Below are 55,995 nucleotides of genomic sequence, written 5' to 3'. Positions count from 1 at the left end.
GCGAAAATCCGGTGAAAGCGACAGTTTCTTAACGGTTTTCTGGCAACTTAGGGGCTTATGGGCCTGATTAACGGTCGCGTTGGGGATCGCCAGCTTGATGTGCTACAGTTTGTCGCAACAGGGAAATAGCCGGGGCAAGGCGCGAAACAGCACCAGCCGGCGCAGCCACGGGAAATGCCATGCAGATGTCATGGATTCGCGGAGCCATCGCATCAATGCTGCTGGGGGGCGAGGCCGAGCCCGTTCAGGCGGCGCCCGATCCCCAGATGCCGCTGGAAAACTTTGTCAGCCGTCTGGAACAGGATCGCGCCTCCAGTCCCGACGGGCTTTACTGGTGGCGTCTGGGCGAAAGGGTCGATCTGGGCAGCCTTGGCATTCTGGGCAGTGCGGTCGCGGCCCGCCGCACCCTTGGTGAGGCGCTGCGCAGCTTTGCCCGGGGCTTTCCCTTGCTGCAATCAAACAGTGACGTCTCGTTCGAGGTGAACGGGGATGAGGCGCAGATCTGCTACCGTGTTCTTGATCCGCGTATCTGGCCGCGCCGCGGCGACAGTGAACTGACGCTTGGTCTGATCCGCGGCATCTGCGACCGCTATGGCGTCCCCCGCGAGGCGATCCGGGATCTATGCTTTGAACATGCGCCGGACCGCGATCCACGTACGCTTGCCCGCTATCTGGGCCGAACCCCCCGCTTTGGCGAGGATGAGAACCGGATCATCTTTTCGGCCCGTGTGCTGGGCAACGTGCCGCGCTTTCCGCCCCAGGAAGACGCAGCAGTGATGGCCCGCCACATGGAGGGGGCCTTGCTGGATCTGCGCCGCCAGACCCCGGTTGTGCAAAGGGTGCATCAGCTGATCCTTGGCCGCATGGATCGCGGTATGGTCAATCAGCGACAGGTCGCTGCCGAACTGGGCATGTCCGAGCGTTCGCTGCGGCGGGCGCTGGCGGCCGAGGGGCAGCAGTTCCACCAGATCCTTGAAGAATGCCGCCGCATCCATGGCTTTGCATTGGTGGTGCGCAGTGAGCGGCTGTTTGGCGAGATCGCCTTGCAGCTTGGCTATTCTGATCAGACCGCCTTTTCACGGGCATTTTCGCGCTGGTATGGCGTCTCGCCGCGTGAGATCAGAAAGATGGGGGCCGAGGAAACCAGCGTGATCCGCTGATCGAACTCTCCCTCGCGCGCTGGTCCGCTATGGGCGATAAAGATGCGCGTGGTTTTGTTATGCCGCGCCTCGATCGCGGCAAGGATACGCCTGCAGGCAGCATCGTCGATCTCGGAAAAAGCTTCGTCAAAGATCAGGATATCGGTCGGCCGCAAAAGGGCGCGGGCGATGGCGATGCGCTGGCGCAACCCGCCCGAAAGATCGGCCCCGGTTTCGGCAATCGGGGTGGCCAGCCCCAGCCTTTCCTGTGCCCAGCTGGTCAGATCCGCATCTGCCAGCGCCCGCCACAGCGCCTGATCGTCGGCATCCGGCACGGCAAGGCGCAGGTTCTGCGCCAGTGTGCCGCGTAAAATCGCCGGACGCTGCGCCAGGTGGGTGATGCGGGCGCAAAGGGCTCCGGGGCGCAGATGGCTGACCGTAGCCCCTGAAAGAAGGGCATAGCCCTCGGCCAGCGGTGCGTCGCGGGTCAGCGTGGCCATGAGGCGAGATTTACCGACGCCTGATGGACCGTCCAGCAGCACGCGCTGACCGGGCAGGATTTCGGCGGTTACCGGATAATGGGCCGCGCCTTCGGCACGGGCATCGCGCAAGGTGATGGTCAGGGGCCCCGGCGGTGGTGCGGCACCCGTGTCGGGGCGGGCAGAGCTGATCACCGCACCCAACCGGTCGGCTGCGACCCTTGCGCGGGCTTGCGCGTGATATAGGCCCAGCAGGTTGCGTAGCGGCCCCGACATCATCCCGGCATAGGCGAGAAACGCGACCAGAGTGCCGATCTGCCAGTTGCCGCGCACCACCTGCCAGCCACCGGCCAGCAGGATCGTACCGCGCAAAAGCGCGGTGATGGTCTGGCTGACGGCACCCACGGTTTCGGACCACAGACGCTGGCGGGTCAGCGCGGCGATCTGTTCCTGCTGCGCCATGCCAAAGCTCTTTTCACGCTGATCCAGCGCATTGAGGCCGCGCAGCGTCGCCCGTGCCGCCAGCGTCTCGGCCATCTGTGTGGAGAGTGCGCCGCGCTGGTTGCGCACCATCTCGGCCAATGTGCGGGTCCGGGGGCGGGCGCGGGACAGAAACCACAGCTCGAATGGTGCGGCGAGCAGCGGCAGCATCGCCATGCGCCAATCCAGCGCGATCATCAGGCCCAGCCCCCCGGCCAGACGGAACAGCGCCCCGACAGCGACCAATCCGGTGTCAAAGGCAAAGCTTTGAATTTCTGCGCAATCTCCGTCCAGCCGCGCCATCGCCTCGCCCAAGGGCAACTCGGCACGGGCGGGATCGCGGGCAAGGGCTGCCGAGAACATGCGTCCGCGCAGGTGGGCCAGCATATGGGCCGAGGCACGCAGATGCAGCATGGAATTTGCTATCCCAAAGCCCACCGCACCCAGACCCAGCGCAAAGGAAAGACCGGCCCAGAAAATCAGCGCCTGCATGTCCCGGGCCATGATTCCGGCGTCGATCACCTGCCGGGTCAGCATCGGCATTGCCAGCCCAAGGGCGGCCGCCAGCAGTGATGCCAACAGCACGACCATCCCCAAGGGCAGCGCCCGCGCCATGACGGGGGCGAGCCAGCCAGCCGCCTCGGCGCCAAAGATCATCCGGGCAAGGCGGGCGGCAAGCCTATCCATGATTACGTCTTTGCTCTGGACCGTGATGGATGGCGCGTGCGGCCAGCGCGGCGGTGGCCTTTGCCCCGTCCAGCCGTCCGGTTTCGGCCATGATTGCCGCCAGATGCCCCGCGACGCGGGCCGCGCCAAGGCTTGCGCCACCCATGCCGGGCGGGGCGTGTTCAGGTGAATTGCACCATGCGCCGAACAGTGCAGGCCCCAGTTGCGACAGATCCCTCCATCCGCAGCGCGCGTCCCCGGTTGCTGCAATGACCCCCGGATAGGCGGCGGGATAACATGGTGCGCCCCGGGCCGGGTAGGCAGCGACAAGGACCGCGCCCGAGGTGACCAGTGCCTCGCAGGCCAGACGCAGCGGGGTGCGGTCGGCGGCAAGGCCCAGGCTCATGCAGATCACCTCGGGGCGGGCGTCGCCCATGGCGGCAAACCAGCGCAGTGCTGCGGCGACGCGGAATGCGCTGGTCACGGGGCGGTCGTCGAAGACCTGTGCATGAATAATCGCCGCGCCCGGACAGGCGCGGCGGATCATTGCGGCGACGGCGGTGCCGTGGCCCAGCCGGTCAGGCCGGGCCGCGACGGCCGAGCCGTCAGCCATAAAGGCGCGGGCATCACCCAGGCGATCTTTGGGGCCGGGGCCGCTGTCGATCACCCCCACCCGCAGCATTTCAGTCGTCCCGCGTGAAAAGCCGCACCGAGGCCAGCGACATCGAGGCATTGCCGGGCAGGTCGATCTGGCCCTTTTTCTCCAGCGTGTCGGCGTCATAGGCCGCCAGATCGCCAAGCGCGCCGCCAAGCCAGACCGTCTTGCCATCGGTCGAGACGTTCACCGAGTAATAGCTGTGCGGCAGGGCTACCCGCCGTAGCGAGACGTTCTTTTCCAGATCAAAGCTTTCAAGGACGTTATAGGTGCCAAAGGCGCGGTTCCTGGCCGGATTCACAGCGGTCGAGAAATAGAACACGTCCATGATACGCACCTCGCGCATCGCCATCTCACCGGTTTCAAGGTCCATGGTCAAAAGGCCGGTGCGATAGGCGCTGGGGTCGGAGGGGTCGATATCCTTGCGCGCGGTGTAGAAAGGCGTCGCCATCACGCCCGAGCTTTCATGCTGGTTCCAGACGGCAAGCACGTCGGGCTGGGTATAGCTGTCCGGCTCCCACCCCTGGATCGGCAGGCTTTCGACAAGCTTTCCGGCCTCGGGGTCCATGACATGCATGTCGCGGCCAAGACCGTACAGTTTTGAACCGTCGCGGGCCCAGGCCAGCATGGTGATCTGGCGCGGGGCCTCAAAAACCTTGCGCCGCTCCAGCGTTTCCGCATCGTATAGCGCGACGCGGGTAGGCTGGACCTCGAAATGTGTCAGCTCTAGCCGGACCGGGCTTTCGTAAATGGCAAGCGTGCTTCCGTCAGGGGAAAGCGCCGCACCAAAAAGGCTTTTCACCCGCTCTTCCGGCGTTGACAGGTCGATGCGGCCCAATGTTTCACCGGTCGTCAGGTCGATCTTGACCAGACTTTCAGACTTGTTGATCGTCGCATAGGCGATCCGACCGCCCGGCGCGACCATTGGCACCATGGGTGTCGGGCCGGCGTCCTTGATGGTGATGACCTTTTCCACCGCCATCTTTTCGGTATCGACCACGACCAGCTTGTCGGGTCGCGCCGGGGCCAGGATATAGTCATGCGCCAGGGCCGGCCAGGACATAAGCGCGGCGGCAGAGGCAAGAGACAGCAGCGTTTTGCGCATCACGACGAACCTTTCGTTTCCGGGAACACCGATTGCAGCTTGCGCCAGTCCTGCATCACGTCATCGGCGCCCGCGCTCCAGTTCGGATAGGTGTTCAGCGTGTCGGCAACCTGTGCGGGCCACCAGCAGGGGTCGGCGCAGCCGTAAAGGTCGGCCTCCATCGGCTGGCAAAGGTTCGAGACCGCGCCAAAGGCGTCGATCTCCCATCCCGGGTCGAATGAGGTGGTACAGCCGACAAGCGAGTTCATCGCCACAACCTCCTCTTCGCGGCCTTCGGCCTCGGCTTCGACAAAGGCTTTCGCCTTGGCGTTGGCAGGTGTCAGATGTTTCATTGAAGAACCTCCCTTGCTGGGCCGGACCGGGTGATCCGGGGCTCTAGCTGGCTGCGAAAGAATGACGGGTTGGCCTGCATGATGCGGACATAGGATTCGATGCCGAAATCGACCCAGTCCCGCATCAGGTCGCAATAGTGCCAGACCGGGGCAAATGGATCGCCCTGGCGGGCATAGCTTTCATGGTAGCACCCGCCCGCGCAGATCGAGCGGATGCGGCAGGTCTTGCAGCCATAGGTGCTGCGATCCTGCGCGGTCTCGATGAACTGGCCCAGCCGGGGGATGTCGATGCCGGTTTCCACATTGCCGTAGGTCGGCTGGTTTGAACCGACGAAGCGATGGCAAAGATGCAGCTCTCCGTCCTTGTCCACGGCAAGCATGCCAAGCCCTGCCCCGCAGGGTACGGCCTTTTTTGTGCCCTGCGCGATATCGGTCAGCAGCTGATGCATGTTGGAAAAGCCGATATTCTCGCCCTTGCAGGCGGCCTCGACATAGCGGCGGCCAAGAGTTTTCATATCCTCGAAAGCACGTTTCAGCGCCTCGGCATCAAGGTTGAAGACCGCGATCGGTCCAGATGTCGCAGGGCCAAAGCCGACCTCGTGAAAGCCCAGATCGTTCTTCAGATGGTCATGGATGCCGATCACATCGGTGACGCCCCGGGTCAGCGTCACCCGCACCCCCACCGGACGCGAGCGATAGCGTGACAAAAGCATACGCACATTGCGTGCCACCAGGTCATAGGTGCCCTTGCCACCCACCGTCTTGCGGTTGGCGTCATGCAGGGCCTTGGGGCCGTCCATGCTGACCGTCAGGGCAAAGCGGTGGGCGTCGAACCAGTCGACCAGTTCGGGCGTCAGCAGGGTGGCATTGGTGGTCAGCGAGAAATCGACCGTCTTGCCAAGCTCGGCCGCGCGAGGTTCGGCATAGGCGACCACCTCGCGGATCAGCGGCATGTTCGACAAAGGCTCGCCGCCGAAAAACACCACATTCACCCGGTCACGGGCATGGGCCTGTTTCAGCAACAGTTCGAAACTGGCCCTTGCCGTCTCAAAGCCCATTTTCTGGCCCTTGGCCGGGGTGGTCAGATCCTCTTTGTAGCAATATGTGCAGGCAAGGTTGCAGCCGGTGTTGACGTTCAGGATGATGGTCGAAAGTGGAATTTCTTCGACCTTCACCACCGGCCGCGGGGTCTCGGCTGCGTCGGCATCGCGCAGGATATCCAGCGCGAGAAAGCTTTGCAGGCATTCCGACAGGGTTTCGGGGTCGTGATGCGGGCCAAGCTCGGCCCGCATCAGTTCGGCATCGACAGCGCGCGCGCGGCGGAACAGGTCATAGACATCGCGCGCCACGGCATCGAGTTCGAACAGGCTGGTCGTCGGCACATGCATCAGCATGGCATGGCCATCGACATCGACCCGATGGGCGTTGTGAGTGATGAGGGTCAGCGCTCCCATGGCGTCACCGGATCGGAGCGTCAACGAAACGCTGGACCGTGGCGTAGAGATGCGCCTCGGCGCTTAGCGGGCCGGTTTCGGTTTCGACAGTGGCGATGACCTTGAGGTTGCCGGCGTTGTTGGTCTGCATCGGCCGCTCGGGGTTCGGGCCGGCATCGGCCGGTGTGAACAGGCCGGTATCGCTGATCGAGCCAGCGAATTTCGCGTCCTGCATCTTTTCGGCCTCGGCATCGAAATCGACGGTCGCCCAACTGGCCGGGAAGGCACCCAGGGGGATGTCATCCCCGGTGTCAGGCTGACCATCGGGGCCGTTCAGCCAGCCCAAGGCCTCGAATTGTGCGGGAACCTTGGGGATTGGGCCGCCATTGCCGCCGATACGGGCGATGGTCGTCTCGGGCGTGATCGAGATGCGGTCGGGCCGGTCATAGGCGACCAGATCCACCTTTTGCCCGCCCAGCTCGATGCTGATGGGGCCGGGTGCGCCGCTTGCGGTCAGCTTCAGCACCGCGACGCCATCCGCCGCACTTTCGACGCTGCCGGTCACGCCTTCGGGCAGGGTCAGCGCCTCGCCAAGTCCCGTGCCCGCGACGCGGACCAGCGTTTCTTCACCGATCTTCAGCCGTGCGGGTGCTGCCGCCAGAACCAGCGGCGAGGCGTCGGCCCTGACCGCCTCCAGCCGCCCGCCGATCACGTCACTGTCGGCATGATACCAGCGACCCGAGAAATGTCCGTTCTCGAAGGCAAGGACCTGACGGATGGCGGTTTTGCCATCGCTCAGCGTGGCACGCCATTCGCCAGCGCCAAGGATGCGACCGGTGCCGGTAAAGCTTTGGCTGCTATCGGCAAAGTCGAGGATCATGGTTACCTCGTAATCCTCGCCTGCCTTTTTCAGCACCAGCCGTCCGGTATAGTCGCCGCGCCCCGGCTGCCGTCCGGCAAGCACATAATCGCCCGAGGCATCTCCGGTGAACGGGGCAGGAGCCTCGCCCAGCGGATAATGCTCGGCAAGGAAAGGGATGATCTCGGCCTGTGCGATGCCCCACCAGTCGCGGTCGCGCGCCAACGCCTGATATTCCAGCGTCGGGAACTGGCCGAGGTGGAAGTTGACGAGATGCTTCCAGTCCTCGGGCGTGCGGCGTTGCAGGGCGACCCGGGCATAGGAATGGCAGCGCCCGCAGGTCTGGGTCATCTGCGTATCCGGGCCTTCGTCCCAGGCCACCGGCTCACGCTCAAGGATATAGCGTCGCTCAGCGGTTTCGGTCAGCGACAGGCCGCGCGTGTCCGACAGGTGGCGCACGATCGCCGTGCGCTCTTCCGGGGTCAGCGCGACACCGTGATTGCGCATCATGCGGGTCACGGTCATGTCCCAGCCTTCGGGCGTCTTGCGGGCGGCGTCGATGCGTTCCCAGCGGCCGTCCTCATTCTGGACATGGCAGGCGGCGCACGCGTTCTGCATCACCTCCTCACCCGTGACCGCAAGGGCGGGTGCGGCGGCAAACATAGCTGCGCAAGAGAGCAACGCGCTGCGGGTCGATGGCTTCATCTGGCGGTTTCCTCTGGCTGGCCGGGCGGGGCCCGATTGCTTTGCCGTTGAGAAAAGCGCGTGGGCGGGCAGTATTCTTGTCATTCCCGGCCAAAGGCGCGGCGCATCGTCGCGGCGGGGGATTTTGGCCGCAAATGTCAGGTATCGCTGCCCTGTACCGCCCCAGACTGCCCATTATCGCAGCGGCAAGGGGACAGGGATGGTTTGCCGGACCGATCTGATCGTGCTGGGAGGTGGACCGGCGGGCGCTGTCTCGGCCTGGCTTGCGGCGCGGGACGGGCTAAGCGTCCTGCTGATCGACCCCGACCGCCAGACCCCGCGCGTCGAGGGGCTAAGCCCGCGTCTGCACCACTGGCTTGCCACGCAGGGGTTGCTTGAGGGGTTTACGGCCATCCGCGGTCCGCTTCGCCGTCAGGTGGACTGGGCCGGGATCAGCGAGAGCAATTCTGAACATGTGGTGCTGCGCGGTGCGCTGGACGCGCATCTGCGCCGGATGGCCGTGACCGAGGGCGTGCGGCTGATCGTGGCCAGCGGTCGTCCCGCGCCGGGCGGGGTCGAGCTTTCGGACGGCACGCATATTGCCGCGCCCATGGTGATCGACGCCCGCGGCCGCAAGGCCCCCGCGGCGGGGACCAGCGGTCCGGCGACCATCGCGCTTAGCGGCTGGGTCAAGGCTAAGGCGGTGGCGCCGGGCGTTCGGCTGACTGCGGTCGCCCAAGGCTGGCTCTGGCGTGTGGCGCTGCCCGATGGTCGGATATGGGCCCAGGCACTGCTGGATGCGGTGGGTAAGGGCAGCCCTGCTGACCGGCTGCACGGCATCATTTCCAAGGCCGAGCCGGTACTTGCCGCCGCCCCCCTGGGTCAGGTTCTGGCGCGCGAGGCTGCACTACGTCTGCCCGCCCCGCTTGCGGATATGTCACTTCTGCGGGTCGGTGATGCTCTTGCCGCGATGGACCCGCTGTCAGGTCACGGCCAGTTCTGGGCGGTTTCAAGTGCGCTTGCCGTTGCCGCCGTACGCCGGACCCTTGCCGCGCATCCCGGCTCCGGACAGCTTTGCCGTCGTTTCCTCGACAGCCGCGCCCGGGAAACGGCGCTGCATCAGGCCCGCATCGGCCGTGATTTTCTGCGCGCTGAGACCCGCTTTCAGGATGCACCCTTCTGGACTGCTCGTCGGGCTTTTCCCGACGACGAACCTGCCTCGGATGTTCCCCAATGTCCCGCCATCATCAACGCCATCGTGGTCGAAAACGGTCTTCTTACGGAACGCGAGGTGCTGCGTACGGTGCGGGCGCCCTCTGGGATCGGCTGGTTTGGCTCTGTTCCCGCGCCCGAGGTCTGGCGACTCTGGCAGCAGGGCGGGGCCGAGGCGCTGGCTGCGCGCTGGGGCGTCGCCGCCCCGGCGCTTGCGCGGCGCCTGCTGGACGAAATCGCCCCGCATGACACCACCCGCGCCTCGGCCTGAAGGGTTAGGGCGTCTGCCTCACCGGTCGCTGTACGGCTTCACCCCGCCCAGCGCCGGCAGGGCGGGCGAAACGGGGACGAAAGGCGGGACGAGGGACGTCGAATGAGGTGCGGCAAAACGGACAGCGACCGGCGGCGGCACGCGGCACGTTCCGCCCGCATTGCGGACAAACCGCAGGCAGGAATGAGCGAAGCATGTCGGAACCTTTATAATTCGAGGTGAACGGGAAAGACTGGCTGTCCCCGGTCGCCCGCCCGATCAGGGCATATACTGCGACCGGGGCAAACCAAGCGCCGTCACAACCCGAATTTCTTTGGCATGGCAGCTGTAACGCTTCACGCTGGTCCCCCTCTGGAAAAACATCCTCCGACGGCGGTCACCGTCATTTTTACAGATGGGGCCGGGACGGTGCCTTTCAACCCCGTGCCATGCGCGACAAACGGCCGCAGATAAAGGGAAATTTCAGTCTGCGTCTGCTCTGTGTCCGTCTGTGTCAAGTCCGCCGGAAAACACGCGGCTTGGGCGGATATCAGCCTCGGTGATGGTCGATAAGGCGCGGGCATCAACCGGGCCGTCTGCGGAAAACAGCCGGTTCGCCTGTCGCAACCGCGCCCGGTCCAACGCATTGCGGATCGAGCGGGCATTGGCAAAATGCGGCTGCTCGCGGCGCAGACGGATATATTCCTCCATCGCCTGCCGCCCGCCTTCGTCAAACGCATAGCCCTGACCTTCCAGCATCGAGGCCGAAATACGGCCCAGCTCCTCATCGGTATAATCGGGAAACTCGATGTGATGGGCGATGCGCGAGCGAAACCCCGGATTGGCAGCGAAAAAGCGATCCATACGATCAGCGTAACCGGCCATGATGACGACCAGATCGTCGCGGTTGTTTTCCATCACCTGCAAAAGGATCTCGATCGCCTCCTGCCCGTAATCGCGCTCATTATCCGGCTTATAAAGGTAATAGGCTTCGTCGATGAACAGGACGCCGCCCATGGCCTTTTTCAGGACTTCCTTGGTTTTGGGTGCGGTGTGACCGATATATTGTCCGACCAGATCATCGCGGGTCACGCTGACCAGATGGCCCTTGCGCACATAGCCCAGCCGATGCAGCAGCCCCGCCATTTTCAGGGCCACGGTTGTCTTGCCGGTGCCGGGATTGCCGGTAAAGCTCATGTGCAGGGTCGGGGTCTCATGTGCAAGCCCCAGCTCGCGCCGTGCCCGGTCTACCAGCAACAGCGCCGCGGTTTCACGAATGCGCTGCTTGACCGGCGCAAGCCCGATCAGCTCCCGCTCCAGATCATCCAGAATCTCGCGCACGCCAGAGGTTTCATATTCGGCCTTCAGATCGACCGTGGCGAGCGTGTCGCCTGCATCCCCATCCATCTTTCAGCTCTTCTTTCGTGAAAAAAATCCTCGGGGGTCCGGGGGCAGACAGCCCCCGGGCCAACAGTGCGGTCAACGGCCGACCAGCTCATGGGTATAGCGGATGTGACGACCGTCGGCTTCGGTCCGCCAGGTGCGCAAGCTCGGCTCGCTTGCCGGGCGGTTGACGATAAAGGACATCATCACCGTCTCCCAACCGCGCGTGTTGTCAAATGCGTTGATGCGGATATAGCTGTCACCATGGGCTTTGCGGCATTCGTCCAGCTCCATCATCACGCCTTTGGCGTCCTTCAGGTCGAACATCGGGTTACCCCACATTTCCCAATAGGTATTGCGGGGGTGGGGTTCGTCGGTGAATTCGATCCCGACGGCCCATTCGCGGGACAGGATATATTCGACCTGGGCCCTGATCTGTTCGTCGGTCAGATCGGGCAGGAACGAAAAGCAACCCTGAGTGATACGCATCGGATGTCTCCCTTAGCTGACGGACGGGGTCGGAACAAAGTCCGAGCTGTCGGTTGGGGTATAGTCGAAGGTGATGTTGCCCCAGGTATCCAGGGCGGCCTCCAGCGGTTTGCACCATTTGGCGGCACGGCGCAGGACCTCGGGCCCCTCGCTTTTCAGGTCCACGCCTTCGTTGCGGGCCAGCACCATGGCCTCCAGTGCCACGCGATTTGCCGTTGCGCCGGCCTGGATGCCCATCGGGTGACCGATGGTGCCGCCGCCGAATTGCAGGACGACATCATCGCCGAATAGATCCAGCAACTGGTGCATCTGTCCGGCATGTATCCCGCCCGAGGCGACCGGCATGACCTTCTTGAGGTTGCCCCAGTCCTGTTCGAAATAGATCCCGCGGGCGAGGTCGACCTCGTTATAAAGTTCGCGGCAGACGTTGTAATAGCCCTGCACGGTCAGGGGATCGCCCTCAAGCTTGCCGACGGCGGTACCGGCGTGCAGGTGGTCGACACCGGCCATGCGCAGCCATTTGGCAATGACGCGGAAGCTGATGCCGTGGTTTTTCTGCCGCGTATAGGTGCCGTGGCCGGCGCGGTGCATGTGCAGCAGCATGTCATTCTGCCGGCACCAGTTCGAGATCGACTGAATGGCCGTCCAGCCGACGATCAGATCGACCATGACGATGACCGAGCCAAGCTCTTTGGCCAGTTCGGCGCGGCGGTACATCTCTTCCATCGTGCCGGCGGTGATGTTGAGGTAATGCCCCTTGACCTCGCCGGTGGCGGCCGATGCCTTGTTCACCGCCTCCATGCAGTAAAGAAAGCGGTCGCGCCAATGCATGAAGGGCTGCGAGTTGATGTTCTCGTCATCCTTCATGAAGTCCAGCCCGCCCTTCAGACCCTCATAGACCACGCGGCCATAGTTCTTGCCCGAAAGCCCCAGCTTGGGTTTGGTGGTCGCGCCAAGGAGGGGGCGGCCAAATTTGTCCAGCCGCTCACGCTCGACCACGATGCCGGTGGGCGGGCCGGCAAAGGTTTTCATATAGGCCACTGGAAAGCGCATATCCTCCAGTCGCGCGGCCTTCAGCGGTTTGAAGCTGAACACATTGCCGATGATCGAGGCGGTCACGTTGGCGATCGACCCTTCCTCGAACAGGATCAGGTCATAGGCGACATAGCAGAAATACTGGCCCGGAGTGCCCGGCACCGGCTCGACCTTATAGGCCTTGGCGCGATACTGGTCGCAGGCGGTCAGCCGGTCGGTCCAGACCACGGTCCAGGTTGCGGTCGAGCTTTCGCCGGCCACGGCTGCTGCCGCCTCGATCGGGTCGACCCCTTCCTGCGGAGTGATGCGAAACAGCGCCAGCACATCGGTATCCTTGGGCTGGTAGTCGCCGTCCCAATAGCCCATCTGGGCATATTTCAGCACGCCTGCGGCGTAGCGCTTTTTCTTGTCGGTGATTTCGGTCTTGGTCATTTCGTTCATGGGAACTCCTCCTTTCAGGCGGCGCGTGCGCCGGTGATGGCCGGGTCCAGCGCCCCCGACGCGTAGCGTCTGGCCATCTCGTCCATCGGGATGACCCTGATCCTGCCGGCATGGCCTGCGGTGCCAAATCGCTCGAACCGGTCGCGGCACAGCGCAGTCAGCTCTTTCATTGCCGGGATCATGAACTTGCGTGGATCGAATTCCTGCGGTGCCTCGCGGGCGACCTTGCGGAAATGACCCGTCATCGCCATGCGGCAATCGGTGTCGATATTCACCTTGCGCACGCCGTGGCGGATGCCCCGTTCTATCTCTTCGACCGGGACGCCGTAGGTCTGGGGCATCTCGCCACCGGCCTCGTTGATGAGGTCCTGCAGATATTGCGGCACCGAGCTTGAGCCATGCATCACCAGATGCGTGCCGGGCAGGCGTTCATGGATCGCCTCGATCACATGCATGGCAAGGATGTCGCCATCAGGTTTGCGGCTGAATTTATAGGCTCCGTGGCTGGTGCCGCAGGCGATGGCCAGTGCATCGCAGCGGGTGCGGGTCACGAAATCCACCGCCTGATCGGGATCGGTCAGAAGCTGGCTGTGATCCAGCTTACCCTCTGCGCCCGAGCCGTCCTCGGCCGCGGCCTCGCCGGTTTCAAGCGAGCCCAGGACACCCAGCTCCCCCTCGACCGAGGCGCCGACGGCATGGGCGGCTTCGGCGACTTTTGCCGTCACCGCGACGTTATAGTCGTAATCGGCGGGGGTCTTCATGTCCTCTTTAAGCGAGCCGTCCATCATCACGCTGGTAAAGCCGTGACGGATCGCCGACATGCAGGTGGCAAGGTTATTGCCGTGATCCTGATGCAGGCAGATCGGAATGGTCGGGTTCATCTCGGCCAGGGCCTCGACCATGCGGCGCAGCATGATGTCGCCGGCATATGAGCGGGCGCCCCGGCTGGCTTGCAGGATCACCGGCGCATCGACCTCGGCCGCGGCTTTGACGATGGCCAGACCCTGTTCCATGTTGTTGATGTTAAAGGCAGGCACGCCGTAGCCATGTTCGGCGGCATGGTCCAGAAGCTGTCGCAGCGTGATGAGAGCCATCACTTTCCTCCCTGGATAAGCTGGTTGGCAAGATCGGCGGCACGTTCGGCGGTGATGCCGAAATGCCGGTAAAGAGCGGGGGCAGGGGCCGAGGCGCCAAAGCCTGTCATGCCGACAAACCCGTCGCCGGGGCGCAGGATCAGCCCGTCCCAGCCCTGACGGATCTGGGCCTCGATGCCGATGCGCGGGGCGCGGCCAAGGACCGCTTCGCGTTCGGCGTCGGGACGGGCGGCGAAAAGTTCGAAACACGGGGCCGAGACTACGGCGGCGCGGACCCCCTGCACGGCCAGCAGATCGGCGGCCCCAAGCGCAATCTCGATCTCGGACCCGGTGGCGATCAGCGTCACATCGCGCGCGCCGGTCGTTTCGCGCAGGACATAGGCTCCCTGGCGGGTCAGGTTCTCATCCCCGGGCTCCAGCCGGACGGCGGGCAGGTTCTGGCGCGACAGGCACAGGACCGAAGGGGTCGAAGGCGAGGTCAGCGCGATTTCCCACGCTTCGGCGGTTTCGACCGCATCGGCGGGGCGGAACACCATCAGGTTCGGGATCGCCCGTAGCGCCGCGACATGTTCGACCGGCTGATGGGTCGGGCCGTCTTCGCCCAGCCCGATCGAGTCATGGGTCATCACATGGACGACCGGCACCCCCATCAGCGCCCCCAGCCGGATCGCCGGGCGGGAATAGTCGCTGAAGGCAAGGAAGGTGCCGCCATAGGGCAGGAACCCGCCATGCAGGGCGATGCCGTTCATGATTGCGGCCATGCCATGTTCGCGGATGCCGTAATGGATATAGCGGCCTTGCCGGTCTGTGGGCGTCACCGCCGCCATACCCTTGCTGCGCGTGTTGTTTGATCCGGTCAGATCGGCCGAGCCACCCACGGTGTTTTTCAGCGTCGCATTGACGACCTCCAGTGCCATTTCCGAGGCTTTGCGGGTCGCGACCTCTGGCCGGTCGGCGGCCAGTTTTGCGCTATGGCTGCGGATGGCATCGCGCAGCGCCACCGCGTCGGGCGCGGCCAGCATGGCGTTGAAACGGGCCTTGTCGGGGGACGCGTTCAGCCGTTCCAGCCACGCCGACCGCGCCTCGGCCCCTCGCGCCGAGACAGAGCGCCAGGAGGTCAGGATGTCCTGTGGGATCTCAAATGGCGGGTGCGGCCAGCCCAGATTGACACGGGCGGCGGCGATTTCCTCGGCGCCAAGCGGCGCGCCATGCACGTCATGGCTGCCCTGTTTGTTCGGTGCGCCAAAGCCGATCACCGTCTTGCAGGCGATAAGCGAGGGGCGGGCATCCTCGCGCGCCTTGCCGATCGCCTCGGCCACCGCCTCGCGGTCGTGGCCGTCAACGGCCTGGACATGCCAGCCCGAGGCCGCAAAGCGTGCTGTCTGATCGGTCGAGGTCGACAGATCGGTATCGCCGTCGATGGTGATGCCGTTGTCGTCCCACAGCACGATCAGCCGGCCCAGTTGCTGATGACCGGCAAAGTCGATGGCCTCGTGGCTGATGCCCTCCATCAGGCAGCCATCGCCGCAGATCACATAGGTCCAGTGATCGACCAGATCATTGCCAAAGCGCGCGTTCATCATCCGCTCGGCCAGCGCCATGCCGACAGCGGTCGAGATACCCTGCCCAAGCGGGCCGGTCGTGGTCTCGATCCCTTTTGCATGGCCGTATTCGGGGTGGCCCGCAGTACGTGCGCCAAGCTGGCGAAAGGCGCGCAGCTGGTCCATGCCCATGTCGTCATAGCCAAGCAGGTGGCTGATCGCATAGACCAGCATCGAGCCATGGCCCGCCGACATCACGAAACGGTCGCGGTCGGGCCATTTGTCATCCGCAGGGTCTACCCTGATAAAGCGGTTGAACAGCACCGTTGCGACATCCGCCATACCCATGGGGGCGCCGGGATGGCCGGATTTGGCCGCCTCGACAGCATCCATGGCAAGTACGCGAATGGCATTCGCCATCTGCGTTTCCATGCTGGTGTCGATCCTTGCCATCTGGTTCATTGCCTGGACCCTCCCTTCAGGCGCGTTTGGATTCACTGACCAGACGCAGGATCATCGGCGTCAGGATCAGCTGCATGGCGAGGTCGAGCTTCGGCCCCGGAATGACGATGGAATTCGCCCGGCTCATCCATGAGCCCTGGATCATCGAGGTCAGATAGGGGAAGTCGATGCCGCGCGGGTTCTTGAAGCGGATGACGACAAGGCTTTCGTCGGCCGTCGGGATCCAGCGGGCGATGAACGGGTTCGAGGTATCGACCACCGGCACGCGCTGGAAGTTGATGTCGGTTTCGGTGAACTGCGGGCAGATGACATGCACATAGGCATGCATCCGGCGCAGGATCACATCGGTGACGGCTTCGGTCGAATAGCCCCGGCTTGCCTTGTCACGGTGGATCTTCTGGATCCATTCCAGGTTGATGACCGGCACGACACCGATTTTCAGATCCGCGTATCCCGCGATGTCGATATCGCCGCTGCGCACCGCGCCATGCAGCCCTTCGTAGAACAGCAGGTCCGATTGCGGCGAGAAATCCTCCCATGCGGTGAAATGGCCGGGGGGTACGCCGTAACGTTCGGCCTCGGCTTCGTCATGGACGTAATGGCGGGTCTGGCCGGTGCCCGTCTCGCCATATTGACGAAAGACCTGTTCCAGCCGCTTCAGCTCATTGGCCTCCAGGCTGAAATGACTGAAGGTGTGGTCGCCCGTCTCGGTCCGCCGTGCCAGCTCGGCTTTCATCGCCGCGCGGTCATAGCGGTGGAACGCATCACCCTCGATGCTGACGGCCGAGATTTTTTCGCGGCGAAAGATCTGGTCAAAGGTGTTTTTGATGGTGGTGGTGCCAGCCCCGGATGAACCGGTGACAGAGATGATCGGGTGTTTCTTGCTCATATTCGTTCCCCGGAGTGCAGGTCAGGCCCTGAACAGGCCGCGTTGGCCAAAGAGAGCCGAGACCTCGGCTTCCGGCAGGTCGTGATAGACGGCGATGCGCGTGACCTTGTCGGTCGAGCCAAAGATAAAGGGCGTGCGCTGGTGCAGCGCCTTGATGCGCTGGTCGAGGATCGGGGCAAGCCCATCCGTCGCCCCTCCGCCAGCCTGCTCGATCAGGAAGGCGATGGGGGCGCATTCGTAAAGCAGGCGCAGCCGGCCGCGCTCATACCCTTTGCGGGTGTCCGAGGGATAAAGAAACACCCCGCCGCGGATCAGGATGCGGTGGGTTTCAGCCACCAGAGAGGCGATCCAGCGCATGTTGAAATTCTGCTCACGCGGGCCATCGCGGCCAGCAAGGCAATCGTCGATATAGGCGCGGATCGGCTGTGGCCAGTGCCGGTAGTTCGAGGCGTTGATCGCGAATTCAAAGGCGCAATCGGGCAATTCCTGCCGCGCATCGGCCAGCAGAAAGCGACCGCTGTCAGGATCAAGCACGTATTGCTGAACCCCTTCGCCAAAGCTGACCATCATCGCGCAGCGCGGGCCATAAATGATGTAACCTGCGCCGATCTGCTCGCGGGCCGGGCGCAGAAAGCTGGCCTCGCCCGTCTCAGCGGCGGGGTAGATCGAAAAGATCGTGCCGATCGAGACATTGGTGTCGATATTGGACGATCCGTCCAGCGGATCAATCGCCACGGCAAGGCTGCCCTGAGGGTCCAGCGCCACGGTCTCTTCCTGCTCTTCCGAGGCAAGCCAGCGCACTCCGGCACTGGCCAGAGCCTCGCGGAACAGATCATCTGCGATGACATCCAGCGCCTTTTGCCGGTCGCCGTCTGAGTTGGTCCCGACCGCTGCGGCCAGATCGCCACCGCGGCGAATGATGGCGGCAAGCTGTGCCCCGGCACCGGCAATGGCTTGCATGGCCTGCTGCAGGTGCCGGGGAATCCGGTCGGTCTGAATGGTTTCGGCGGTCATCGGCTCCTCCCTCTGGAACGCGTCCCGCCTTCTTGTTGACACGGTCAGATTTTAAGGAACATTTAAAAATGTAGAAATCCAATTCGGAAAAAATGAATGGCACGTGTGGACGCGATCACCCTGCGGCAGCTGCGCGTATTGCGCGCGGTCATCGACAGCGGCTCTCTGACGGGTGCGGCGGGAAATCTGGGGCTAAGCCCACCCGCCGTTCACAGCCAGCTGCGGGCGCTTGAGGATCTGATGTCTGCGCCTTTGGTCATAAGAGGAGAGCACGGCGCCTTTCTTGCCACCGATGAGGGCAGGGCGGTTCTGGAGGCCGAGGCCCAGATCGCCGTGGCGCTGGAGACCTGTGCGCGGCGGGTCACGGCGCTGCAAAGCGGCCATACCGGCAATGTCTCTCTGGGGGTGGTTTCGACCGGAAAATACTTTGCCCCAAGGCTGGTCGCCGAACTGCGCCGGATCCTGCCCGATGTCGAGGTGACGCTGCGCATCGGCAACCGCGATGCGGTGATCCAGTGGCTGACCTCTCGGGCGCTGGATCTAGCGATCATGGGTCGCCCGCCGCGCAGTCCTGCGGTGGTGGCAGAACCGGTCGGCCCCCATCCCCATATCATCGTCGCACCCCCGGATCATCCGTTGGCCCATGCTGATCCCGCGTTGCCGCAGGACCTGCTGGCCGAGACTTATCTGGCGCGTGAACCCGGCTCTGGCACCCGTATCCTGATGACGCGGTTTCTGGATCGAATCGGCGACGGCACCCCCTGGCGCATGGTCGAGATGGGCACGAATGAGACGATCAAACAGGCGGTGATCGCTGGTTTGGGGATCGCGCTTATCTCGCAGCACACCGTGACCGAGGAATTGCGCTCGAGACGGTTGGTGGCGCTGAAGGCGGTGGGGCTGCCGATCCAGCGCAGCTGGTTCCTGTTGCGGCGCGAGGATATGGCGCTGTCGCCTGCCGGTCAGCGTGTCCATGACCATATTCTGGCGCTGAAGGGGGGCTTTCTGCCGACGGTCGTATCGTGACCATCGGGCACGCGTTGCACGAATGCACGCGGGTCCGCAGTCTGGGGCTTGGCAGGGCCCTGTGCCTTGTGGCAATGCGAAGGTGACGCCGGGTCGGGAGGACCGGGCGAAAGACGGGTGAATCACGTGCCGCAATCTGTTGCCGAGGAAAGCGAACGCTATATCGCGCGGGGCATTGCCCATGTGAAGATTCCGCCCCCCTCGCGCCCGCCGGTCACGGTGTCTTTCGTGTTGATGCCCCGCTTTACCATGCTGGCCTTTACCTCGGCCATCGAGCCTTTGCGCGCCGCGAACCAGATGACCGAAAAGGTGCTGTTCAAATGGCGCGTGCACAGCGAAAGCGGCGCGCCCATCGCCTGTTCCAACGGGGTGCCGGTCGTGCCCGATGCACCGCTTTCCGAGGCAGGCTCATCCGATTACGTCCTTGTCTGCGGTGGGGTCGAGCCTGACGCGGGCTGCAGTGCTGAACTGACTGACTGGCTGCGCAAGCAATGGCGGCACGGCGGCACAGTCGGCGGGCTGTGCACCGGCGCCTATGCCCTGGCGCGGGCGGGCATCCTGAACGGCCATCGTTTTACCCTGCATTGGGAAAATATCCCGAACTTCACCGAGAAATACCCCGATCTTTCGCCCGAGCGGCGCATCTTTTGCATCGACGACCGCATCGTCACATGTGCCGGGGGCGTCGCCTCGGCAGAGCTGGCGCTGAAGCTGATCGAAGATTACTACGGTGCCGAGCTAAGCCAGGCGGTGATGAACATGTGCCTGCTGGGCCAGATCCGCCGGGGCGAGGAAGAGCAGCTCAGTTCGCTGTCGGTCCGTCTGGGCACGCGCAACGACCACCTGATCCGCGCTGTCGCCTATATCGAGGCCCATGTCGAGGATGAGATCGACCTTGGCGAATGCGCGCGCCATCTTGGCATCTCGCGCCGTCAGCTTGAGCGGCTGTTCCAGCGCTATCTGGACACGACGCCGCTGCAATATCTCAACCGGGTGCGCTTGCAGCACGCCCGTTCGCTGCTGACCGAGACAAATCTTAGTGTCATGCAAGTGGCGGTGGCCTGCGGTTTTGGCTCATCTTCGTATTTCTCGAAGGTGTTCCGGACGCAATACGGCGTTTCGCCCTATAAATTCTCGCTGACGCGGAAACGCGCCGCAGATTGAAGGCAAGTTTCGGACAGCGCCCCTCTCTGAGCTATGATCCCCTGAGTCGCACAGATGAAGGGGCATGGTATGGACAAGGATATGGCGGGCAGCATCCGCATTGGCATCGGCGGCTGGACCTATGAACCCTGGCGCGGCAGTTTCTATCCCGAAAGCCTGCCTCAGCGGCGCGAGCTGGAGCATGCCAGCCGCTCTTTGACCTCGATCGAAATCAACGGGACCTATTACGGCTCGCAAAAACCTGACAGCTTTCGCAAATGGCATGACGAGACGCCGGAAGGTTTTGTCTTTTCCCTGAAGGCGCCGCGCTATGCGACCAACCGCAAGGTGCTGGCCGGGGCGGAAGAGACGATATCCCGCTTTTTCTCTAGCGGGGTGATGCTGCTTGGCGACAAACTGGGCCCGATCAACTGGCAATTCATGGCGACCAAGAAATTCGAGCCCGAGGATTTTGAGGCTTTCCTGAAGCTTTTGCCCAGCTCGATCGACGGCAGGACACTGCGGCATGTGGTCGAGGTCCGGCATGAAAGCTTTCGCACCCCCGAGTTTCCCGGCTTGCTGCGCAGATACGGCGTGGCGGCGGTGGTGGCAGCCGACGGGCCCTATCCGCAGATCGCCGATCCGACCGCGCCCTTTGTCTATGCCCGCATCATGGGCACGACCGAGGATCAGCCGCTGGGTTATGATCCGGCATTGCTGGACCTTTGGGCTGATCGGGTCCGAACCTGGGCCGCGGGCGGCCTGCCCGAGGGGCTGGACTATGTGGGGCCGAGTGCAGCCTTGGGCCCGCGCGACGTCTATCTATACGTCATCAGCGGTCACAAGGCGCGCAACCCGCAGGCGGCGATGGCGCTGATCCAACGCCTGGGCTAGGGGGCCTTTGCTTGCAGGCATGATCGCACCGAACCTGACGGAAGATGGTCTGATGGCTGTCTGACGGGCATTGCATTTTTGACAGAAGTCCATCACGATTCACCTCATAGCTATGAGGTGAGTATGACGGGACGCCCGACGATCGAAGATGTAGCCAAAGCTGCCGGAGTCAGTGTTGCGACGGTGGATCGGGTGCTGAACGGTCGTGCAAAGGTGCGGGAGGAAACGGCCCGCAAAGTTTCGGAGGCGGCCGAGGCAGTCGGCTATCACGCTGCCCCGGCGATCCGGGCGCGGGCGCTGGCGCATATGCCCGAGCTGCATCTGGGTGTCGTCCTACAAAAAGAGCGACATGCCTTTTATCAGGATTTTGCCGCCCGGATCGAAGAGGCGGCACGTCAGGACCCTCTGCATCGCTGGCGGCTGACGGTGCGCTTTTCCCCCGGTCAGTCACCCGCCGATTTCGCCGAAACCATTGCCGGGATGGCTGGCAAGGTGCAGGCCGTCGCCGCGACCGGCGTTGACCATCATGACGTAACCTCGGCCGTAACCATGCTGCGCGCACGGGGAATTCCGGTGTTTTCGCTGCTGTCCGATTTTGCGCCCGGTGTGCGTGAGGCGTATCTGGGCACCAACAACCTTAAGACCGGGCGCACGGCTGCCTGGCTCATGCATCGCATCATGCGTCGTCCGGGAAAGCTGGCGCTGTTCATCGGCGGCCACCGGTTTCACGGCCATGACCTGCGCGAGACGGGTTTTCGCAGCTATTTTCGCGAATATGCGCCGGAGATCGCCTTTCTTGACACGATGATCAACCTTGAGACGCGGCAGCTGACTTATGAGACGACGCTGGACATCGCCGCCCGTCACCCTGATCTTGCTGGCATTTATTGCGCCGGCGGCGGGATGGAGGGTGCCATTGCCGCAATCCGCGAATTGGGTCTTGGCGGCAAGGTGGCGCTGATCGTGAACGAGCTGACCCCGGAATCGCGACAAGGGCTGATGCAGGGCGTGGTTTCAGTCGTGCTTGCGACACCGTTGCAGCCGTTGGCCCATGATCTGTTGGGTGCAGTCGCTCATGTGTTGGAACATGGCATGGCCGAAAATCCCGGCCAGCGCTTTGTCACCTCATTGGTTGTCACCCCGGAAAGTCTTTAGGCAAGATTATGATGGAAAAACATCATAAGTGCGCCATTTTCTATCATTCATGATGGAAAATCTTTCTCAAAAAGTTTGACCAGAATCGCTTTCTGAAGGAAACCTTTCATCACGGTTCGCAAGCAGAGGGAATGCGGGCTGTTCATGGATCGGAGGCCGGCGCCTGCCGGGCGGCCCGCGATTGCGCGGGCCAGCGGCCTGCGGAACCGATTGGGAGGACAAGAATGAAAGTATTTCTGTTGACCACTGCCTGTGCCATCTCGGTTTCGGGCGCGGCCATGGCCGAGAATATCGGCGTGAGCATGGCGTTGTTTGATGACAATTTCCTGACCGTCCTGCGCAATGGTATGCAGGAGCACGCCGCCTCGCTTGACGGGGTAACCATTCAGATTGACGACGCCCAGAATGATGTCGGCAAACAGCTGAACCAGATTGAGAATTTCGTTGCCTCGGGTGTCGATGCGATCATCGTGAACCCGGTCGACACCGATGCGACCGTGGCGATGAGCGCGGCGGCCCAGAATGCCGGTATCCCGCTGGTCTTTGTGAACCGTGAGCCGGTCAACCTGGACAGCCTGCCGGAAAATCAGGCCTTTGTGGCCTCGGACGAAAAGGAATCCGGCACGCTTGAGACGCAGGAAATCTGCCGCCTTCTCAAGGAACAGGGCAAGACCGAGGCCCGGGCCGTGATCCTGATGGGCGAGCTGTCGAACCAGGCGGCACGGATGCGCACGCAGGACATCAAGGACGTGATCGCCACGCCCGAATGCAGCTTTATTACCATCGCTCAGGAACAGACCGCCAACTGGCAGCGTACTGCCGCGACCGATCTTGTCACCAACTGGCTGTCGGCCGGGACCGAATTTGACGCGATCATCTCGAACAATGACGAGATGGCGATCGGCGCCATTCAGGCACTGAAAGCGGCTGGCCGCTCGATGGATGATGTGGTGATCGGCGGTATCGACGCGACTCAGGATGCGCTGGCGGCGATGAAGGCTGGCGATCTTGATGTAACGGTTTTTCAGGATGCGGCGGGGCAGGGTGCCGGTGCGGTTGATACCGCGCTGAAGCTCGCCCGCGGCGAAAAGGTCGATCAAAAGGTCTATATCCCGTTCCAGCTTGTTACGCCGCAGAACGTGGACGGGTTCCTTTCCAAGAACTGATGCTTGCGGCGGGGCGGCGCCGGTTTTGCGCGCCCGCCCCGTCCGACCATGCAAGAAGGGGGAAAGGTCGATGCTTGACCGCACCAACGCCTGGCAGGGCGAATATATCCTGGAAGTGGATAATATCACCAAGGAATTTCCCGGTGTTAAGGCTTTGGACGGGGTGCAGCTGCGCATCCGTCCAGGCACTGTCCATGCGCTGATGGGCGAAAACGGGGCCGGTAAATCGACCCTGATGAAGATTATCGCCGGCGTCTATACCCCTGACGGTGGCGAGGTGCGCTTTGCCGGCCAGCCGCTGAATGTCAGGACGCCTCTTGATGCGCTGAACTCGGGCATCGCCATGATCCATCAGGAACTGAACCTGATGAACTGGATGACGGTGGCCGAGAATATCTGGATCCGGCGCGAGCCTTTGAACCGGCTGGGTCTTGTCGATCATGGCCGCATGCGGCAGATGACGGCGGACCTGCTTGGACGGCTCAACATCCGTTTGGACCCTGATCAGCAAGTCAGCGAACTGACCGTCGCGCAAAAGCAGATGGTCGAGATCGCCAAGGCCGTCAGCTATAACTCGGACGTGCTGATCATGGACGAGCCGACCAGCGCCATCACCGAAGCCGAGGTCGAGCATCTTTTCCAGATCATCCGCGACCTGAAATCGCGCGGTATCGGCATCGTCTACATCACCCACAAGATGAACGAGCTGTTCGAGATTGCGGATGAATTCACCGTATTCCGCGACGGCAAATATGTCGGCACCCATGCCAGCGCCGATGTGACCCGCGACGACATCATCCGCATGATGGTCGGGCGCGAGATCACCGATATGTTCCCCAAGGTCGATTGCCCCATCGGCGACACCGTCCTTGAGGTGCGCAACCTGACCCTGCCGGGCGTGTTCGATGATGTCAGCTTTCACGTCCGCGCGGGCGAGATCTTGGGCATCGCCGGGCTTGTCGGCTCGAAACGCTCGAATGTGGCCGAGGCGATCTTTGGGGTTCATCCCGCGCCCATCGGCGACATTCTGATCGACGGGCGGCATGTACGCATCACCTGCCCCTCGGACGCGATGGCGCATGGCATGGCCTTCCTGACCGAGGACCGCAAAGAGACGGGCTGTTTCCTGATCCTCGACTGTCTTGAAAACATCCAGTCGGCGCTGATCACCCGCAACCACGTCAAAAACGGCTTTATCGACCGCAAGACCATCACCGCAAAGGCCGAGGAAATGGCGCGCAAGCTGCGGGTCAAGACCCCAAGTCTGCACGAAACGGTCGAGAACCTGTCGGGCGGCAACCAGCAGAAACTGCTGATCGCGCGCTGGCTGCTGACCGAGCCGCGCATCCTGATCCTTGATGAGCCGACGCGCGGGATCGACGTGGGCGCGAAATCCGAGATCCACCGCCTGATCACCAATCTGGCCGCACAGGGCGTGGCCGTCATCATGATCTCGTCGGAAATGCCCGAAGTGCTGGGCATGAGCGACCGCATCATGGTCATGCATGAAGGTCATGTGTCGGGCTTTCTCGACCGGGCCGAGGCTGATCAGGTCAAGATCATGTCGCTGGCCGCCAAGTAACAAGAGGACACCATGTCAGACGCAAGCATGGCCACGCCGCAGCGCCGGCACCGCCCGATGATGGCGGAATTGAACATCCTTCTGGTTCTGGTCGGGATCTGCCTGACCTTTGAAATTCTGGGCTGGATCACACAGGGTCAGTCGTTTCTGGGCAACTGGCAACGGCTCTCTATCATGATCCTGCAGGTTTCGGTGGTGGGCATCATCGCCATCGGGGTGACGCAGGTCATCATCTCGGGCGGGATCGACCTGTCCTCGGGCTCGATCGTCGGGGCAACCGCGATGATTTCAATGAGCCTTGCACAGGCTGCCGGATATGAACGCGCGGTCTATCCCGACCTGACGGGTCTGCCGGTGATCATCCCGGTCGCGGTCGGTCTGTTGTTCGGCCTGATCTGCGGCATGATCAACGGTGCACTGATCGCCTATACCAAGATCCCGCCTTTCATCGCCACCCTGGGCATGATGGTGACGGCGCGCGGCTTTGCCAAATGGTACACCAAGGGTCAGCCGATCAGCTTTCCCTCGGACGGCTTTGCGGCCATCGGCCGGGGCATGATGCCGGTGTTCATCTTTCTTGCGGTGTCGCTGATCTTTCACATTGCGCTGCGCTATACCCGCTATGGCAAGTTCACCTATGCGATCGGTGCGAACCCGCAGGCCGCCCGCGTCTCGGGCATCAATGTCGAACGTCAGCTGGTGCGCATCTATGCCATCGCCGGGCTGTTGTCGGCGCTGGCGGGGATCGTGGTTGCGGCGCGCGGCCTGACGGCACAGGCCGGCATGGGTACGATGTACGAACTTGACGCCATCGCCATGGCCGTGATCGGCGGCGTGTCGCTGACCGGCGGGCGCGGTTCGATCCTGGGCACGATGATCGGCATGGTGATCTTTGGCGTCATCATCTCGGGTTTCACCTTCCTGCGGCTCGACGCCTACTATCAGGAAATGATCAAGGGCGTGATCATCGTCGCGGCGGTCGTCGCCGACGTCTATCGCCAGAAAAAACGCAAGAAAGTCTGAGGGAGGGGCAATGATGAAAAGCCTGACCGCGATGGCGCTGATCCTTGGGCTGACCTCTCCGGCATGGGCCGGAGAGACCCGGATCGGGGTCGCCATGACCAGCTTTGACAACCCGTTCCTGACCATCCTGCTGAACGGCATCAAGGATCAGGCGGGCAAGGACGGCGCCGAACTGATCCTTGAGGATGCGCAGCTTGACGTTGCCCGCCAGCAAAATCAGGTCCAGAACTTTATCGCCAATGGCGTCGATGCGATCATCGTCAATGCCGTCGATGGCGCGGCGACCCCGGCGATGACGCAGGCGGCCGTCGATGCGGGCGTGCCGCTGGTCTATGTGAACCACCCGCCGATCAACCACGAAGCCCTGCCCGAAGGGACCAGCTTTGTCGGCTCGAATGAGATCGAAAGCGGCACCATGCAAACGCGCGAGGTCTGCAAGCTGCTGGGCGGCAAGGGCAATGTGCTGGTGCTGATGGGTCCCTTGGAAAACGAGGCTTCGGCCGTCCGCACCCGCGATATCGAAGAGGTTATCGCCACTCCGGAATGTTCGGGGATGCAGATCGTCGACAAGCAGGTCGGCAACTGGAACCGCACGCAAGGTCAGGACATCACGACCAACTGGCTAAGCTCGGGCGTCGCATTTGATGCGATCATCTCGAACAATGATGAGATGGCGATCGGCGCAATTCAGTCGCTCAAGGCTGCGGGCGTCGCCATGGAAAAGGTCGTCGTCGCCGGTATCGACGCAACGCCCGACGGGCTGGCGGCGATGCGGGCCGGGGATCTGGACGTGACCGTCTATCAAAACGCCACCCGTCAGGGTGAGGTCGCCGTCCAGACAGCCTTGGCCATGGCCCGTGGTGAAAAGCCTGAACGCAACATCTGGGTGCCCTTCGAACCCGTCACCCCCGAGAATATCTCGAACTACGAGTAACCAGCATGACCGCAACGCAAAAGTCACTCGGTGTCGCCCTGATCGGCACCGGGTTCATGGGAAAGTGCCATGCGATGGCCTGGCGCAATCTGGCCACGGCCTTTGGCGGCATGCCGCCCCGGCTTGAGGTGCTGGCCGATACGCCGGCCGAACGGGCGGCGGAACTCGCCTCGGCCTTTGGCTTCGCACGCGGTACCGGCGACTGGCGCGCGGCGGTGACCGATCCGGCGGTCGATGTCGTCTCGATCACCACGCCGAACGGGAGGCACCGCGAGATGGCCGAGGCGGCGCTGGCCGCTGGCAAGCATGTCTGGCTGGAAAAGCCGATGGCCCTGACCGTCGAGGATGCCGAGGCGATGGAGACTGCCGCCCGTGCCGCGGGCCGGGTAACGATCCTTGGGTATAACTACACCCGCTCACCCGCGTTCCGCGCTGCCGCTGATCTGGTGGCGCAGGGTGCGATTGGCCGTCCGATCCATTTCCGGGGCGTCTATGACGAAGATTACATGGCCGACCCCGAGCTGCCCTGGAGCTGGCGGCTGACCCGGGCCGAGGGCGGTCTTGGCGCGCTGGGGGATCTTGGCTGCCATCTGGTCTCGGTCATGCTTGCGCTGATGGGGCCGGTCGCGCGTGTGCAGGCGCAGATGGATACGGTCGTGACCGAACGCCCGCATCAGGGCGGTACCGCCACGGTCGAGAATGAGGATCAGGCACAGGCTCTGATCCGCTTTACCTCGGGCGCCTCGGGCGAATTTTCATGCTCGCGGGTGGCGCGTGGCTATCGCTGCCGTCTTGCGTGGGAGGTGCATGGCACCGAAGGCACGCTGCGTTTCGATCAGGAGCGGATGAATGAGCTGTGGCTTTATCAGCCCGGGCAGGCCGAGACCGACGGTTTCCGCCGCATCCTGACAGGTCCGGCGCAGCCTGGCTTTGCCGCCTTCTGTCCCGCCGCGGGCCATAACTTTGGCTTTAACGAACAGAAGGTGGTCGAGGCCGAGATGCTGCGTCAGGCCATTGCCGGCGGCACCTCCGCATGGCCCGATTTCACCGCCGGTCTGACGATCGAGCGGATCATTCACGGTATGGCGCGCTCGGCCCGCACCGGCCAGCCCGTCTTATTCTGAGGACGTCATGAAAATTGCCATCGACCCCTTCATGCACCGCCATCTGCCGCTGGAGCAGATCCCGGCCAAGGTCAAAGAGCTTGGCTTTGACTGGATCGAACTGTCCCCGCGTGGCGACTTTCTGGAATGGTTCAAGGCCCCGCGCGTCTTTCCCGACCGCATCAGGACGCTGAAAAAGGCACTGAAGGATGCGGATGTCGGCATCGCCAGCCTGCTGCCCATGTATCGTTGGGCCAGCAATGACGAGACCGAGCGGCAGGCCGCCGTCCGCCATTGGAAGCGCGCCATCGAAATCGCCGTCGAGCTGGGCGTAGATACCATGAACAGCGAATTCGGCCGCGGCCCGCATCCCGACAAGGGCTCGTGCTACTGCTGCCATACCGGCAGCATGATCGAAGCGTGTGAGGATGCCTGGTGGCGCTCGATGGAAGAGCTGGTCCCGGTCCTTGAACGTGAAGGGATCAGCCTCAACATCGAGCCCCACCCCGAGGACTGGTGTGAGACGCTGCAACCCGCGCTTGATATCATCCGCACGGTGAACAGCCCGCGTGTCCGGTTCCTGTATTGCGCGCCCCATACGTTCTATTTCGGCGATGACACCCGGGCGATGCTGCGCGAGGCTGCCGATGTGCTGGCTCATGTCCATGTCGGCGACACCTTCAACCATCGCGCCAGCTCCGGTCTGCGCTACATCATGAACCCGCCCGGGACCCAGGCGCGTATCCACCAGCATCTTGATATCGGTCAGGGCGAGGTGCCCTGGGACGACTTTTTCGCCACTCTGGCCGAGATCGGTTTTGACGGCATCATGACCGCCTGCGTCTTTGCCTGGGAAGACCGCGCAGACGAATCCGGCAAGTTCATGCGCCGTGAAATGCAGCGCTACATCGACACCTATTGGAGCAAATGACAATGACCCTGAAGATCGGAGTGATCGGCACCGGTGCCATCGGCCAGGACCATACCCGGCGCATCAATGAGGTGCTTGCCGGCGCGCGGGTCACGGCGCTGAATGATGTCAACCGCGCCAATGCCGAAACCTGCCAGCGCCAATATGCGCCCGAAGCGCGCATCTTTGACGACCCCCATGCGCTGATCCGCGACGCGGATGTCGATGCGGTCCTGGTTTGCTCCTGGGGCCAGACGCATGAGGAATATGTCCTGGCCGCCGTCGCTGCCGGCAAGCCCTGTTTTTGTGAAAAGCCGCTGGCCACCACCGCAGAAGGTGCGCGCCGCATCGTCGAGGCCGAACAGGCTGCTGGCAAGCGGCTGGTGCAGGTCGGCTTCATGCGTCGCTATGACCCGGGCTATGTCGCGCTGAAAAAGGCGGTCAGCGAGGTCACCGGCGCGCCTTTGATGGTTCATGCCGCGCATCGTAACCCGCGGGTGGGTGAAAACTATGTTACGCCCATGGCGATCCATGACACGCTGATCCATGAAATCGATGTGCTGCGCTGGCTGCTTGATGACGATTACACCAGCGCCCGCGTTTTCTTTCCGCGCAAGAGCCCGCGCGCCCATGAAAAACTGCGCGATCCTCAGGTCGTGGTGCTGGAAACCGCAGGCGGCGTGGTGATCGACGTCGAGATCTTTGTGAACTGCCACTACGGTTACGACATCCAGTGCGAGATCGTGGGCGAGGACGGCATCGCCCGCCTGCCCGAGCCGATGGGCATTCAGACCCGTTCGGGTGCGGTGCTGGGCCAGCCGATCCTGATGGATTGGAAGGATCGCTTTATCGACAGCTATGATTATGAACTGGCCGATTTCCTGAAAGCAGCCGCGCAGGGTACCGCAGCAGGGCCGACCGCATGGGATGGCTATGTCGCCGCCGTGACCGCCGATGCCTGTGTCGCCGCGCAAGAGGCCGAGGGTCAGGCGGTCAGCATCGACCTGCCCGTTCGTCCCTCTCTTTACGCCTGAGGTCCGGTCATGCGCTTTGCCCTGAACCATATCGTCGCTCCGCGTCTGTCGCTGGCGCAGTTCTTTGCCCTTGCACGCAAGCTTGACTGCTCCGAGGTCGAGATCCGCAACGACCTGCCCGATGTGACTGGCAAGAACCCGGCCGAGGTCGCGCGGCTGGCAGGTGATGCCGGCCTGACCATCCTGTCGGTCAACGCGCTTTACCCCTTTAACCGGTGGAGCGACGATCTGGCCAGCCGCGCCGGGCGTCTGGCAGATTTCGCGGCCGGGGCAGGGGCCAGGGCGCTGGTGCTTTGCCCGCTGAACGATGGCTCCCCGATCGCGCATTCCCGCACGGTCGAGGCACTGGACCGGCTGCGCGAAATCCTGCAGCCTCGCGGCCTGACCGGGCTGGTCGAGCCGCTGGGCTTTCCGCAAAGCTCGCTCAGGCGCAAGGCCGATGCCATAGCCGCGATCACCGAGGCCGGAGGGTTCGAGGCGTTCGGCCTGCTGCATGACACCTTCCACCATCATCTGGCGGGGGAAACCGAATTCTTTCCCCATCGCACCGGGCTTGTGCATATCTCGGGCGTGACCGATCCGGCCCTTGCGGCCGATCAGATGCTTGACCCACATCGCGTGCTTGTCGATGGCGACGACCGGCTTGAAAATGTGGCGCAGCTGCGCGCGCTGCTGGCTGATGGCTATGACGGTCCGGTCAGCTTTGAACCCTTCGCGCCCGAGGTTCACGCCCTTGATGATATCGAGACGGCGCTGCGCGAAAGCATGGCGCTGGTGCGGCAGGCAGTTGGCCAGGCTCAGGAGGCAGGGGCATGACGCATCGTCTTGACATTATCACGATTGGCCGCAGTTCAGTTGATCTTTATGGCGCTCAGGTCGGCGGGCGGCTTGAGGACATGCGCTCCTTTAACAAGTATATCGGCGGGTCTCCGACGAATATGGCCTGCGGCACGGCGCGTCTGGGGCTGCGCTCGGCGCTGATCACCCGGGTCGGTGATGAGCATATGGGCCGCTTTATCCGCGAGGAACTCATACGCGAGGGTGTCGATGTGCGCGGGGTCAAAACCGACCCCGAGCGGCTGACGGCGCTGGTCCTGCTGGGCATTCGCGACGAAGAGCAGTTCCCGCTGATCTTTTATCGCGAGAATTGCGCCGATATGGCGCTGAGCGAAGAAGATATCGATGAAGCCTTTGTCGCCGAGGCCCGTTCGGTCGTCGCGACCGGCACCCATCTGAGCCACCCGCGCACCGAGGCTGCGGTGCTCAGGGCGCTGCGGCTGGCACGTCAGCACGGGGGGCAGACGGCGCTGGATATCGACTATCGCCCGAACCTCTGGGGTCTTTCGGGTCATGGCGACGGCGAGAACCGCTTTATCGCAAGCGACAAGGTAACGGCCAAGCTGCAGGCCCATCTGCCGCTGTTCGATCTGATCGTCGGCACCGAGGAGGAATTCCACATCGCCGGTGGCTCGACCGACACGCTGACGGCGCTGCGCGCGGTGCGTGCACTGACGCCGGCGGTGCTGGTGTGCAAGCGCGGCGCGGCCGGAGCGGTGGCCTTTGAAGGCGCGGTCGAGGGCTGGGACAGCGGCGTGACCGGTCCGGGCTTTCCGGTCGAGGTCTTTAACGTCCTTGGTGCGGGCGACGGGTTCATGTCGGGTCTGCTCAAAGGCTGGCTTGATGGCGAAAGCTGGTCACGGGCGCTGGAATATGCCAATGCCTGCGGGGCCTTTGCGGTCAGCCGCCATGGCTGCACCCCGGCCTATCCAAGTCTTGATGAGCTGAAGTTCTTTCTTAAGCGCGGTATACGCGAGCGGGCGCTGCGCAAGGACGCAGAGCTGGAGCGGGTCCATCGCGCCACCAATCTGCCGCCGCTTGAAGGCGATATCCGCGCCTTTGCCTTTGACCACCGTATCCAGCTTGAAGAGCTGGAGGGCGCGACGCCCGAACGGATCGGTGCCTTCAAGCAGCTTTGCCTGAAGGCGGCACTGGAGGTGCAGGGCGGCCGTCCTGGCTATGGTATCCTTTGCGACGACCGTCTGGGCCGGCAGGCGCTGCATGCATCGGCAGGTACCGGGCTTTGGGTCGGGCGGCCCTGCGAATGGCCGGGCTCGCGTCCCCTGCGGCTTGAGCCCGATCTGGGCGCGGCCTGTCAGGGATTGTCGGAATGGCCTGCGGGTCAGGTGGTCAAGGTGCTGTGCTTTTGCCACCCGGACGACGATGCTGCGATGCGTGCCGATCAGGAGGCGACCATTACCCGGCTTTACGAGGCGGCCAGGGCCAATGATCTGGAGTTCCTGCTGGAGGTCATCCCCTCGAAGGTCGGGCCGGTCGATGACGGCACCACGGCGACGCTGATCCGGCGCTGGTATGAGATCGGGGTCTATCCCGACTGGTGGAAGCTTGAGCCTTTGCAAAGCGATGCTGCCTGGCAGCAGGCGGTCGCAGTGATTGAGGAATATGATCCCTGGCTGCGCGGCATCGTCGTGCTGGGGCTGGACGCCCCTGAGGGTGAGCTTGCGGCCAGTTTTGCCAAGGCGGCGCAATATCCGCTGGTTCGCGGCTTTGCTGTCGGGCGGACGATCTTTGGCTCGGTGGCGCGCGACTGGCTTGTCGGGCGTTGCGACGATGCCGGGGCGGTAGCCGAAATGGTCAGTCGCTATGGGCGGCTTTGCGCGCTTTGGGATCAGGCCCGGACGGGCGCCGGGGTCGCTGCATGAGCGGGGTGAGGCGCGGCTGCAGGGGAGGGGCTCTGCCCCTCTTGGCCTGCGGCCAATTCACCCCGGGATATTTGGGCACGAAAGAAGCAGACAGGGCGCGCGCCATGGGCACGGGTCCGCGCCAAGGAGAGAAGGCATGAGCGAGACGATCCGGCTGACCGCAGCCCAGGCCATGGCGCGCTGGCTGTCGGTGCAGATGACCGAAGAGGGCGAGCGTTTCATCGAGGGTGTCTGGGCGATCTTTGGTCATGGCAATGTGGCGGGCCTTGGTGAGGCGCTGCATGGCATCGGCGACGCGCTGCCGACCTGGCGCGGCCAGAACGAACAGACCATGGCACATGCTGCCATCGCCTATGCCAAGGCCAAGAAGCGACGTCGTGCCATGGCGGTCACAAGCTCGATCGGGCCGGGGGCAACCAATATGGTCACTGCAGCCGCGCTGGCCCATGTCAACCGCCTGCCCGTGCTGTTCATTCCCGGCGATGTCTTTGCGGGGCGTCGTCCTGATCCGGTGTTGCAGCAGGTCGAGGATTTCGACGATGGCACGGTCAGCGCCAATGACTGTTTCCGCCCGGTCAGCCGCTATTTCGACCGTATCCAGCGTCCTGAGCAGCTGTTGACTGCTTTGCCGCGCGCGCTGCGGGTGATGACTGATCCGGCAAATTGCGGGCCGGTCACGCTGGCCTTTTGTCAGGACGTGCAGGCCGAGGCTTTTGACTGGCCGCTGGGGTTCTTTGAGCCGAAAGTCTGGCATATCCGCCGGCCTGAACCCGATGCGGGTGAACTGGCCGAAGTTACGGAGCTGATCCGTGCTGCGCGTGCGCCGGTGTTCGTCTGTGGGGGTGGGGTGATTTATTCGGGGGCAGAGGCGGTGCTGGCGGATTTTGCCTCGCATCACGGTATCCCGGTGATCGAGACCCAGGCCGGCAAATCGGCTTTGGCCCAGGCGCATCCGATGAACTATGGCGCTGTCGGTGTCGATGGTTCGGCGGCGGCGAATGCGCTGGCGGCCGAGGCGGATCTGGTTATCGGCATCGGCACCCGGTTTCAGGATTTCACCACTGGCTCCTGGGCGCTTTTTGCCAATCCTGCCCGACGCCTGGTATCGATCAACGTTCAGCCCTATGACGCGGGCAAGCATGGCGCGACCGCTCTGGTCGCGGATGCGAAGGTCGCGCTGGAGAAGCTGGGCGCGCTGCTTGGCGATTATCGCGCCGGCAACGCCGATCCCAGGCTGCGCGCTGATTGGCTTGCGGCGGTCGATGCCCATTGCGCCGCACCTGCCGAGGGGAATGCGCTGCCGACCGATGCTCAGGTCATCGGCGCGGTTCAGCGTGCGGCACCCGAAGCAATCGCCATGTGCGCGGCTGGCACCATGCCCGGGGCGCTGAAGCTGCTGTGGCAACCCTCGCAGGGCGGTTATCATATGGAGTACGGCTATTCCTGCATGGGCTATGAGATTGCCGGGGCCATGGGGCTGAAGCTTGCTTTGCCCGACCGCGAGGTGGTCTGCTTTGTCGGGGATGGCAGCTATATGATGGCCAACAGCGAGTTGGCGACGGCTGTGATGCTGAAGGTGCCATTTACCGTCGTGCTGACCGATAACCGTGGCTACGGCTGCATCAACCGGCTGCAGATCGCCTGCGGGGGGGAAGAGTTCAACAACATGTATGTGGACTGCAATGTCGAAGAGCAGCCGCAGATCGACTTTGTCGCCCATGCTGCCTCGATGGGGGCACATGCGGTGAAGGCGCAGGGGATCAGTGATCTTGAGGCCCAGATCGCTGCGGCACGCGGGCGCAACATTCCCACGGTCATCGTTATCGACACCACCGCCGAGCCCGGCCCCGGCGATGGTCTTGCCGGTGCAGGTCACTGGTGGGACGTCGCCGTCCCCGGGGTCGGAGCATCTGACAAGCTTAGGGCGGCTCGCGAACAATATGAAACCTGGCTGCAAAAACAGCAGATTGCGAACTGAGGTTTACAGGAATGATCCTTTTCGGCACCAACCCCATCGCCTGGGCCAATGACGATGACCAGCGCATCGGCGCCCATATCCCGACCGAGCAGATCCTGCATGAAGCGGGCCAGATCATCGGCTTTGACGGGATCGAGAATGGCCATCGCTGGCCCGATGATCCGGCCGCGCTCAAGGAGCTTCTGGGCAGCTATGGGCTGAAGTTCATCTCGGGCTGGTATTCGACCTCGCTGCTGACCCGCTCGGTCGGTGAAGAGATCGCGGCGGTGCAGGGGCATCTGGCCAAGCTCAAGGCCAATGGCTGCAGGGTCTGCATCGTCTGCGAATGCTCGAATACCGTTCACGGCAGCCCTGACACCCCGGTCAATGCCCGCCCGCGCCTGTCGGACGCTGAGATGGCCGGGTTCGGCCGCAAGATGGAAGAGTTCGCCCGCTATCTGGCAGATGAAGGCATCACGCTGGCCTATCACCACCACATGGGCACCGTGGTCGAGAGCCCTGAAGAGATCGACGCCTTCATGGCTGCGACCGGTCCGGCAACGCATCTGCTGTTTGATACGGGGCATTGCACCTTTGGCGGTGGTGATCCCGAGGCGGTCCTGCGTAAACATGTCGCCCGTGTTGCGCATTTCCACGCCAAGAACATCCGTCGCCCGGTGACCGAAGCCGTACGCGCCGAGGATATGAGCTTTATTCAGGGCGTTCTGGCCGGGGCCTTTACCGTGCCGGGCGACCCCGAAGGCGCGATCGACTTTCAGCCGTTGCTGCGCATCCTTGCCGAGGCCGGCTATGGCGGCTGGCTGGTGATCGAGGCCGAACAGGACCCCGAAAAGCGCAACCCGCTGGAATATCAGTCGATGGGGCTGAGGGCGCTTAAGGACATGGCGCAGGCCGCCGGGCTGCACTAGACTCGGGGCCATGCTGGTCGATCCGAAACACCCGTTTTTCCGCCCCCTCTGGGTCCGTGTCCTTTGTGCCCTGCTGCCTCTGCTTTGGGCTGGGGTCGAGCTGTCTACCGGCTCGATCTTCTGGGCAATCCTGTTCGGGGCGGCGGGGATCTATCTTTTCGTGACGCTTTTTCTGAACCGCGGCGAGGACTGATGAAACTCTTGCGTAAACCGGCCGGCCAGCACGGTCTTGTCCACCATATCACCCCCGAAAATGCGGGCTGGTCCTATGTCGGCTTTGATCTGTGGCGGCTTGAGCCGGGCGAGGTGGCCAGCGGGCAGACTGGTGGCAATGAAGCGATCCTTGTCATCGTCGAAGGCAAGGCCCGCGTCAGCGGCGCCGGTCAGGATTGGGGTGAGATGGGCGAGCGGATGGACGTCTTTGAAAAGACACCGCCCCATTGCCTGTATCTGCCCGATGGCAGCGAATGGAGGGCCGAGGCGACCACGCCGCTGACGCTGGCCGTCTGCCTGGCCCCCGGCAAGGGCGGTCATGCGCCCCGCCGTATCGGTCCCGAAGGTATCACCCTGACCCAGCGCGGACAGGGCGCGAATACCCGCTTTATCAACAATATCGCCATGGAGGCCGAAGATTACTGCGACAGCCTTCTGGTTACCGAGGTCTTTACCCCGGATGGAAACTGGTCGAGCTATCCGCCGCATCGCCATGATGAAGATGATTTTCCCCGGATGACCTATCTTGAGGAAAGCTATTATCACCGGCTGAATCCGGCGCAGGGTTATGGCATCCAGCGCGTCTTTACCGATGATGCCAGCCTTGATGAGACCATGGCGGTCCAGAACCATGATGTGGTGCTGGTACCGCGTGGGCATCACCCCTGCGGCGTGCCCTATGGCTATGAGATGTATTACCTGAACGTCATGGCAGGACCGATCCGCAAATGGCGCTATGAGAATCATCCCGATCACGACTGGATCTGGCAGCGCGACAACGCCCCGAAAAATTGAACCGGGGTGTTTAGAGGACGCGGATATCCTCTCCTCCGCCGCGTTCTCTTGGCGAAACGCCGAAATAATCGGGCTGATTTCGGCGTTTCGCTGCGTTATTATGTCATAATGACGCCAAATGCAGGCAGAGCACTTGACCTGTCAGGCAGATTCGTTTGCATCAGGGTATATCTCAAGACATGGGAGGCATTATGTCGCTCTTCTCCACCCGCCTGCTCGCGGCGTCGGCTTTTGCGCTGATGGCGGCTGCGCCGCTGCACGCCAAGACTTTCGTCTATTGCTCGGAAGGTTCGCCCGAAGGGTTCGACCCCGCGCCCTATACTTCGGGGACGACCTTCGACGCTTCGGGCCATGCGGTTTATAACCGCCTGGTGCAGTTCAAGCCCGGCACGACCGAGATCGAGCCGGCCCTCGCCGAAAGCTGGGAGGTGTCCGAGGACGGGCTGGAATATACCTTCCACCTGCGCAAGGGCGTCAAGTTCCACTCGAACGACAAGTTCACCCCCTCGCGCGAGTTTAACGCCGACGACGTGATCTTTACCTTTGAGCGTCAGGCCAATGCCGACCATCCCTGGCATGAGTATATGGCCGGGATCACCTACGAATATTATTCGTCGATGGAGATGGACAAGCTGATCAAGTCCATCGAGAAAGTCGATGATTACACGGTGAAGTTCACCCTTAACCAGCCCGAGGCGCCTTTCCTCGCCAATGTGGCGATGCCCTTCGTCTCGATCGTCTCCAAGGAATATGCCGATACGCTGGAAGCCGCTGGCACCCGCGAGGATCTGAACAACACGCCCATCGGCACCGGCCCCTTCAAGTTTGTGGCCTATCAGAAAGATGCGGTGATCCGTTACCAGAAAAACGCCGATTACTGGGGCGAGGCGCCCAAGATCGACGATCTGGTCTTTGCCATCACCCCCGACGCCTCGGTGCGGCTGCAAAAGCTTAAGGCTGGCGAATGCCATCTGATGCCTTATCCCGCGCCCGCTGATCTGGACGAAATCCGTGCCGATCCGAACCTCAAGATGGACGAGCAGGCCGGTCTGAACGTCGGCTATCTGGCCTATAACACCACGGTCGCGCCCTTTGACAACCCGCAGGTCCGCAAGGCGCTGAACATGGCCATGGACAAGCAGGCGCTGGTCGAGGCCGTCTATCAGGGCAGCGGCGTCGTCGCCAAGAACCCGATCCCGCCGACCATGTGGGGTTATAACGACACGATCGAGGACGACAAATACGATCCCGAAGCCGCCAAAAAGATGCTTGAGGAAGCCGGCGTCAAGGATCTGACCATGGAAATCTGGGCCATGCCGGTCCAGCGTCCCTATATGCCAAACGCCCGCCGCGCCGCCGAGGTGATGCAAAGCGACTTTGCCAAGGTTGGCGTCAAGGTTGATATCGTCAGCTACGAATGGGGCGAATACCTCAAGAAATCCATGGAAGAGGGCCGCAAGGGCGCCGTCATCCTGGGCTGGACGGGTGACAACGGCGACCCCGACAACTTCCTGTCGGTTCTGCTGTCCTGCGCCGGGGCCAACCCGGGTGGTGCGAACCGTTCGTTCTGGTGCAACGAAGAGTTCTCGGACATTCTTGCCAAAGCCAAGAGCAGCTCGGATCACGAAGAGCGCGTGAAGCTGTACGAAGAAGCTCAGGTCATCTTCAAACGCGAGGCTCCCTGGGCCACGCTTGCTCACTCGACGCAATATGTGCCGATGGCCAAGAATGTGACCGGTTTCGTCCAGTCGCCGCTGGGTGACTACACCTTCGAAGCCGTGGACCTGACCGAATAAGGCCATTTCCCCGGATTGAAATGCTTGGCCGTGCAGGGAATCCCCCCTGCACGGCCATCAGGTTAAGGTTCGATGCTCAGATTCATTCTCAAGAAACTGCTCTACCTGGTCCCAACCATGTTCGGGATCACGCTGGTAGCCTTTGGCTTTATCCGCCTGCTGCCCGGCGATCCGGTGCTGCTGATGGCCGGCGAACGCGGCGTCTCGCCCGAACGTTATGCCCAGATCGCGGCCCAGCTTGGCTATGACAAGCCGATCTGGCAGCAATATCTCCACTATATCGGCAACCTGCTGCAGGGCGATCTCGGCAATTCGCTGGTGACGAAAAAGCCGGTTCTGAACGAATTTCTGGCGCTGTTCCCGGCCACGGTCGAACTGGCGCTGGTCGCGATCATCATCGCCACGGCAATCGGCGTGCCCGTCGGGGTCATCGCTGCGATCAAGCGCGGTTCGTGGTTTGACCAGCTGTCGATGACCGCGGCGCTGGTCGGGTTTTCGATGCCCATCTTTTGGTGGGGGCTGCTGCTTATCATCCTGTTCTCGGGCGTGCTGGGCTGGACCCCGGTATCGGGCCGTATCTCGCTGATGTATTTCTTCCCGCCGGTAACGGGCTTCATGCTGATCGACAGCCTGCTGTCGGGTCAGAAGGGCGCCTTTGCCTCGGCGGTCAGCCACCTGATCCTGCCTTCGATCGTGCTGGCGACCATTCCGCTTGCGGTGATTGCACGGCAGACCCGCTCGGCCATGCTTGAGGTGATGGGTGAGGATTACGTCCGCACCGCCCGCGCCAAGGGCCTGTCGCCCCGTCGGGTGATCGGCGTCCATGCGCTGCGCAATGCGATGATCCCGGTCGTGACCACCATCGGCCTGCAGATCGGGGTTCTGATGGCCGGCGCTATCCTGACTGAAACGATCTTTTCCTGGCCCGGCATTGGCAAGTGGATGATCGATTCAATCTCGCGCCGCGACTATCCGGTGGTGCAGTCGGGCCTGTTGCTGATCGCCGCCATCGTGATGATCGTGAACCTGCTCGTCGACCTGACCTATGGTCTTATCAACCCGAGGATCCGGCACAAATGACCGATACCGCAGTCAAGATTTCGGATGCGGCCATCCGCCGCCGGATGCTCAAGGAGTTCTGGTTCTACTTCAGCCAGAACCGGGGCGCGGTGATCGGCCTTGTGGTGTTTGCCATTCTGGTGCTGACGGCCATCTTTGCGCCGCTGCTGGCGCCGCATGATCCGACCCATCAATACCGCGACGCGCTGCTGGTGCCGCCGTTCTGGCAAGAAGGCGGCCGGGCCGAATTTCTGCTGGGCACTGATGCAGTCGGCCGGGACATGCTGTCGCGGCTGATCTATGGCGCGCAATATTCGCTGTTCATCGGCATTGTCGTTGTCTCGATCGCCCTTGTTGGCGGCATTATCATCGGCCTTGTCGCAGGCTTTTTCGGCGGCTGGGTCGATACCGTCATCATGCGGGTGATGGATGTCGTGCTGGCCTTTCCATCGCTTTTGCTGGCGCTGGTTCTGGTTGCGGTACTGGGCCCGGGGCTGACCAATGCGATGATCGCCATCGCCATAGTCTATCAACCGCATTTTGCGCGCCTGACCCGCGCCGCGGTGATGGGGGAAAAGGCGCGCGAATATGTCACCGCCGCCAGGGTCGCAGGGGCTTCGAACCTGCGGCTGATGGTCAAGACCATCCTGCCGAACTGCCTTGCGCCGCTGATCGTGCAGGCAACGCTAAGCTTTTCCTCGGCGGTGCTCGATTCGGCCGCGCTGGGGTTCCTTGGCATGGGGGCGCAGCCGCCGGCCTCGGAATGGGGCACCATGCTGGCCGAGGCGCGCGAATTCATCCTGCGCGCCTGGTGGGTCGTCACCTTCCCCGGTCTCGCCATCCTCGTTTCGGTGCTGGCGATCAACCTGATGGGCGACGGTCTGCGCGACGCGCTTGACCCGAAACTAAAGCGGAGCTGACCGATGGGGCTTTTGAACATCCGCAACCTGACGGTGCGTTTTGCCACCTCGGCCGGCAGCTTCACCGCGGTCGATGGTATCGACGTGACTGTGGACAAGGGCGAGGTTCTCGCCATCGTCGGCGAATCCGGCTCGGGTAAATCGGTGTCGATGCTGGCGGCAATGGGGCTTTTGCCCGACATCGCCACCATCACCGCCGATGAGATGACCTTTGACGGCAAGGACCTGCTGCGCATGACACCGCGCCAGCGGCGCAGCATTATCGGCCGCGAGATCACCATGATCTTTCAAGAACCGATCGCCTCGCTGAACCCCAGCTTTACCACCGGCTACCAGATCGAAGAGGTGCTGCGTTACAATGCCGGTCTTTCGCGTCGCGCGGCGCGGGCCCGTGCGCTTGAGCTTTTCCAGCAGGTCGGTATTCCCGAACCCGAGGAAAAACTCAGAAGCTATCCGCATCAGATGTCGGGCGGCCAGTGCCAGCGGGTGATGATCGCCATGGCCATCGCCACCAATCCGCGGCTGCTGATCGCAGACGAACCGACGACGGCGCTGGATGTGACCATTCAGAAACAGATCCTCGATCTGCTGATGAAGCTGCAGGAACAGACTGGCATGGCGCTGATCCTCATCACCCATGACATGGGCGTGGTGGCCGAGACGGCAGACCGCGTCCAGGTGCAATACAAGGGCAAAAAGATGGAAGAGGCCGACGTACTCACGCTGTTCGAGGCACCTTCGCACCCCTACACACGTGCACTGCTCTCGGCTCTGCCCGAACATGCCACCGGTGACCGGCTGCCCACCGTCGGCAGCTTTCTTGAACCGGAGGTGCAGCAATGAGCGTCGTCGAAGGCCGCAACCTCATCCGCGACTATTACGTCCCCGGCTCACTGACCCGCGCGGCCAAGACGGTGCGCGCGGTCAAGGGTATCAGCTTCTCGGTCGAGCGTGGCAAGACGCTGGCGATCGTCGGCGAATCCGGTTCGGGTAAATCGACACTGGCACGGATCATTGCGCTGATCGACCAGGCCTCGGGGGGCGAGCTGCTGATCGAGGGCAAGCCCGTCGATATCGGCAAGCAGCGACCGACGCGCGAGATGCGTTCAAAGGTGCAGATGGTGTTCCAGAACCCCTACGGCAGCCTCAACCCGCGCCAGAAGATTGGCGACGTGTTGATGGAGCCTCTGCTTCTGAACACCGACACGCCCGCTGCCGAACGGCGGCGCCGCGCCGAAGAGATGCTGGTCAAGGTCGGTCTGCCGGCCGGGGTCTTTAACCGCTACCCACATATGTTCTCGGGTGGGCAGCGCCAGCGGATCGCCATCGCCCGGGCGCTGATGCTGAACCCGACGCTTCTTGTGCTGGACGAGCCGGTCTCGGCGCTCGACCTTTCCGTGCAGGCACAGGTGCTGAACCTGCTCGCCGACCTGCAAGAGGAATTCAACCTCGCCTATGTCTTCATCAGCCACGACCTGTCGGTGGTCCGCTACATCGCCGATGATGTGCTGGTGATGAACAAGGGCGAGGCGGTCGAGCAGGGCAGCCGCGACGAGGTATTTGCCGATCCCAAACACCCCTATACGCGCGAACTCTTTGCCGCGACCCCGATCACGGATGTCGAGGCAATTCGCGCCCGGGTGGCGCGCCGCAAAGCCTTGCGCGCCGCCACTGCCTGACCAAAAGCGGCCGGGACGCAACACGCCCCGGCCGCGTGCTTCTTTCGTGGCCAAATATCCTCGGGGGTCCGGGGGCGAAGCGCCCCGGTCTCAACCGTCCGGATCGCGGTATTCGTGCCTCTCGCCGCGCCAGTCGCGGATCGCATAGTGACCGGGCGCGATTTCCTCGACATAGTCAGGACCCAACGGCACCTTGCCATGCCCACCCGGCAGATCCAGCACATAGGTCGGCAGACAGGTCCCCGACAGCCGCCCGCGCAGGGCTGCCATAATCGCCTGTCCCTCGGCAATGGTGGTCCGGAAATGGCTGGTGCCGCGCGCCAGATCGCAATGATGCAGGTAATACGGCTTTACCCGGTTGCGGATCAGCGCCCGGAACAGCCCGGCCAGAACCTCAGGATCAGCGTTTACGCCCTTTAACAGGACGGTCTGGGAAAGCAGCGGGATACCCGCCCCGGCCAGCTGCGCCAGCACCGCCCGCGCCGCTTCGGTCAGCTCTTGTGCATGGTTGATATGCAGCACCACCCAGACGGCAAGCCGCTCCGGGCGCAGCGCCTCGATCATGGCCGCATCAATACGTTGGGGCGCGACGACCGGCACGCGGCTGTGAAAACGGACGATGTCGATATGCGGGATCGCCTCCAGCCGTGTCATCAGCGCCGACAGACGGCGCGCCGACAGCACCATCGGATCGCCGCCGGTCAGGATGACCTCGTGAATGGCGGGGGTGCGGGCGATATAATCCAGCGCGGCAGCCAGGTCAGGCTCGGGCAGGGTACCTTCCTCACCCACCACCTCGCGGCGAAAGCAAAAGCGGCAGTAGACCTCGCAGGTCCGGGTGATGTGCAGGATCACCCGGTCGGGATAGCGATGGGTCAGACCCGGCGTCGGGCTGAAGGCTTCATCGCTGATCGGGTCGGCCAGCTCTTCGGCACGGATATTCAGCTCGCGCGTGTCGGGCACGAATTGCGCGGCGACCCCATCGCGCGCCTCGCGCATCGCCCCGCGCATGGCGGGAGAGACACGGATGCGAAACCCGGCTGCCACCCGATCCAGCGCGTCTGCATCATCCGGGTGGGCAAGTCCGGCCTCGATCAGGGCAGGAACTGTGGTGATGGGACGCTGGGACAAGGCGGATGCTCGCGGCTGGTAGAGGGGCGGTTTATCGACCCGCCCGCGTGGCTTGGCAAGCCCCGGCCCATCAAGGCAACGCGAGGCTGCGATCGTCCTTCAGCGTCTTCAAGACGATCTCAGAGCGTACCTGCGCCACCTGCGGCTGCGGCAGCAGATGACGATGAACAAAGTCCGAGAATGCCTCCAGATCGCGTACCCGCACATCAAGAATATAGTCCGCATCACCCGAGACCGAAAATGCCGAGCGGATCTGCGGATGGGCCGCGACGAAACGGGCAAAATCATCCTCTTTGCCCTGGCCATGGCTGCGCAGGTTCACACGGATGATGGCGCGCAGGCCAAAGCCCAGTTTTTGCGGGTTCAGCCGCGCGGCATAGCCTTCGATCACGCCGGCCTCTTCCAGCGCTGCGCGCCTGCGTGAACATTGCGAGGCCGACAGGTTTACCAGTTCGGCCAGCGCGGCATTCGTCATCGCCCCGTCACGCTGCAGGGCGTTGAGTATGGCGATATCGAATCCGTCTATGCGAACTTCTTGCATTGATCTGACCTGTAATGCGCGATTCATGCCTTTTTATCGCGATCATGGCACATATTGCGCCATTCTTGCATCGAAAATGCGCGATCATTGTCCCAACAGACGCGAACAGAGGAGGAGACGCCATGGGTCCGTTCCCGCATGACGCCCCGAAAGCCACGATCAGCCCCAGCAACCCGGCCGGAACCGACGGTTTCGAGTTCGTCGAATTCGCCCATCCCCAGCCCGAGGTTCTGGACCGCATTTTCCGCCAGATGGGCTTTGTCCCGGTGGCAAAGCATAAAAGCCGCAACATCACCCTCTATCGTCAGGGAGACATCAACTATCTGCTGAATGCCGACCCTGACAGCCATGCTGCGGGGTTTGTGGGTGAGCACGGCCCCTGCGCCCCGGCGATGGCCTGGCGCGTCGTGAATGCGCAGGTAGCGTTGAAACGGGCGCTGGATCTTGGCGGGACCGAATATACCGGTTCCGGAAAATCCATCGACGCTCCGGCGGTTTATGGCATTGGCGGCTCGCTTTTGTACTTTGTCGACCGCTACGGTGATTTGGGCAGCGCCTATGACACAGATTACGATTGGCTGGACGAGCGTGACCCGCGTCCCGAGGGGCTCGGTTTCTACTACCTCGACCACCTGACCCATAATGTCATTCGCGGCAATATGGACACCTGGTACAAGTTCTATCACGACACGTTCAATTTCCGCGAAATCAAGTATTTCGACATCAAGGGTCGCCAGACCGGGCTGGTCAGCCGGGCGTTGACCTCGCCCGATGGCAAGATCCGTATTCCGATCAATGAATCGACCGATGATCACAGCCAGATCGAGGAATATTTGCGCGAATACAAGGGCGAGGGCATCCAGCATATCGCCATCGCCACCGAGGATATCTACTCGGCGACCGATCGCATCGCCGCGGCGGGGATGAAGTTCATGCCCGGCCCGCCCGACACCTATTACGAAATGTCACATCGCCGGGTCAAAGGCCACGAAGAGCCGATCCCGCGGATGAAAAAGCACGGCATCCTCATTGATGGCGAGGGCGTTCTGGGCGGTGGCATGACCCGGATCCTGTTGCAGATATTTTCCAGGACCGTCATTGGACCGATCTTTTTCGAGTTCATTCAGCGCAAGGGTGACGACGGTTTTGGTGAGGGCAACTTCCGCGCCCTTTTTGAGTCGATCGAAGAGGATCAGATCCGCCGCGGCGTGCTAAAGATCGACGCAGCCGAGTAAGCGATGAGTTGGCGCGACTATGCCTCGGCCCCGCCTGCAGGCACCGATATTTGTGCCGATGCTGATCTGGACCGTATCCGCTGCCTGACCGTGGAAAGCGACAATGGGCATTTTCCCCTGTTGCTGGTGCGGCTAACCGAGGAGATCCGGGCCTATGTGAACGCTTGCCCGCATCATTATCTGCCCTTGGATCACCTTGGCGACAGTATCCTTTCGGCCGATGGCAGACGGCTGATGTGTTCGGTCCATGGTGCGACATTCGACATCGCAAGCGGCGCGGCGGTGCAGGGTACGGATTGCGGACTTGACCCGGTGCCTCTGATGATCAGCAACGGCATGATCCGCATCGCGGGGGCCTGAACGCCCGCATGAGAACGCCGCCGCAATGGGATGCGGCGGCGTATTTCATCAGGACATGAAGGGCAGATCTCAGAAGATGAAATCGCTCATATCCAGCTGACCCAGTTGCATGTCACGGATGGTGACCGTGGTGTCGGCCGAAAGGCGCAGCACCAGATCGTCGCCAACCTGCTGGGCGTTCTTGATCACCGCCTGCACCTGAGCACGGCTGAAGTCATCAAAATCCAGACGGTCAACACCGTTCTGGAAATCGGTGATGATGTCACGGCCGTCGCCACGCTCGAATTCAAAGATATCGGCACCGGCACCGCCGTTCAGCACGTCATTGCCGCGACCGCCTTCCAGCTTGTCATTTCCATCGCCGCCATAAAGGCGATCATTGCCGTCGTCTCCCTCCAGCTCATCATTGCCTGCGCCCGCAACCAAGGTGTCATTGCCGGCGCCGCCTTCCAGCTCATCCCGGCCCGCGCCGCCGTGGAGGTAATCAGCACCGCGGCCACCGTTCAGGTCGTCATTGCCATTGCCGCCGCTGAGCCGGTCGTCACCGTTGCCGCCATAAAGAGTGTCGTTGTCGTTGCCGCCGCGCAGGAGGTCATTGCCGTTACCACCGCTCAGGCTGTCACGGCCGTTGCCACCTTCCATCGTGTCATTGCCGTCACCGCCGAACATGGTGTCGTTCCCATCCAGGCCGTACAGTTTGTCATTGCCGCCCAGGCCCGACAGCCAGTCACCGTATTTGGTCCCGGTCAACCGTTCCGAGAGAGAAGTGCCGATCTTGCGTACCATCGAACTAAATCCTTTCCTTTGCTCCAGCAGCGGTAGTGTTCCGCGATGATCGCTGAGCAATGCCATAACCATGCTGACAACGATCTGACCCGAACTGTCAGCACTCTGTCAGTTTTCTTAAACAGAGGTGTATTGAAAGGAAAGAAAACCCGCATAGCGGCAGAATAACCGCAAGACAGCATGATGCCGCCGTTTGTCAGTCAGATGTCAGCGATTTCTCTTTATGAATAGAACCATGAAAAGATGCGCTCTGCTGATCCTGATTCTGACTTTTCTGCCACCGCCCGCGGTCGGACAGCGGGCTGGGGTCTATTCCGTGCAGGACTCCTCGACGCCAGATTTTGAATTCGCCCGTGCTGCGGTCGAACGTGGTGAGATTCTGCCCCTTGCCGTGGCGCTGAAGCAGCTGCAAGAAACCCATCCGGGGCAGGTCACGGAAATCGAAATGGATCAAGAGGATGGCCTGCTGATTTATGAGGTCGAACTCATCACTACCGATGGCCGGCTGATCGAGGTCGAGATGGATGCCAGGACCGGCACCATCATCAAGCTTGAGGAAAGCGATGATGAAGAGGACGACGACTGATGCGCGCCCTTGTGGTTGAGGATGAGCTGCGGATTGCCGCGGATCTGGAACGCGCGCTGAAAGCGGCGGGGTTTCTTGTCGAGTTGGTGGCCGATGGCGAGACAGCGTGGTTTCGCGGCGGCACCGAGAATTACGACCTGATCGTGCTGGATCTGAACCTGCCGCGCCTTGACGGGCTGACCGTGCTCAAGCGCTGGCGGGCCGAGGGTTGCGAAAGTCCGGTTCTGATCCTGACCGCGCGCGGTGCCTGGACCGAGCGGGTTGAGGGTATAGACGCCGGCGCCGACGACTACCTGCCCAAGCCATTCCGTATGGAGGAACTGATCGCCCGCGCCCGCGCGCTGGTGCGCCGAGCTGGGGGAAGGGGCAATGCGACCCAACAGATCGGGCGGCTGACGGTGGACATCAACCGCATGACCGCCTCAATCGACGGTATTCCGGTGTCGGTTACGCCGCTGGAGTTCCGGCTGATCGCATATCTTGCCGTGAACCGTGATCGCACCGTACCGCCGACCGAGCTGTTGGAGCATCTTTACGGCGACGATGATTCGCGCGAACTGAATGCTGTTGAAGCCATCATTACCCGGTTGCGTCGCAAGCTGGGCGCCGGCGTGATCGGGACCCGTCGCGGTTTTGGCTATCACCTCGAAGGGGGCGAGGCGCAGATGCAGGGCAGCGCGTGATCCGCTCGATCCGCTGGCGGCTGGTGCTGGCGGGGGCGCTGGCGATTGCGCTGGCGCTCGCGCTGTCCGGCTTTGGCCTGGCGATCCTGTTTGAACGCCATGTAGAACGTGTCACCATCGCTGATCTGCAAGCCCGGGCGCTGGCCCTGACGGCGATGGTGCAACCGGGAGGGGCCTCGGGCCCACGTCTGCGCGAATCGCCCGAAGACCCGCTATATGACCAGCCGTTCTCTGGCCATTACTGGCAGGTAGAGCTGGGGGATGAGATCCGCCGCTCACGCTCGCTTTGGGATCATGTGCTGGTGACTGGTCAACCCGTCCCATCCCCGGGCGAGGTCAAGGTACGGTCGCTGCCCGGCCCTCAGGGTGAGGCGCTGCTGGCTGTCGAGCAAAGCCTGATGGTCGGCCAAAGCGCCAATCCGGTGCCCCTGCGGATCATCGTTGCCTCGCATCGCTATGAGCTTGAGCTGGCGCGACGTGGCTTTCTGGGCGATCTGTTGCCCTATCTTGGACTGCTTGGGGCGGTGCTGCTGCTGGCAAGCTGGCTGCAGATCACCGTGGGGCTGCGGCCTTTGGCGCAGGTCGGCGCAAGGGTGGCCGAGCTGACCTCGGGTTCGCGCCCGCGCATTGGCCGCGATTTGCCGACCGAGGTAATCCCGCTTGCGACCGAAATCGACAAGCTTCTGGATGCCCGCGAGCAAGAGCTGGCACGCGCCCGTCACCGCGCCGCCAATATGGCGCATGGGTTCAAGACGCCGCTACAAGCCCTTTTGGGCGATGCGGCACGGCTGCGCGCCCGGAACGAGGATGAAATCGCCGGCAGTATCGAAACCATCGCCACCCAGATGCACCGCCATGTCGATCGTGAACTGGCGCGTGCACGCATCCAGTCAGACCGCAACACCTCTGGCGCTGAGCCTGAACGAATCGCTGCCAAGTTGGTTGAGGTTCTGCGTCGGACCCCGATGGGGGCGGCGCTCGACTGGCAGGTGCCAAAACCCTCTGGCCTGCGGGCCCGGATCGACCCTGACGATCTGACCGAGGCGCTTGGGGCGCTGCTTGAGAACGCCATGCGCCACGCCCATGAGATGATACAGGTTTCGATCAAGGCAGAGGATGGGCATATCCACATAGGTATCCGCGACGACGGCCCCGGTGTGCCCGAGGCCGAATTGACGCGGTTGACCCAACGCGGGCTTAGCCTTGACCCGAGCGGACAAGGGCAGGGCATCGGCCTTGCCATGGTCGCCGATATCACCGATGCAGCGCAGGGCGAATTGCGGCTGAGCAACGCCCGGCCCGGTTTCCTGGCCGAGCTTGTCTTTGATGCACTGCCTGCACAGCCCGGCGCTTAGGGCAGATTGACCGCCACATTGTCGATCAACCGTACGCCATCAAGCCATGCCGCAACCAGCAATCGCGTTGCGCGGCCGGCCTGCGGCGCCTCAAGCGTGTCGCCATCGCGCAACTCCAGGTATTCCACCGGGGTAATTCCTGCCGCCTCAAGCTCGGCCGTCGCTACTGTCAAAGTTGCCTCGACCGGCTCGCCCGCCTCGATCTTTCGCGCGGCCTCGAACAGGGCACGGGGCAGGGCGGCGGCGCGGCTGCGGCCCTCGGGGCTAAGGCGCTGGTTGCGGGACGAAAGCGCCAGCCCATCCTCGTCACGGACACAGGGGCAGGGGACAATCTCGACCGGCATTTTCAGGTCCTGCACCAGCCGCCGCACCAGCTGAAGCTGCTGCCAGTCCTTTTCGCCGAAAAAGGCGCGATCAGCCTGGGTCATGTTGAAAAGCAGCGTCACCACCGTCGCCACTCCGTCGAAATGGCCGGGGCGATGCTGCCCCTCCAGCGGTTCGGTTACGCCCGAAACCGAAATGACCGTCGCATGACCCGGCGGATAAACCTCATCACCATCGGGAACAAACAGCGCATCCACGCCAAGCGGCCCCAAAAGCGCCGCATCGGCGTGTTCGGTGCGGGGGTATTTCGCAAAATCCTCGGAACTGTTGAACTGGCGCGGATTGACGAACAGGGTGACGATCACCCGGTCGCAACTGGTCCGCGCTGCGCGCACAAGGCTAAGATGACCCTCATGCAGCGCACCCATGGTCGGCACCACGCCGATGGTCTCGCCCCGGGATTTCCAGTGGCGGATCAGGGCGCGCAATTCGGCAAGCGGGCGGATGATCGGCGCACTCATGCGGGTTTGCCCTCGCCAAAGGCATGTTCCGGACCGGGAAAGCGGCGCGCACGTACCTCGGCGGCATAGGCGGCGATTGCCGCATCCGCGTCCTGGCCAAGTTCGGCGTAACGTTTGACGAATTTTGGCCGAAAGTCCGAGAAAAGCCCCAGCATGTCATCGACGACCAGAACCTGCCCGTCGCAATCAGCACCAGCACCGATCCCAATGGTCGGCACAGCGATTTCCCGGGTGATGCGATGACCCAAAGCCTCGGGCAGTTTCTCAAGCACCACCGAGAATGCTCCGGCCTCGGCCAACGCCCGCGCATCAAGGGCGATACGGTCAGCCTCGGCCTGACCACGTCCTTGCACCTTGTATCCGCCAAGGGTGTTCACCGATTGCGGGGTCAGCCCGACATGACCCATGACGGGGATGCCGCGCGCGACCAGAAACGCCACGGTTTCCGCCATATGCTGCCCGCCCTCAAGCTTGACGGCCTGACAGCCCGTCTCGGCCATCAGGCGCGAGGCGTTGCGGAATGCCTGTGCCGGCCCCTCTTCATAGCTGCCAAAGGGCATGTCGACCACCAGACACGCGTGGGACAGGCCGCGCGCGACGGCCTTGCCGTGCAGGATCATCATTTCCATGGTGACGCCAAGGGTCGAGGGCAGGCCATGCAGAACCATGCCCAGACTGTCGCCCACCAGCGCAATGTCACAATGCGCATCGACCAGCCGCGCCATCGGGGTGGTATAGGCGGTCAGGCAGACCACGGGTTCGCCGCCCTTGCGGGCACGGATATCGCCGGGACCAAGGCGGTCCTTGCGTTCGGGGGTCGCACTCATATCAATCCCTCTCCGTCAGTCCTGGCCTTGGCGGCCGCTGCCCGAATATTGGATTCGCGCCCGCATGTCTCGCAATAAAATGATGCAGATGCAGCATTCTTGCGCAGGATTATGATCTGACCGCATTGATTGAATTATTTATTCATATATTACAGTTAATTATATGGTATATGTCGAATTTGGAGCATGTTTGCAAAATCTGCGCTCGCCAATCTCCGGCACAGGCAGGCGGGCGTTCCGCCCAACGGTGGAAGGAAAAGATTCAATAACTTCTAATTATATAATAGTAAAATCAGAATGATAAACATAAAATCTATAAAACTTCAAGGTAAAGCACTTTCCCGACCATTCACCCCAAGCCGCTGCCTCCTCCCGCGCGCAGCTTGACATGGCGGCGGGCCGGGCATAGTGCCGGTTCCGGCCGCCGCGAGGTTGCGGAATGGGCCAAAACCATCCTCGGCCGCCGCCGCGGCCAGTTCCTCGGGGTCGAAACATGACGCTGAAAGCCGCCATCCTTGGTGCTTCGGGCTATACGGGGGCGGAGCTTGTCCGCATCCTGGCCACCCATCCCCGGATCGAGGTTGCCGCACTGTCGGCTGACCGCAAAGCCGGGCAGGGCTATGATGAGGTTTTCCCGCATCTGCGACATCTGAAGCTGCCGCCCCTGATGCGGATGGAAGAGATTGATTTCTCGGGCATCGACGTGGTTTTCTGCGCCCTGCCGCATGGCCTTAGCCAGCCGCTGGTCGGCCAGTTGCCGCGGGATGTCAAGATCGTCGATCTGGGCGCCGATTTCCGGCTGCGCAACCCCGAGGATTACAAACACTGGTACGGATTAGACCATGCAGCGCCCGAGGTTCAGCCTGAGGCAGTCTATGGCCTGACCGAATTCTATCGCGACCAGATCCGCGACGCACGCCTTGTCGCCGGAACGGGCTGTAATGCCGCCACGGTACAATTTGCGCTGCGGCCGCTGATCGGCTCGGGGCTGATCAATCTGGACGATATCATCTGCGATCTCAAGAACGGAGTTTCCGGGGCAGGGCGCTCGCTCAAGGAAAACATGCTGTTCGCCGAACGCTCCGAGGATGTTGCGGGCTATTCGCAGGGCGGAAAACACCGCCATCTGGGCGAGTTCGATCAAGAGTTTTCGGCGCTTGCCGGACGCGAGGTCCGCATTCAGTTCACCCCCCATCTGGTGCCGGTGAATCGCGGCATCCTTGCATCCTGCTATCTCAAGGGCGAGGCGCAGGCCATTCATTCGGCCTTGGCCAATGCCTATGCCGATGAACCTTTTATCGTCGTCCTGCCATTTGGCCAGCTGCCGGCCATGTCACATGTGCAGGGGTCGAATTTTTGCCATATCGGCGTGATTGGGGACCGGATCTCGGGTCGCACACTGGTCGTCTCGACGCTGGACAACCTGTGCAAAGGGTCCTCGGGGCAGGCGGTACAGAACGCCAACCTGATGCTGGGCTTGCCCGAGACCGAAGGGCTGATGCTCGCACCCATTTTCCCCTGACGACGGGTTATCCGCACAACCCGCACAATCTGCGGATATAATCCGAAAATAAAAAAGGGCGGGGGATAGCACATCCCCCGCCCTGAATTTTGGGCCTGCAGTTCAGGCCTTGGCGCGTTCGACATAAGTCAGGTCAGCGGTGTTGATGATCACCTTGGTGCCAACGCCGATATGCGGCGGGACCATGATGCGCACGCCGTTATGGGCCACAGCGGGCTTGTAGCTTGACGAAGCGGTCTGGCCCTTGACCACCGGCTCGGTCTCGACAACCTCGACGGTCACTTTCTGCGGCAACTCCAGGGCGATCGCTACACCGTTATGCACCTGCAGGAAGACGCGCACGCCGTCCTCAAGGAACACCTTGTCATCACCGACCACATCGGGCGAAACCACGATCTGCTCATAGCTCTCGGGCTCCATGAAGTGGTAGCCTTCGCCATCCTCATAAAGGAAGTCGTATTCGCGTTCGTCCACATGGGCACGTTCGACCTGCTCGGTGGTTTTCCACCGCTCCGAGACCTTGGTCCCGTCCGAGATGCGGCGCAGATCAACCTGAGTGACGGGCGTGCCCTTACCGGGGTGAAAGTTCTGGGCGGTCAGAACGACATAAAGTTTGCCGTCGATCTCGACGACATTGCCTTTGCGAAGGCTGGAGGCGATGACTTTCAAGGCGGTTTCCCTTGCCTGCTTTTCAAGTTCCGAAAGGCCAGCTATCGAGGGCCGGCGAAGATGATACCCCATAGCGTTTTTCGCAGCTTTGCGCCAGCCGCAAGCAGAAAACGACACTCAGGAAGGAGTCGCGCGCATGAACCCCCCTTTGAACGGCGCAAAATCCAGCCCGTGGTGGGACCGCAACCACCATGCCGGGCGGCGACCTTTGCTGTTGGCGCGCAACCGTATTCAGGCGGCGATCCGCGACTGGCTTGGTGCACAGGGCTTTGTCGAGGTCGATCCGCTGGCGCTGGCCGTAAGCCCGGGGAATGAGGCCCACTTGCACGCATTCGCTACCAGCCGGATCGGCAATGATGGCGAGGCTCAGCCGATGTATCTGCACACCAGTCCCGAATTTGCGATGAAAAAGCTGCTGGCGGCGGGTGAAGCGCGCATCTTTGCCTTTAGTCACGTCTGGCGCAACCGCGAGTGCGGCGCCCTGCATAGCCCCGAATTCTGTATGCTGGAATGGTATCGGTCAGGCGAAGATTATCGCGTTCTTTTCGATGATTGCGCGCAATATCTAAGGCACGCGGCCGAGGTTGCGGGGGCCGAGGCGCTGCGGTTTCGCGGGGCCGAATGCGACCCCTATGCTGCACCTGAGGTGATGTCCGTTGCCGAGGCTTTCCGCGAGTACGCCGGTATAGATCTGCTTGCGACCTGCGACGGCTCCGAAACCGATGCCGGCGCATTGCGGGCACAGGCCGAGGGGCAGGGGATCCGGCTGGCTGCGGATGACGGCTGGTCCGATATTCTGTCGCGTATTCTGGTCGAAAAGGTCGAGCCGCATCTTGGTATGGGCCGGCCACTGATCCTTGATCGCTACCCTGCGGCCGAGGCGGCGCTGGCCCGCCCGACCTCAGGCGACCCGCGTGAGGCTGAGCGGTTTGAGCTTTATGCTTGTGGGGTCGAGCTTGCCAACGGCTTTGGCGAGCTGACCGATCCTGTTGAGCAGCGCCGTCGCTTTCAAGCCGAGATGGATGAAAAAGCGCGAATCTATGGCGAGCGTTATCCGCTGGACGAGGATTTTCTGGCCGCATTGGCTTTCATGCCGCCTGCTTCGGGCTGCGCCTTGGGGTTTGACCGGCTGGTCATGCTGGCAACCGGAGCGCCCCGAATTGATGAGGTCATCTGGACGCCACTTATAGAATAAGCAAAATCAATGTCTAATTAATAATATATTATGTTATTTCTTACATAGCGGTGCTTTGCCACCGGCAAGATTTCGGCTTTCAGCATTGAAAATCCGCGGTTAGGCTGGGGCAAAACGCTTTGACGAAGGAACGGGCATGCGGCTTTCTTTGCGACTTTCAGCGACGCTTACAGCCATGGCTTTGCTGCTTGGCGGCTGCGCCGGGAATTACACCGGCATGGGCGTGCCGCAGCAGGAACAAGAGATCAAATGGGGCCGCTATCAGAACCCGCCGCCCGAAAAGGTTGCCGGGCTGCAAAACTGGGTCGAGGGTTTCAAGGCACGAGCACGCGCCCAAGGCATCAGCGACAGCACGCTAAGCACCGCATTCCGCGACGTGACCTATAACCCCGAGGTCGTGCGGCGCTCGCAAAACCAGGCAGAATTCAAGAAATCTCTGTGGGAATATCTTGAAAACGCGGTCTCAGAGAAACGCCAGAACAATGGTCGCGCGGCGCTGGCGCAATATGGCAATGTGCTGAGCCGGATCGAGGCGACCTACGGGGTCGATAAAGAGATCGTCACCGCCGTCTGGGGCATGGAATCGACCTATGGTGAGCGGCGCGGGGACCTGCCGCTGATCGAGGCGCTTTCGACGCTTTCCTATGAAGGCTACCGGGGTGATTTCTTCCGCAGCCAGCTGATGGCGTCGCTGCGCATCCTGCAAGCGGGCGACATCGACCCTGGACATATGACCGGCAGCTGGGCCGGCGCCATGGGCCACACCCAGTTCATTCCGACGACTTATCTAAGCTATGCTGTTGATTTCACGGGGGACGGCAGGCGCGATATCTGGTCGAACGATCCCTCTGACGCACTTGCATCAGCCGCGAATTATCTGGCGAAATCCGGCTGGCAGCCGGGTCTGCCCGCTGCAGTCGAGGTGACGCTGCCCGCAGGGTTTAACACTGGCCTCGCCGGCAAGGGCAAGCGCCGCAGTGTTGCCGAGTGGCAGTCGCTTGGCATTCGTCAGGCAACCTCGCGGCCCTTGCCGCCTGGCGCCGCCTCGGCCGAGCTGATCCTTCCCGGTGGCTCATCCGGTGCGGCTTTCCTGATCACGCGCAATTTCCACGCCATCCTGCGCTATAACAACGCCGACAGCTATGCACTGGCGGTGGCGCATCTGGCCGACCGGCTCAAGGGTTATCCGGGACTTGCGAACCCGTGGCCCGCCAATCATCCCGGCCTGAGGATCGAGCAGCGCAAAGAGATGCAACGCCTGCTGACCGCGCGCGGCTTTGATACGCAGGGCGTCGATGGCAACGTCGGCTCGAACACGATCAATGCGATCAAGGCCTATCAAACCTCGCGCGGACTGCCGGTGACCGGCGAGCCTTCTGCCGCGCTGCTTGAACAGCTGCGTCGGGGCTGAGTAGTGGCAATAGACCGGGCGCAATGAGCGTCCGGTCTGCTTCTCGTTTGGTTAACCTGCTGACGCAATTTAATTACATAATACAGATTATCGGACATTTACTCTTGTGAGGTGAAAGCCCGTGAAAACAGTGGCTTTTGGGAAGATTCTGCCTCTGCTTCTGCCTGTTGTGGCTGGCGCAGTTGGCGGCTTCCTTGCTACCGCCTATCCCGCCATACATCAAGCTCTTTGCCTTCAGGTCGTCTGATATGTCGGTCTTGGGGGCACGTTGCCAGCGCCGTCGCTGGCCTGCTGATTAGCGGCTTGTTCGGTCGTAACAGCAAGGCGCAAGGCGTTGATTACAAAAAGCTGCGTCGTAATGCCGAAGCCACAGGCTTCAATCCGCTGACCGCGCTTATGGCTGGCGGCGGTGCTGGCTATCAACGTGAGTTCAATCCCGCTCTGTCTTCGGGCGCGTTCATCGCTGATGCGATCTCGCGCGGGGTTGATACCTATTTCAGCTTGATCAATGAGCAAGCGACTCAAGCTGATCGTGAGGCAGAGGCCGTGCAGGCCGTGCGCGAACATGAGTGCCGCAAGGACCTCATCGCTTTTGAACATAACCTTAATCGGACCAAAACCGGCTTTGGTTATGATCTGACATCGGTTCAACCGTATAACCGCCCACGCATCGATCGCCGAAACGCATTTCGGGCGCATTCATGCCTTACTTCGCGTGGCCACGCCCTGCCCAACGATTTTGTAGACGCGATCGTCCTTGAGGCTTGGCAGCCCTGTCTTTCTGCACAAGGGTTTCCCGCGCTTTGGGGTTTGCTGATGGATCATCCCTGCCTGGGACCCCGCCCCCGTCGATGTCGACGCATCGGACGAAAGCCCGGATATGGACCTGGCGGACTTCAACGGCATCAGCGCCCACGACGCGACGCGCATCCGGCGCCGGGTCAAACGGATGCTCGAGCGCCGCAAGGCCCCCACCAACAATAACGACGTCATACTCCATCGACTCGCGGACGATTTCAGACATGTTCGATTCCTCTGGACGGAGCCCCGGGGAGGTAAGTGACAAGGTTCCGTCCTTCCCGACTGACCGAAGATGTCGCCTGAGCTTTTGTCATTGCTGCATTACGGCAGGTTTTAGCCCTTACAACTTCTGCGTGAGTTCTGGAACG

The 55,995-nt window shown here is 62.4% G+C and carries 53 protein-coding genes; 32 read left to right on the top strand and 21 right to left on the bottom strand.

The window, feature by feature from the left end:
- Positions 1-179 precede the first annotated feature (179 nt).
- On the top strand, positions 180-1,160 hold the full coding sequence (locus tag PARACOCCUSGL_RS0108925) for an AraC family transcriptional regulator (RefSeq protein ID WP_010395467.1): 981 nt from the start codon (positions 180-182) through the stop codon (positions 1,158-1,160).
- On the opposite strand, the gene PARACOCCUSGL_RS0108920 is transcribed toward PARACOCCUSGL_RS0108925, so the two are convergent.
- The 6 genes from PARACOCCUSGL_RS0108920 to peaA are packed head-to-tail and all read right to left on the bottom strand — an operon-like array spanning position 1,064 to position 7,853.
- Complete coding sequence (locus tag PARACOCCUSGL_RS0108920) at positions 1,064-2,785, bottom strand: ABC transporter ATP-binding protein (RefSeq protein WP_010395466.1); 1,722 nt, start codon at positions 2,783-2,785, stop codon at positions 1,064-1,066. The two genes, PARACOCCUSGL_RS0108925 and PARACOCCUSGL_RS0108920, sit on opposite strands and share 97 nt — an antisense overlap.
- The gene (locus tag PARACOCCUSGL_RS0108915) at positions 2,778-3,446 is read right to left on the bottom strand and encodes a S8 family serine peptidase (RefSeq protein ID WP_010395465.1); all 669 of its coding nucleotides are present in this window, start codon (positions 3,444-3,446) and stop codon (positions 2,778-2,780) included. The genes PARACOCCUSGL_RS0108920 and PARACOCCUSGL_RS0108915 overlap by 8 nt, the downstream gene beginning before the upstream one ends.
- Before the next feature lies 1 nt (position 3,447).
- Positions 3,448-4,524 carry a quinohemoprotein amine dehydrogenase subunit beta gene (gene peaD, locus PARACOCCUSGL_RS0108910; protein ID WP_010395463.1) on the bottom strand — a complete coding sequence of 359 codons (1,077 nt, stop codon included), beginning with the start codon at positions 4,522-4,524 and terminating at the stop codon, positions 3,448-3,450.
- Positions 4,524-4,856 carry a quinohemoprotein amine dehydrogenase subunit gamma gene (qhpC, locus tag PARACOCCUSGL_RS0108905; RefSeq protein WP_010395461.1) on the bottom strand — a complete coding sequence of 111 codons (333 nt, stop codon included), beginning with the start codon at positions 4,854-4,856 and terminating at the stop codon, positions 4,524-4,526. Before qhpC ends, peaD begins: the two co-directional genes overlap by 1 nt.
- Entirely contained in the window at positions 4,853-6,310 is a 1,458-nt protein-coding gene (gene peaB, locus PARACOCCUSGL_RS0108900) for a quinohemoprotein amine dehydrogenase maturation protein (RefSeq protein WP_010395459.1), read from the bottom strand. The genes qhpC and peaB overlap by 4 nt, the downstream gene beginning before the upstream one ends.
- 4 nt (positions 6,311-6,314) lie before the next feature.
- Positions 6,315-7,853 (bottom strand): quinohemoprotein amine dehydrogenase subunit alpha, encoded by a 1,539-nt coding sequence (gene peaA / locus PARACOCCUSGL_RS0108895; RefSeq protein WP_010395457.1) that lies wholly within the window; start codon positions 7,851-7,853, stop codon positions 6,315-6,317.
- 199 nt (positions 7,854-8,052) lie between these two features.
- On the opposite strand from peaA, the gene PARACOCCUSGL_RS0108890 reads away from it, so the two are divergent.
- Positions 8,053-9,315 carry an NAD(P)/FAD-dependent oxidoreductase gene (locus PARACOCCUSGL_RS0108890; RefSeq protein ID WP_010395455.1) on the top strand — a complete coding sequence of 421 codons (1,263 nt, stop codon included), beginning with the start codon at positions 8,053-8,055 and terminating at the stop codon, positions 9,313-9,315.
- Positions 9,316-9,777: 462 nt separating this feature from the next.
- Here the strand turns inward: PARACOCCUSGL_RS0108890 and cbbX are convergent, their stop codons facing one another.
- From cbbX to PARACOCCUSGL_RS0108855, 7 genes are all read right to left on the bottom strand, one after another.
- Positions 9,778-10,701 carry a CbbX protein gene (gene cbbX / locus PARACOCCUSGL_RS0108885; protein ID WP_010395454.1) on the bottom strand — a complete coding sequence of 308 codons (924 nt, stop codon included), beginning with the start codon at positions 10,699-10,701 and terminating at the stop codon, positions 9,778-9,780.
- 72 nt (positions 10,702-10,773) lie between these two features.
- Positions 10,774-11,166 (bottom strand): ribulose bisphosphate carboxylase small subunit, encoded by a 393-nt coding sequence (locus tag PARACOCCUSGL_RS0108880; protein WP_010395452.1) that lies wholly within the window; start codon positions 11,164-11,166, stop codon positions 10,774-10,776.
- Positions 11,167-11,178: 12 nt separating this feature from the next.
- A complete protein-coding gene (locus PARACOCCUSGL_RS0108875) occupies positions 11,179-12,633 on the bottom strand; it encodes a form I ribulose bisphosphate carboxylase large subunit (RefSeq protein WP_369750412.1) in 1,455 nt (484 codons plus the stop codon).
- A gap of 23 nt (positions 12,634-12,656) precedes the next feature.
- Positions 12,657-13,736 carry a class II fructose-bisphosphate aldolase gene (gene fba / locus PARACOCCUSGL_RS0108870; RefSeq protein WP_010395448.1) on the bottom strand — a complete coding sequence of 360 codons (1,080 nt, stop codon included), beginning with the start codon at positions 13,734-13,736 and terminating at the stop codon, positions 12,657-12,659.
- Complete coding sequence (gene tkt / locus PARACOCCUSGL_RS0108865) at positions 13,736-15,739, bottom strand: transketolase (RefSeq protein WP_010395445.1); 2,004 nt, start codon at positions 15,737-15,739, stop codon at positions 13,736-13,738. Before tkt ends, fba begins: the two co-directional genes overlap by 1 nt.
- A 16-nt stretch (positions 15,740-15,755) precedes the next feature.
- Complete coding sequence (locus tag PARACOCCUSGL_RS0108860; RefSeq protein WP_010395443.1) at positions 15,756-16,628, bottom strand: phosphoribulokinase; 873 nt, start codon at positions 16,626-16,628, stop codon at positions 15,756-15,758.
- A 21-nt stretch (positions 16,629-16,649) separates the two neighbouring features.
- Positions 16,650-17,642 carry a class 1 fructose-bisphosphatase gene (locus PARACOCCUSGL_RS0108855; RefSeq protein ID WP_010395441.1) on the bottom strand — a complete coding sequence of 331 codons (993 nt, stop codon included), beginning with the start codon at positions 17,640-17,642 and terminating at the stop codon, positions 16,650-16,652.
- Between the two features lie 96 nt (positions 17,643-17,738).
- On the opposite strand from PARACOCCUSGL_RS0108855, the gene cbbR reads away from it, so the two are divergent.
- The 22 genes from cbbR to PARACOCCUSGL_RS0108745 all read left to right on the top strand — a co-directional run bounded on the left by cbbR (position 17,739) and on the right by PARACOCCUSGL_RS0108745 (position 41,680).
- Positions 17,739-18,668, top strand: a complete 930-nt coding sequence (gene cbbR, locus PARACOCCUSGL_RS0108850; RefSeq protein ID WP_010395439.1) for a LysR family regulator CbbR — start codon at positions 17,739-17,741, stop codon at positions 18,666-18,668.
- A 126-nt stretch (positions 18,669-18,794) separates the two neighbouring features.
- On the top strand, positions 18,795-19,832 hold the full coding sequence (locus tag PARACOCCUSGL_RS0108845; protein ID WP_040601911.1) for a GlxA family transcriptional regulator: 1,038 nt from the start codon (positions 18,795-18,797) through the stop codon (positions 19,830-19,832).
- A 69-nt stretch (positions 19,833-19,901) separates the two neighbouring features.
- On the top strand, positions 19,902-20,705 hold the full coding sequence (locus PARACOCCUSGL_RS0108840; protein ID WP_010395435.1) for a DUF72 domain-containing protein: 804 nt from the start codon (positions 19,902-19,904) through the stop codon (positions 20,703-20,705).
- Positions 20,706-20,828: 123 nt separating this feature from the next.
- The gene (locus PARACOCCUSGL_RS0108835; protein ID WP_010395433.1) at positions 20,829-21,860 is read left to right on the top strand and encodes a LacI family DNA-binding transcriptional regulator; all 1,032 of its coding nucleotides are present in this window, start codon (positions 20,829-20,831) and stop codon (positions 21,858-21,860) included.
- Between the two features lie 224 nt (positions 21,861-22,084).
- Positions 22,085-23,026: a sugar ABC transporter substrate-binding protein gene (locus PARACOCCUSGL_RS0108830; protein ID WP_010395432.1), complete on the top strand. Its 942-nt coding sequence runs from the start codon at positions 22,085-22,087 to the stop codon at positions 23,024-23,026.
- A 70-nt stretch (positions 23,027-23,096) separates the two neighbouring features.
- A complete protein-coding gene (locus PARACOCCUSGL_RS0108825) occupies positions 23,097-24,608 on the top strand; it encodes a sugar ABC transporter ATP-binding protein (RefSeq protein ID WP_010395429.1) in 1,512 nt (503 codons plus the stop codon).
- A gap of 12 nt (positions 24,609-24,620) precedes the next feature.
- Positions 24,621-25,631 carry an ABC transporter permease gene (locus PARACOCCUSGL_RS0108820; RefSeq protein ID WP_010395428.1) on the top strand — a complete coding sequence of 337 codons (1,011 nt, stop codon included), beginning with the start codon at positions 24,621-24,623 and terminating at the stop codon, positions 25,629-25,631.
- A gap of 13 nt (positions 25,632-25,644) precedes the next feature.
- The gene (locus PARACOCCUSGL_RS0108815; protein WP_029371881.1) at positions 25,645-26,565 is read left to right on the top strand and encodes a sugar ABC transporter substrate-binding protein; all 921 of its coding nucleotides are present in this window, start codon (positions 25,645-25,647) and stop codon (positions 26,563-26,565) included.
- A 5-nt stretch (positions 26,566-26,570) separates the two neighbouring features.
- Positions 26,571-27,689 carry a Gfo/Idh/MocA family protein gene (locus tag PARACOCCUSGL_RS0108810; RefSeq protein ID WP_010395423.1) on the top strand — a complete coding sequence of 373 codons (1,119 nt, stop codon included), beginning with the start codon at positions 26,571-26,573 and terminating at the stop codon, positions 27,687-27,689.
- Positions 27,690-27,696: 7 nt separating this feature from the next.
- Complete coding sequence (locus PARACOCCUSGL_RS0108805) at positions 27,697-28,599, top strand: sugar phosphate isomerase/epimerase family protein (protein ID WP_010395421.1); 903 nt, start codon at positions 27,697-27,699, stop codon at positions 28,597-28,599.
- A gap of 2 nt (positions 28,600-28,601) precedes the next feature.
- Positions 28,602-29,612, top strand: a complete 1,011-nt coding sequence (locus PARACOCCUSGL_RS0108800) for a Gfo/Idh/MocA family protein (RefSeq protein ID WP_010395418.1) — start codon at positions 28,602-28,604, stop codon at positions 29,610-29,612.
- A gap of 9 nt (positions 29,613-29,621) precedes the next feature.
- Positions 29,622-30,428, top strand: a complete 807-nt coding sequence (locus PARACOCCUSGL_RS0108795; protein WP_010395416.1) for a TIM barrel protein — start codon at positions 29,622-29,624, stop codon at positions 30,426-30,428.
- Positions 30,425-32,332: a 5-dehydro-2-deoxygluconokinase gene (iolC, locus tag PARACOCCUSGL_RS0108790; protein WP_010395414.1), complete on the top strand. Its 1,908-nt coding sequence runs from the start codon at positions 30,425-30,427 to the stop codon at positions 32,330-32,332. Before PARACOCCUSGL_RS0108795 ends, iolC begins: the two co-directional genes overlap by 4 nt.
- A 136-nt stretch (positions 32,333-32,468) precedes the next feature.
- Positions 32,469-34,310, top strand: a complete 1,842-nt coding sequence (gene iolD / locus PARACOCCUSGL_RS0108785) for a 3D-(3,5/4)-trihydroxycyclohexane-1,2-dione acylhydrolase (decyclizing) (RefSeq protein ID WP_010395412.1) — start codon at positions 32,469-32,471, stop codon at positions 34,308-34,310.
- A gap of 11 nt (positions 34,311-34,321) precedes the next feature.
- Entirely contained in the window at positions 34,322-35,218 is an 897-nt protein-coding gene (iolE, locus tag PARACOCCUSGL_RS0108780; RefSeq protein ID WP_010395410.1) for a myo-inosose-2 dehydratase, read from the top strand.
- A 10-nt stretch (positions 35,219-35,228) separates the two neighbouring features.
- Positions 35,229-35,411: a hypothetical protein gene (locus PARACOCCUSGL_RS0108775; protein ID WP_010395408.1), complete on the top strand. Its 183-nt coding sequence runs from the start codon at positions 35,229-35,231 to the stop codon at positions 35,409-35,411.
- Positions 35,411-36,226, top strand: coding sequence for a 5-deoxy-glucuronate isomerase (gene iolB, locus PARACOCCUSGL_RS0108770; protein WP_010395406.1), 816 nt, complete (start codon positions 35,411-35,413; stop codon positions 36,224-36,226). Before PARACOCCUSGL_RS0108775 ends, iolB begins: the two co-directional genes overlap by 1 nt.
- A gap of 191 nt (positions 36,227-36,417) precedes the next feature.
- Positions 36,418-38,022, top strand: coding sequence for an ABC transporter substrate-binding protein (locus tag PARACOCCUSGL_RS0108765; RefSeq protein ID WP_010395404.1), 1,605 nt, complete (start codon positions 36,418-36,420; stop codon positions 38,020-38,022).
- Between the two features lie 72 nt (positions 38,023-38,094).
- Positions 38,095-39,102 carry an ABC transporter permease subunit gene (locus PARACOCCUSGL_RS0108760; protein WP_029371878.1) on the top strand — a complete coding sequence of 336 codons (1,008 nt, stop codon included), beginning with the start codon at positions 38,095-38,097 and terminating at the stop codon, positions 39,100-39,102.
- A complete protein-coding gene (locus PARACOCCUSGL_RS0108755) occupies positions 39,099-40,001 on the top strand; it encodes an ABC transporter permease subunit (protein WP_010395401.1) in 903 nt (300 codons plus the stop codon). The genes PARACOCCUSGL_RS0108760 and PARACOCCUSGL_RS0108755 overlap by 4 nt, the downstream gene beginning before the upstream one ends.
- A gap of 3 nt (positions 40,002-40,004) precedes the next feature.
- Entirely contained in the window at positions 40,005-40,844 is an 840-nt protein-coding gene (locus PARACOCCUSGL_RS20435; protein ID WP_010395398.1) for an ABC transporter ATP-binding protein, read from the top strand.
- Positions 40,841-41,680, top strand: a complete 840-nt coding sequence (locus PARACOCCUSGL_RS0108745; RefSeq protein ID WP_010395397.1) for an ATP-binding cassette domain-containing protein — start codon at positions 40,841-40,843, stop codon at positions 41,678-41,680. The genes PARACOCCUSGL_RS20435 and PARACOCCUSGL_RS0108745 overlap by 4 nt, the downstream gene beginning before the upstream one ends.
- A 90-nt stretch (positions 41,681-41,770) precedes the next feature.
- Here the strand turns inward: PARACOCCUSGL_RS0108745 and PARACOCCUSGL_RS0108740 are convergent, their stop codons facing one another.
- Positions 41,771-42,811 carry a lysine-2,3-aminomutase-like protein gene (locus tag PARACOCCUSGL_RS0108740; protein WP_010395394.1) on the bottom strand — a complete coding sequence of 347 codons (1,041 nt, stop codon included), beginning with the start codon at positions 42,809-42,811 and terminating at the stop codon, positions 41,771-41,773.
- Between the two features lie 70 nt (positions 42,812-42,881).
- A complete protein-coding gene (locus tag PARACOCCUSGL_RS0108735) occupies positions 42,882-43,352 on the bottom strand; it encodes an Lrp/AsnC family transcriptional regulator (protein ID WP_010395393.1) in 471 nt (156 codons plus the stop codon).
- Between the two features lie 122 nt (positions 43,353-43,474).
- On the opposite strand from PARACOCCUSGL_RS0108735, the gene hppD reads away from it, so the two are divergent.
- Positions 43,475-44,587 (top strand): 4-hydroxyphenylpyruvate dioxygenase, encoded by a 1,113-nt coding sequence (gene hppD / locus PARACOCCUSGL_RS0108730; RefSeq protein ID WP_010395391.1) that lies wholly within the window; start codon positions 43,475-43,477, stop codon positions 44,585-44,587.
- 3 nt (positions 44,588-44,590) lie between these two features.
- On the top strand, positions 44,591-44,947 hold the full coding sequence (locus PARACOCCUSGL_RS0108725) for a Rieske 2Fe-2S domain-containing protein (protein WP_010395388.1): 357 nt from the start codon (positions 44,591-44,593) through the stop codon (positions 44,945-44,947).
- 69 nt (positions 44,948-45,016) lie between these two features.
- On the opposite strand, the gene PARACOCCUSGL_RS0108720 is transcribed toward PARACOCCUSGL_RS0108725, so the two are convergent.
- On the bottom strand, positions 45,017-45,733 hold the full coding sequence (locus PARACOCCUSGL_RS0108720; RefSeq protein ID WP_010395387.1) for a calcium-binding protein: 717 nt from the start codon (positions 45,731-45,733) through the stop codon (positions 45,017-45,019).
- Positions 45,734-45,968: 235 nt separating this feature from the next.
- On the opposite strand from PARACOCCUSGL_RS0108720, the gene PARACOCCUSGL_RS0108715 reads away from it, so the two are divergent.
- The 3 genes from PARACOCCUSGL_RS0108715 to PARACOCCUSGL_RS0108705 are packed head-to-tail and all read left to right on the top strand — an operon-like array spanning position 45,969 to position 48,357.
- Positions 45,969-46,319, top strand: coding sequence for a PepSY domain-containing protein (locus PARACOCCUSGL_RS0108715; RefSeq protein ID WP_010395383.1), 351 nt, complete (start codon positions 45,969-45,971; stop codon positions 46,317-46,319).
- Positions 46,319-47,002 carry a response regulator transcription factor gene (locus PARACOCCUSGL_RS0108710; protein ID WP_010395382.1) on the top strand — a complete coding sequence of 228 codons (684 nt, stop codon included), beginning with the start codon at positions 46,319-46,321 and terminating at the stop codon, positions 47,000-47,002. Before PARACOCCUSGL_RS0108715 ends, PARACOCCUSGL_RS0108710 begins: the two co-directional genes overlap by 1 nt.
- On the top strand, positions 46,999-48,357 hold the full coding sequence (locus PARACOCCUSGL_RS0108705; protein WP_010395379.1) for a HAMP domain-containing sensor histidine kinase: 1,359 nt from the start codon (positions 46,999-47,001) through the stop codon (positions 48,355-48,357). Before PARACOCCUSGL_RS0108710 ends, PARACOCCUSGL_RS0108705 begins: the two co-directional genes overlap by 4 nt.
- Here the strand turns inward: PARACOCCUSGL_RS0108705 and panC are convergent.
- Together panC and panB are read right to left on the bottom strand one after the other, a co-directional pair.
- Positions 48,354-49,202, bottom strand: coding sequence for a pantoate--beta-alanine ligase (panC, locus tag PARACOCCUSGL_RS0108700; RefSeq protein WP_010395378.1), 849 nt, complete (start codon positions 49,200-49,202; stop codon positions 48,354-48,356). The genes PARACOCCUSGL_RS0108705 and panC overlap by 4 nt on opposite strands.
- Positions 49,199-50,029: a 3-methyl-2-oxobutanoate hydroxymethyltransferase gene (gene panB / locus PARACOCCUSGL_RS0108695; RefSeq protein WP_010395376.1), complete on the bottom strand. Its 831-nt coding sequence runs from the start codon at positions 50,027-50,029 to the stop codon at positions 49,199-49,201. Before panB ends, panC begins: the two co-directional genes overlap by 4 nt.
- 493 nt (positions 50,030-50,522) lie before the next feature.
- Between panB and argC the strand changes: the two genes are divergently transcribed.
- Complete coding sequence (gene argC, locus PARACOCCUSGL_RS0108690) at positions 50,523-51,551, top strand: N-acetyl-gamma-glutamyl-phosphate reductase (RefSeq protein WP_010395375.1); 1,029 nt, start codon at positions 50,523-50,525, stop codon at positions 51,549-51,551.
- Positions 51,552-51,653: 102 nt separating this feature from the next.
- Here argC and efp read toward each other — a convergent pair whose 3' ends face one another.
- Entirely contained in the window at positions 51,654-52,220 is a 567-nt protein-coding gene (gene efp, locus PARACOCCUSGL_RS0108685) for an elongation factor P (protein WP_010395373.1), read from the bottom strand.
- 136 nt (positions 52,221-52,356) lie between these two features.
- Between efp and epmA the strand changes: the two genes are divergently transcribed.
- Positions 52,357-53,415, top strand: a complete 1,059-nt coding sequence (epmA, locus tag PARACOCCUSGL_RS0108680; RefSeq protein WP_010395370.1) for an EF-P lysine aminoacylase EpmA — start codon at positions 52,357-52,359, stop codon at positions 53,413-53,415.
- 136 nt (positions 53,416-53,551) lie between these two features.
- Complete coding sequence (locus PARACOCCUSGL_RS0108675) at positions 53,552-54,826, top strand: lytic murein transglycosylase (RefSeq protein WP_010395368.1); 1,275 nt, start codon at positions 53,552-53,554, stop codon at positions 54,824-54,826.
- Positions 54,827-55,060: 234 nt separating this feature from the next.
- Here the strand turns inward: PARACOCCUSGL_RS0108675 and PARACOCCUSGL_RS0108670 are convergent, their stop codons facing one another.
- Both PARACOCCUSGL_RS0108670 and PARACOCCUSGL_RS21790 read right to left on the bottom strand, forming a co-directional pair.
- On the bottom strand, positions 55,061-55,525 hold the full coding sequence (locus PARACOCCUSGL_RS0108670; protein ID WP_010395366.1) for a hypothetical protein: 465 nt from the start codon (positions 55,523-55,525) through the stop codon (positions 55,061-55,063).
- 7 nt (positions 55,526-55,532) lie between these two features.
- The gene (locus tag PARACOCCUSGL_RS21790; protein ID WP_138918316.1) at positions 55,533-55,850 is read right to left on the bottom strand and encodes a hypothetical protein; all 318 of its coding nucleotides are present in this window, start codon (positions 55,848-55,850) and stop codon (positions 55,533-55,535) included.
- Between the last annotated feature and the right edge of the window lie 145 nt (positions 55,851-55,995).

This window comes from Paracoccus sp. TRP (genome assembly GCF_000185925.1).
Lineage (GTDB): Bacteria > Pseudomonadota > Alphaproteobacteria > Rhodobacterales > Rhodobacteraceae > Paracoccus > Paracoccus kondratievae.
Note: the sequence above shows the minus strand (reverse complement) of the source record. Positions and strands in the feature narration are given on the sequence as shown.

Excerpts from the sequence above, each read along its gene's own strand:
- PARACOCCUSGL_RS0108925 (WP_010395467.1), top strand. The coding sequence starts at position 180 with ATGCAGATGTCATGGATTCGCGGAGCCATCGCATCAATGCTGCTGGGG.
- PARACOCCUSGL_RS0108920 (WP_010395466.1), bottom strand. The coding sequence starts at position 2,785 with ATGGATAGGCTTGCCGCCCGCCTTGCCCGGATGATCTTTGGCGCCGAG.
- PARACOCCUSGL_RS0108915 (WP_010395465.1), bottom strand. The coding sequence starts at position 3,446 with ATGCTGCGGGTGGGGGTGATCGACAGCGGCCCCGGCCCCAAAGATCGC.
- peaD (WP_010395463.1), bottom strand. The coding sequence starts at position 4,524 with ATGCGCAAAACGCTGCTGTCTCTTGCCTCTGCCGCCGCGCTTATGTCC.
- qhpC (WP_010395461.1), bottom strand. The coding sequence starts at position 4,856 with ATGAAACATCTGACACCTGCCAACGCCAAGGCGAAAGCCTTTGTCGAA.
- peaB (WP_010395459.1), bottom strand. The coding sequence starts at position 6,310 with ATGGGAGCGCTGACCCTCATCACTCACAACGCCCATCGGGTCGATGTC.
- peaA (WP_010395457.1), bottom strand. The coding sequence starts at position 7,853 with ATGAAGCCATCGACCCGCAGCGCGTTGCTCTCTTGCGCAGCTATGTTT.
- PARACOCCUSGL_RS0108890 (WP_010395455.1), top strand. The coding sequence starts at position 8,053 with ATGGTTTGCCGGACCGATCTGATCGTGCTGGGAGGTGGACCGGCGGGC.
- cbbX (WP_010395454.1), bottom strand. The coding sequence starts at position 10,701 with ATGGATGGGGATGCAGGCGACACGCTCGCCACGGTCGATCTGAAGGCC.
- PARACOCCUSGL_RS0108880 (WP_010395452.1), bottom strand. The coding sequence starts at position 11,166 with ATGCGTATCACTCAGGGTTGCTTTTCGTTCCTGCCCGATCTGACCGAC.
- PARACOCCUSGL_RS0108875 (WP_369750412.1), bottom strand. The coding sequence starts at position 12,633 with ATGACCAAGACCGAAATCACCGACAAGAAAAAGCGCTACGCCGCAGGC.
- fba (WP_010395448.1), bottom strand. The coding sequence starts at position 13,736 with ATGGCTCTCATCACGCTGCGACAGCTTCTGGACCATGCCGCCGAACAT.
- tkt (WP_010395445.1), bottom strand. The coding sequence starts at position 15,739 with ATGAACCAGATGGCAAGGATCGACACCAGCATGGAAACGCAGATGGCG.
- PARACOCCUSGL_RS0108860 (WP_010395443.1), bottom strand. The coding sequence starts at position 16,628 with ATGAGCAAGAAACACCCGATCATCTCTGTCACCGGTTCATCCGGGGCT.
- PARACOCCUSGL_RS0108855 (WP_010395441.1), bottom strand. The coding sequence starts at position 17,642 with ATGACCGCCGAAACCATTCAGACCGACCGGATTCCCCGGCACCTGCAG.
- cbbR (WP_010395439.1), top strand. The coding sequence starts at position 17,739 with ATGGCACGTGTGGACGCGATCACCCTGCGGCAGCTGCGCGTATTGCGC.
- PARACOCCUSGL_RS0108840 (WP_010395435.1), top strand. The coding sequence starts at position 19,902 with ATGGACAAGGATATGGCGGGCAGCATCCGCATTGGCATCGGCGGCTGG.
- PARACOCCUSGL_RS0108835 (WP_010395433.1), top strand. The coding sequence starts at position 20,829 with ATGACGGGACGCCCGACGATCGAAGATGTAGCCAAAGCTGCCGGAGTC.
- PARACOCCUSGL_RS0108830 (WP_010395432.1), top strand. The coding sequence starts at position 22,085 with ATGAAAGTATTTCTGTTGACCACTGCCTGTGCCATCTCGGTTTCGGGC.
- PARACOCCUSGL_RS0108825 (WP_010395429.1), top strand. The coding sequence starts at position 23,097 with ATGCTTGACCGCACCAACGCCTGGCAGGGCGAATATATCCTGGAAGTG.
- PARACOCCUSGL_RS0108820 (WP_010395428.1), top strand. The coding sequence starts at position 24,621 with ATGTCAGACGCAAGCATGGCCACGCCGCAGCGCCGGCACCGCCCGATG.
- PARACOCCUSGL_RS0108815 (WP_029371881.1), top strand. The coding sequence starts at position 25,645 with ATGAAAAGCCTGACCGCGATGGCGCTGATCCTTGGGCTGACCTCTCCG.
- PARACOCCUSGL_RS0108810 (WP_010395423.1), top strand. The coding sequence starts at position 26,571 with ATGACCGCAACGCAAAAGTCACTCGGTGTCGCCCTGATCGGCACCGGG.
- PARACOCCUSGL_RS0108805 (WP_010395421.1), top strand. The coding sequence starts at position 27,697 with ATGAAAATTGCCATCGACCCCTTCATGCACCGCCATCTGCCGCTGGAG.
- PARACOCCUSGL_RS0108800 (WP_010395418.1), top strand. The coding sequence starts at position 28,602 with ATGACCCTGAAGATCGGAGTGATCGGCACCGGTGCCATCGGCCAGGAC.
- PARACOCCUSGL_RS0108795 (WP_010395416.1), top strand. The coding sequence starts at position 29,622 with ATGCGCTTTGCCCTGAACCATATCGTCGCTCCGCGTCTGTCGCTGGCG.
- iolC (WP_010395414.1), top strand. The coding sequence starts at position 30,425 with ATGACGCATCGTCTTGACATTATCACGATTGGCCGCAGTTCAGTTGAT.
- iolD (WP_010395412.1), top strand. The coding sequence starts at position 32,469 with ATGAGCGAGACGATCCGGCTGACCGCAGCCCAGGCCATGGCGCGCTGG.
- iolE (WP_010395410.1), top strand. The coding sequence starts at position 34,322 with ATGATCCTTTTCGGCACCAACCCCATCGCCTGGGCCAATGACGATGAC.
- PARACOCCUSGL_RS0108775 (WP_010395408.1), top strand. The coding sequence starts at position 35,229 with ATGCTGGTCGATCCGAAACACCCGTTTTTCCGCCCCCTCTGGGTCCGT.
- iolB (WP_010395406.1), top strand. The coding sequence starts at position 35,411 with ATGAAACTCTTGCGTAAACCGGCCGGCCAGCACGGTCTTGTCCACCAT.
- PARACOCCUSGL_RS0108765 (WP_010395404.1), top strand. The coding sequence starts at position 36,418 with ATGTCGCTCTTCTCCACCCGCCTGCTCGCGGCGTCGGCTTTTGCGCTG.
- PARACOCCUSGL_RS0108760 (WP_029371878.1), top strand. The coding sequence starts at position 38,095 with ATGCTCAGATTCATTCTCAAGAAACTGCTCTACCTGGTCCCAACCATG.
- PARACOCCUSGL_RS0108755 (WP_010395401.1), top strand. The coding sequence starts at position 39,099 with ATGACCGATACCGCAGTCAAGATTTCGGATGCGGCCATCCGCCGCCGG.
- PARACOCCUSGL_RS20435 (WP_010395398.1), top strand. The coding sequence starts at position 40,005 with ATGGGGCTTTTGAACATCCGCAACCTGACGGTGCGTTTTGCCACCTCG.
- PARACOCCUSGL_RS0108745 (WP_010395397.1), top strand. The coding sequence starts at position 40,841 with ATGAGCGTCGTCGAAGGCCGCAACCTCATCCGCGACTATTACGTCCCC.
- PARACOCCUSGL_RS0108735 (WP_010395393.1), bottom strand. The coding sequence starts at position 43,352 with ATGCAAGAAGTTCGCATAGACGGATTCGATATCGCCATACTCAACGCC.
- hppD (WP_010395391.1), top strand. The coding sequence starts at position 43,475 with ATGGGTCCGTTCCCGCATGACGCCCCGAAAGCCACGATCAGCCCCAGC.
- PARACOCCUSGL_RS0108725 (WP_010395388.1), top strand. The coding sequence starts at position 44,591 with ATGAGTTGGCGCGACTATGCCTCGGCCCCGCCTGCAGGCACCGATATT.
- PARACOCCUSGL_RS0108720 (WP_010395387.1), bottom strand. The coding sequence starts at position 45,733 with ATGGTACGCAAGATCGGCACTTCTCTCTCGGAACGGTTGACCGGGACC.
- PARACOCCUSGL_RS0108715 (WP_010395383.1), top strand. The coding sequence starts at position 45,969 with ATGAAAAGATGCGCTCTGCTGATCCTGATTCTGACTTTTCTGCCACCG.
- PARACOCCUSGL_RS0108710 (WP_010395382.1), top strand. The coding sequence starts at position 46,319 with ATGCGCGCCCTTGTGGTTGAGGATGAGCTGCGGATTGCCGCGGATCTG.
- panC (WP_010395378.1), bottom strand. The coding sequence starts at position 49,202 with ATGAGTGCGCCGATCATCCGCCCGCTTGCCGAATTGCGCGCCCTGATC.
- panB (WP_010395376.1), bottom strand. The coding sequence starts at position 50,029 with ATGAGTGCGACCCCCGAACGCAAGGACCGCCTTGGTCCCGGCGATATC.
- argC (WP_010395375.1), top strand. The coding sequence starts at position 50,523 with ATGACGCTGAAAGCCGCCATCCTTGGTGCTTCGGGCTATACGGGGGCG.
- epmA (WP_010395370.1), top strand. The coding sequence starts at position 52,357 with ATGAACCCCCCTTTGAACGGCGCAAAATCCAGCCCGTGGTGGGACCGC.
- PARACOCCUSGL_RS0108675 (WP_010395368.1), top strand. The coding sequence starts at position 53,552 with ATGCGGCTTTCTTTGCGACTTTCAGCGACGCTTACAGCCATGGCTTTG.
- PARACOCCUSGL_RS0108670 (WP_010395366.1), bottom strand. The coding sequence starts at position 55,525 with ATGCGCCCGAAATGCGTTTCGGCGATCGATGCGTGGGCGGTTATACGG.
- PARACOCCUSGL_RS21790 (WP_138918316.1), bottom strand. The coding sequence starts at position 55,850 with ATGTCTGAAATCGTCCGCGAGTCGATGGAGTATGACGTCGTTATTGTT.